This window comes from Candidatus Omnitrophota bacterium (assembly GCA_003598025.1).
Taxonomy (GTDB): Bacteria; Omnitrophota; Gorgyraeia; order Gygaellales; family Profunditerraquicolaceae; genus Profunditerraquicola.
Map to the genome: position 1 here is coordinate 457,274 of QZKH01000003.1, position 57,671 is coordinate 514,944.

A 57,671-nucleotide genomic window follows, 5' to 3' on the forward strand; every position below is an offset into this window, starting at 1 on the left:
GGTAATCCCCGTTAAAATGTATAAATGCCTTCCAGAAAATAGCAGAGTCATCCGAAACCATATCTACCGGCCAAAAACCCACATCGACCAACGCCTTAAAACTCATGCTATGGCTTGAAAATGTCACCAGCTTATTCGGATTCGTCGCTTCAACGAGCTGGAAAAAAGATGTCCCGATATCTATTATCCGGGCAAAACTGGCGGAATCCCAGATATTATTATGATATACAGGTATAGGCTGGAAACTCGCCTTGAGCCTTTCCGGAGTAATCATAAAATGATACGTCAGACAGCTGAAATAATTACCCTGGGGTACGGTATCGGCATCGAAACAGGAAACAATCACATTTTCAAACGCTATGCCTCTATCTCTAAAATATCGTGCTGCCTCTTTTGCCGAATAGGCAATATTTGCCCCTTTGACCCTGGCCTCTCCTTCAAGCCCGGAAGGATGAATAACAATAAAGATATCCATAAAGCTGCCTTTATATTTTTGGACGATACTCTCCATATCAGCCTTCACTTCTATCTTGGCAGATTCCTCAAGGGCAATTATAAGCACGATCCTTGAGGCAGGATACTGGCCGCTTAAAATACCGGCTATGCCCGGTTCCACTATATTAAGGCCCTCTTTTATAACCGGGATCAGGACCAAATGATACAAGTTTTCAAATGCTGGCGGGAATTGACCGCTTTTTAAAAGCCCGGCTACCTCTCTCCTGTATGTCAGGTTTGCGATTTTTTCTTTAAAGCCGGCTATAATAATATTATCCGATGGTATTTTCTTCTCGACAGCCAGTTTATCTATTTCTTTAATGCGCTTGCTCCAGTCAATTTTCTTTTCTGTCTCTAACCTGAAATAAGACAAAACCAAGAAGATATTCATATATATCAGCCTCATAACCCAATACAATAAAAAGGCGATCATAATTACCGCAGCCAATAATGGCTTAGCAAGGCTTAAGGCCACCATTCCGATTATTATCCCCCAGCTTAACGCTCCGGGGACTATCTCAAAAAAACGCTCCAGCTTACTTTGGGTCGCATCCAGGTTATGACGGGTATACAAGAATTCCATATTTATCTAATGTTCTTCCCCATGGCTAAGGGCTCAAACCCTGTTTTATCCTTTTGAATTATTCTTATTCCGGCAAGCTGCCGGTTTTTATGGTCTAAAAAGTAGCAAAAACCGCTCTTGGGAGAATAAAACACGCCCGAGTCTCTTGCGAGGCTATAAATCATATCAATGTGGTCTTTGCCATCAGGCTGGAGTTCAGCTAAATAAAGTTTATCCTGGTCGTGTAATAACACATGATTGTTGTCAACCCAAAAGCACTTTTTTAGATTACGCATATCTGCCTTCAGGGGCCTGATTACAACTGTCTCATTAAATAGCGAATCGCCTGTTTCTTCCTCAAAATAAACAATTCCAATAGAGTTCTTAGTCCAGTAAACCAAAGAACCGGCATCGCGGTTTATCTCAAAACCCGATACTCCTTTATCTGATATCCTGTAAGGAGGACGGTTAGTCAAAAGATCTCCTTTATCCCCCAGGAAAAGCATTAAATCGTCATTATAGATATAAATCCTGTAGAAACTGGAGCGGTTGAACAGTTCATCTCCTAAATTATTATCTCCAAGAAGCGTTTGTTTGTTATTTTTATTATACGAATACCTGCTGACTTTATTATTCTTATCTAATACATAAATCCATTTCTCGCCGGCGCCAAAACCCTTTATGTCTTTGAAATATTCCGGATATAAAGACATTTCTATAATATTCAGGTAATCCATCCGTTTTGCCCCTCCCAGAAACAATTCATGATCCTGCCTGTTTCCGTAAAAGACATAGCTTGGTTTTTCCTGTATAAGCTTGGTTATATCAAAGACGGTATTGTATTTGGCCCCAATCTTGGCTAAGAAATATCTCCTGTCAAATATATTGCCTGCTGCTATGACTACCATATCCCTTGATGCCTGGGTATAAGCGTTGCTTACATTAAGGTCAAATAAAGAAGCTTCATCTACGAATAATGGCCTGGTTTCATTATTCAGGCAATCATATATATAATAACCCCCTAATTCAGACGACTTAGCTAAAATAAAATAATTTGTACCGGGTATCGGCATTATATCTTTATAACTCTCGCCTGATAACTTGATTGCCCGCCAATTCCTGGGTATCATAATTATATTATCGAAAGCCAGGGCCTTGCCGGCCTCCACAGAAACGTGATGGCTCCATACTTTGTAGCCCTTAAGCCTTATCCTTATATTGTAGCTTGCGGGCAGGAGTTCTGTAATAGATGTCGGTGTCCTGTAATCATACCGGCTGTTCTCAAGAAAAATATCAGCCCCCGCCGGAGTTGTTGAGAGATAAACCAGCCCGGTATGAGACACTTCTTTTTTAAGCGGGTTTATGATATAGCCCAGGGAATAAAACACCAAAAGCGGGCAGATAATAAGATATGAAACAAGAAATATGGCGAATATTACCCTTCTTATAATAACCATTGGTTTGATTGTTTTTGATACCGCCGAAATCAGTAATGCCGCATGCTAAAAAAGCAGAATCAAATTAAATATGGTATTTGAAAATTATATCAAATTCCTGCTGCCCATTATCAGGCGATAAGATACTGGCTTATCTGTTGCACAAGACTTTTGATTTCTGGCTTATACTATTAAGCAAAGAATCGAATGATTTCTCAAATGCAGAAAGGCCATCACGCAGTAAACCCGCGCATATCTCTTGAATATCAATTTGCAACCCATTAAGCGAATTTATGATTTCGGCCGGAGTTTGCGTATTTTCGCTGCTTAAATCATGATTGATCGTACCATGATCAACAAAAGCCCAGAAAGTATTCTCGGGGAGAGTGTTTACCGTATCTCTTGCTATCAACTCGGTAACATATTTAATATCGCTGTAAGAAGCATCCTTTGTGCTCGTCGATGCCCATAGAGGGCGTTGGATATTAGCACCTCTCTTTTTAAGGCTAAGGAACATTTCGCTATTAAAAACCTCAATAAATTTATTATAAATTAACTGGCAATTGGTTACTGCGGCCCTGCCTCTTAATTTATGCCCGGGGCCAAGCAAACGGTCAACAACAGTGTCCAGCCTGCTTACAAAAACGCTTGCTACTGAACGCACATCCTTAGGATCACCGTTGTTTTTAATCAATTTCTCTATTCCATTAATATATGCATTCACGGTGTTTATGTACTGGCCTTGAGAGAAAATCAAAGTGATATTTACATTTATCCCGCGCGAAATAAGCTCTTCTGCAGCAATAAAGCCTTCATCGGTAGCAGGGATCTTAAGCATAACATTCGGCAACCCAAGTTTTTTATGAAGCCTCTGCGCCTCTCTGATGGTCTCTTCCGCATTAAGCGCAAGCCTCGGGTTTACTTCAAGGCTTACATACCCATCTAAACCTGCGGTCTCCTTATAAACGTCCAGGAACATCTTAGCTGCGCTTCTGACATCATCAACAGTAATCTCATCATAAATATCAAAAACCGATCCCCGGGAGCAAGAGAGTTCCAATATTTGGCTGTCATAATCAGAGCTTAAGCTTATACTTTTATCAAAAATCGTAGGGTTTGAGGTTATACCTTTTAATCCTAACTCAATCATACGGATGAGTTTACCGGATCTAATCAGGTCCCTGCTGATATTATCAAGCCATATGCTCTGCCCTTGCTGCTCAAGCATTTTTATCGTGCTTATGCCCACCAAAGCCTCCTTTTATGCTTAGATTGATTATATAATAATAGCATAATTGGCAGATTTTATCCTTATTTTTTTATTACGCTATCCTTCGCCAAATAAAAATCCCGTGCCTGTTCCCAGGCACGGGATTGTTTGTTGCGGATTAATTACGGTTTATTTCTTTGACTTTACTTTATCAAGGAGATCTTCGACATATTTGCCGACAATATCACGGCAGCCTAACCCAAGCGCAATCGCAAGGCCTAATCCAAGCGACCCCAGGATTATACCGATTATCAGCTCGATTATCTTAGCGCCGATTCCTAACTGCTCGAGTGAAATAGCAGCAGCGAAAATCACAACTATCGCTTCAGAGATCTTGCCCAATAATTTTGCCTGGGAAAGACCAGCGTTAGAAGCAGCGGTTTGAACTAAGTTGTTTAACAAGGTAGCTACAAACATACCCGCGATCAATATAATTATCGCAATGACAATATTAGGTATGAAGAGAACTATCCTGTTAAGTAAATCTGCGGCCATGGTCAACCCTACAGAATTGACTGCGATTATCACGGTAATCAGCATACCTATCCAATAGCAGATTACACCGATAAGCTCTGAAAGAGAATACTTCATTCCTCCCTTTTCCAGAATCTCGCTGAGCTTGAATTTATCAGAGACATCATCAAGCTTAATCGCTTTCAGACCTTTTACAACTAGGTTTTTGATGAGTTTTGAGATTGCCCAACCGATTATTAGTAAAACAACTACCATAACAACGTTTGCTAAGAATTGTCCAACTTGTGTTAAGACTGTCTTAGCTGGCTCCAGTAAAACTGCTTGCCAATTACTCATCTATACACCTCCTTTTGTTATCCTAGTATTCTAAACTTATCACGGACATGCACTTATGTCAAGAAAAATATCAAAAATCTATCGTCATTCCATCATAAGCAGATACAACGTCAATCCCAAGCTTATGTGATAAACTCTCTGCCAATTTATAAGGATTGGCTTTTAAAATTGTCATGCCAAAATGTGTCAATATAGTTTTTTTAGGCTTCAGCTCTTTAATCAACAGCTCGGCATCTCTTAAACTCAGGTGCTGGATGTCTTTACGCGGCTCAACAAAGACTACGCATAAGATCAGGATATCGCTTTTATAGAATTCTTTCAGACCGGCAAAATAAGCCGTATCCGACATCAGGCTAATTGTAGCCTTATTTATTTTAAATTTTAAACCATAGGTCTCAACAGGATGTTTATGGAGCATCGAGGTCTGGAATTCAAAATTACCGGCCTTGTATTTTCTTTCAGGCCCTAAAATCTCTATCCTTTCAGGAAAATCAATCAGATGCTTTAAGATAACCGAATCCTCTCTTTTAACCGCATCCTCAGGACAGAAGACAACGCCTCTTTTCTTAAATCCGCCTTCTGTCATAGCTTCTATCATGACGTTAACGTCTCCCGAATGGTCTAAATGACGGTGAGTAAGTATGATACCGTCGAGCTTTACTGGATTAAGCTTTGGCCTGCTGTTTGAGCACCGGACAATGCTTCCCGGGCCCGGGTCGATAATTAAATTTGTATCCCCTGCAGATACCCATATCCCCCCGGATGCCCTGAGTTGGTTTATCATGACAAAGCGTGCGCCTGCAGTTCCTAAAAACTTTATATAATTTGTTTTTTGTTTCTTAATCACTCCCGCAGCCATAACCCTTTTAACTCCTCATTTATTTTCTTAATTTGCATATAATTAAGCTCCTGCTTTGAACCCGGATCGTCTTCGGCCGGCTTCTTTGCCTTTATATTAATAAACTCACCTACCCCCATCGCTTTTGACCCTAATGAGTTTATGAAATCGCGTATTTGCCTGTCATCAGAAACAACGATCAAATTATTGCCGTATTTTAATTTTTCCGCGATCCGTTTAATATATTCATCTGCGGTAATTTGCCTGGAAAAAAATAATTTTATATGGCCATAATCTTCTGCAAGATTGTTTTTGTCTTCCATATTTGGGAAACCGTCAAAGATCAAAAAAGCCAAGTTCCTGGCGCTGCCGGTAAGGCTGTTATTTTTAATCAAATTTATCAAAACGAGCTTATTGTCCCTGCAGGTTTTTGGTGAGTTTTCCTTAAATGCCGGGTGGTTTAATACGTTGTATCCGTCTATGACGTACAGTAAGGACATATATGAGGCCTCCGATTATGGAGTAAACAACCATTATAAAGAACGAAGTAAGCGACATTGCAAAGGCCAGGTCTTTTCCCAGGCCCACCTTGGCAAAGAAGAAAACTGTAGCAGCATCCCGCAATCCTAGCCCGCCTAATGAGATCGGCAGCATGGCAATAGCTGATATGATAGGTATAAAAATAAAATAATACAACATATTGATTTTAATCCCGAAAGACAGCCCGATAAAATAGTAGCTGACCGGTATTGTTATCTGAAGTAATACAGACATAAAAATATTATTTATTATTACGCCCTTGTGATTGCGAAAGACATATATCTCGTTATGCAGGTTCTTTATCATATCCCTGAGCCCGCCGGATTTCTTTGAATGCAAAAGTTTATTTACTTTTGAATAAATAGAATTATTAAATAACACTACTAATATTAAAACCAGCATACCGACTATTACCAGCATGGTGGTAATAATCACAGGCTGGCCATCCATCTGGCGCCATCCGATAATTATAGAGACAATAGCAACTATAACCAGGCCTATGTAACCGCTTAACCTGTCCAGTAAAACCGTAGCAATCACCTCCCGCGGCCGTTTGGTATGCATAGACAGGTCGATACTGCGGATAAGGTCTCCTCCTATAGTAGAAGGTAAAAACATGCTGAAAAAGCTGCCTCCTGCAAAAGAAATAATCACCCTTTTAAGAGGAAGGTTTATTTTTATCGCTTTTAAGAGCATCTCCCAACGAAACAAACATATTATATAAGTGAGGAAATAAATAAGAAAGGCGATGCTAAGTATATATTTGTCGGTTGACCTGATATTTGCTACGAGGCTTGAGGTGTCAATCTGCTTAAACAAAAGAAACAGCAGGAAAGCGCTGATCGCGATCCTTAAAAATAAGGAAAATACTTTTTTGAATACAGGCATTTATCTTGTCAATTCTTTGCCAGTGATGATTTTATAGACCTGTAGATATTTCTGGCTTGTTTTCTGCACTATATCATCCGGAAGCTCGGGTGCAGGAGGGGTTTTATCCCAATCCAAAGTTTCAAGATAATCCCTGACAAACTGCTTATCGAAACTCGGCTGCTGCTTGCCCGGAGAATACTCTTCCTTCGGCCAAAAACGCGATGAATCAGGGGTCAGGATCTCATCAATAAGTATAAGTTCCGCGCCATCAAGTCCGAATTCAAACTTTGTATCTGCGATAATCACGCCTTTTGATAAAGCGAAATCTGCCGCTTTGTTATATATCGCGATACTCAGAGCCTTTAATCTTTCTGCCGTATTTATCCCCAACTTTTCTTCTATATATTGCATCGGCACATTAATATCATGGCCGACATCAGCCTTTGTAGAAGGGGTAAACAGCGCCTCAGGAAGCCGCCCTGATTCAACAATACCTGCAGGAAGCTTGATGCCGCAGACTGTCTGGCTCTTTTTATATTCTTTCCATCCTGATCCGGACAGGTACCCTCTTACTATGCATTCAACCGGAAGCGAAGCAGCTTTCTTAACCAACATTGACCTGCCTTCAATTTCATCCTTGTATTTCTTTAGCTGCTGCGGATATTTATCGATATCTGCAGTTATAAAATGAGTCTTTACGATATCCTTGATCAACCCAAACCAAAAGCAGGAAAGCGAATTTAACACCTTTCCTTTATAAGGGATCCCTCCCGGCAAAACCACATCAAAGCAGGAGATCCTGTCTGTAGAAACAACCAGTAATTTATCCCCTAGGTCATAGACATCCCTTACTTTTCCCCTGCGGAATAGTTTTAGGTCTTTAAAATCCGTGTTTAGTATTATATTTTTATCCATTATTCAAATTCTTTTGAAGAGAGGCGCCTATCTAAAGCCTTATATTCCAGCCAGAGCTCCTCTGGCAGGTCCTTTTTAAAAGTCTTAAAGAAAGACTTGATACCATCCAATTCATTACGCCAATCTTCCTTCTTGACTTCAAGCAGCCTGTTTAAATCTTCAGGGTTCACTTCCAAACCGGTCATATCAATATCTTCGGCATGGGGAATATATCCTACCGGAGTTTTAACAGCTCCCACCTTATTGTTGCAGCGGTCAAGCACCCATTCCAATACTCTGAGATTCTCCTTAAACCCGGGCCAAAGTAATTTTCCGGACTCATCTGCCCTGAACCAGTTGACATGGAATATTTTGGGGGTATTAGACATACGTTTGCCCATATCAAGCCAATGCCTGAAATAATATGCCATGTTATACCCGCAGAAAGGAAGCATTGCCATCGGGTCGCGCCTGACTTCGCCTACTTTACCAACCTGTGCAGCGGTTCTTTCGGAAGCCATAATCGCTCCGGTAAAAACACCGTGCTGCCAGCTAAAAGATTCATACACTAATGGCGCAAGATGCTGCCTGCGGCCGCCGAAAATTATCGCTGATATAGGTACGCCATGATGCTGTTCAAGCCTGAAAGAAGCTGAGGGACAGTTTACTATCGGAGTAGTGAACCTGCTGTTTGGATGCGCTCCCAAAACAGGCTTTCCGTCATTATCAAGTTGGCCGCGCTTCCACGGCCTGCCTAACCAATCTATGCCATGCTCAGGGACAGGCCCGTCTGCGCCTTCCCACCAAACCGTACCATCATCCTTTAAAAGCACGTTTGTATAAATAGTGTCTTTCTTGATGGTTTCAACCATACTGGGGTTTGTATTAGAATTGGTCCCTGGCGCAACCCCAAAAAATCCTGTCTCCGGATTAATAGCCCAGAGCTTACCGTCTGAATCTATGCGCATCCAAGCGATATCATCTCCTACGGTCCATATCCTGTAACCTTTACGTTTAAGGCCTTCCGGAGGTATAAGCATAGCCAGGTTTGTCTTGCCGCAAGCGCTGGGAAAAGCTGCCGCTATATATTCAATATGCCCATTGGGCTCTTCAATACCCATTATCAACATATGCTCAGCCAGCCATCTCTCTTTCCTGGCAATGAAACTTGCTATTCTCAGAGAAAGGCATTTCTTGCCTAAAAGCACATTACCGCCGTAGCCCGAACCAACGCTCCAGATTGTATTGTCTTCAGGAAAATGCAGAATAAGTCTTTTATTTATATCCAACTCGGCTTTTGAATGAAGGCATTTCGTAAAAACGTCGTCTTTCTCAAGCTGCCTTAACACGTCATTACCTACCCTGGTCATTATCATCATGTTCAGGACAACATAACGCGAATCCGTGAGTTCAACCCCGATCTTACTAAATGTGGAACCCACGGGGCCCATAGAAAAAGGTATAACATACATCGTCCTGCCGCACATAGACCCCTTAAATATCGCCTTTGCCTTATTGTATGCTATACGAGGAGACATCCAATTGTTATTCGGGCCGGCATCACGTTTCTTTTTGGTGCAAATAAAAGTAAGGTGCTCGGTACGGGCAACATCATCCTTTGCTGTCCGGTGTAAAAAGCAGCCGGGAAGTTCTTTCTGGTTAAGAGGAATGATCTCTCCTATCGACTCTGCCTCGTCTTCAAGCTGTTTTTTCTGCTCGGCAGAACCGTCTATCCAGACAATGTTATCAGGCTGGCACATACGTGCCATTTTTTCAACCCATTCTTTTAGTTTTTTATTGCGCGTAGGATGGTTTTTATTCATTTTCTTTCTTGGTTTAAAAGATACTTATGCGCTGAATCGCTGGCAACAGCTGCCTCTCCGCAGGCGTTGATAACCTGGTAAAGGCTCTTGCTGCAGCAGTCTCCGCAGGCAAATATCCCCGGCCTTGAGGCCTGTGTGTTTTGTTGGGTAATTATAAATCCGCTTTCGTCTAATTGCAAATAATTTTTAATAAAATCGGTATTGGGCTTTATGCCTACGAATACAAAGACTCCTGCGCATTTAATTTCACTCAATCGGCCGGTTTTTACGTTTTTTGCCATTACCGATTCGACTTTATTCTCGCCGGTTATCTTCTCGACTACCGAATCAAGCACAAATTTTATTTTAGGGTTTGCTTTTGCTTTTTCCTCCAGTATTTTTGAAGCCCTGAAACCCTGGCGTCTGTGAATCAAAGTAACACTGCTGGCATATTCGCATAGGAAGAGCGCATCCTCAAAAGCCCGGTCGCCTGCGCCCACTACAACTACGTCTTTATTACGAAAGAAAGGCCCATCGCATGTTCCGCAATAAGAAACGCCTCTTCCGGTAAGCTGCTTCTCACCTTCTGCGCCCAATTGTTTAGGTTGCGCTCCGGTAGCTATTATGACTGCCCTGGCCTGGTATACATTATCACTGGTTTTTAATTTATAAACTGTCTCTTGGCTGGCATGCTCAGATGCTATTTCAACAACTTCTTCAGGCACTATTTTCACTCCCAGCTCCTGCACTTGCGATTTGAATTTTTCGATCAGCTCATGTGTTGATATCCCGCCGGGAAACCCCGGGTAATTCTCAATACTAGGCGAAAGGATGATCTGTCCTCCCGGGCTCATTTTCTCTAAGATTATTGTGTTCATCCTGAATCTACCGGCATAAAGCGCTGCCGTTAATCCTGCCGGCCCAGCACCGATAATAACCAGATCATACATTACACACCTCACGGTAAACTTTCTCTGCGTTATAAGAACTTCTTACTAACGGCCCTGAAATGACTGACCTGAATTTCAGGCCTTTGGCCATATTTTCATATTCCCTAAAATCATCCTCTTTTAAAAAATATTGCACGGGATAATGCGCGCAACTCGGAGCAAGATACTGGCCTAACACTAAAATGTCGCAGGAAGCATTTTTAAGATCGCGCATGCATCCACGAACTTCTTCTTTTGTCTCGCCTAACCCGAGCATAATTGACGATTTTGTCAATAAACCGTTATTTAATAGCTTGATTTTTTTAAGAACAGATAAACTTAATTCATAATCAGAATCGGGCCGCAAGGCCGGATAAAGCCTGCTGACTGTTTCAATATTATGCGCCAGCACGCATGGCTGTGCATCAACTACAATCTTAATGTTATTTATATCGCCGGATAAATCCGGTATAAGCGCTTCAACTGCCGTATCTTGATTAAACAAATGTATCTGGCGTATAGTCTGCGCAAAAACAGAAGCACCACCGTCAGCCAGGTCATCCCTGGTGACAGAAGTAATAACCGCATATTTCAAACCGGTTTGCATGATAAATTCTGCTATGCGCATTGGCTCAGAGTCATCTTTATGATAAATCCGGCCTGCTTCTGATTTCATTACGTTACAGAACCTGCATGCACGCGAGCACCGGTTGCCCAGGATCATAAAAGTGACCCGGGATGCTTTAAAGCACTTATTAATATTTGGGCACTTTGCCTGCTGGCAGACAGTATTCAGGGATGATTCATTGATAAGCTTTATGGTATCAAAGACTGTGCTATCCGGAAGCTCCTGCCTGAACCCAACCGGCAATCTATTCATGATTTTTTATTTATCTTCAGGAAATTACTAATCGAACGATCATAAGTCTTCTCTATATCCGAAGGGAAAAAGCATGCAGGGATCTGGCCGCTCGTCCTGTGGTAAAGTACACATTCGCAGCATAAGCCTTTTCTTAAGCAAGAGGCATAGCTACAATTGCAATTTGCAAGATTTTGTTTCTGGTTGGGACATTCTTTCATCTTTAAATTTCCTTTTTAAGGCTTTAACTCTGTGCCCCATCTTTATCTTATCTATCATAGATGCATAATCAACAATCAGTTTACCGAAAAGATGGTCAATCTCATGCTGAAAGACGCATGCAAGCAAACCCTCGGCCCTGATTTCGACCGGCTTGCCATTCTCGTCAAGCCCGTTAACGACGATATTGTTTGCCCTCTTTACCTTCAGGCATATGCCCGGCACGCTCAAACAGCCTTCCTCGATTGCCTGGGAACCGCTCCTCTTGGTGATTTTAGGGTTTATCACTTTATATAAACCACTACCTATATCGACTATTATCATGGCGTTAGAGATGCCCACCTGTGGCGCAGCCAAACCTATACCCGAAGAAGAATACATGAGCCTTGCCATTAAGCTCAATATCTGGCGGTGCTCTTCAGTGACCTGAGTGACTGCCTTTGCCTTGTTTCGTAAAACAGGGTCAGGATAAGTTCTAATTTTTAATTCTATTGCCATTAATCACCTTTACTACCTTTGCTTTTAATTCTTTTGCCTTGCTGTCTTCAATAATTGTATAAGCAAGTATGATCACTTCATCACCGACACAGGCACCCCTGGCAGCAGGGCCGTTTAGGCATATAGTGCCGGAACCTGCTTTACCCTTGATAGCATAAGTTTCAAGCCGCATCCCTGAATTAAGGCTTAGGACCTCTACTTTCTCTCCTTCGATTATATCTGCGGCCTTCATAAGGTCAGCGTCAATAGTAATACTGCCTTCATAATAAAGGTTTGCCTCGGTGACTTTTACCCTGTGAATTTTAGATTTTAACATCGTGCGTAACATTTTATACTCCTTGATTTATACTATTTACTGATAAGGCCGTAAGCCTTACGCGCAATCAGCAGCTCTTCGTTTGTAGGTATCACCAGTACCTTGGGTTTCTTATTCATAAAACTAAATAATCCGCTAGTTACTAATTGGCGTATTCTTTTCTGGTTTTCGCCTATTCCCGCGGTAAAAACTAAAGCATCCAACCCGCCCATAGCCGCAATATATGCGCCTATATATTTCTTTATCCTGTAGACGAAGATATCTATCGCAAGCCTTGCCCGCTTATTTCCCTGCTTAGACTTCTTTTCCAGTAAACGCATATCATTACTGATACCCGAGATGCCTTTAAGCCCGCTCCGTTTATTAAGGAGGCTGTCTGCTTCATCAGCAGATATTTTCTTTAATTTCATTATGTATGTCACCAGGGCCGGGTCAATATCCCCGCAGCGCGTGCCCATAAGCAATCCTTCCAGCGGAGTAAAACCCATACTCGTATCAATGGACCTGCCGTTTTTTATTGCAGTTATACTGCAACCGTTGCCAAGGTGGCATGTTATTATTTTTGATTTATTTATTGGTTTCTTCATGAGCCTGGCTGCCTCATGAGCGACATATTCATGGCTTGTGCCGTGAAAACCGTATTTCCTGATACCGTATTTGCTGTAATATTCAAGCGGTAATCCGTATGTATAAGCATAATCCGGCAATGTCTGGTGAAAAGCCGTATCAAATACCGCTACCTGCTTTATGCCGGGCAGTAATTTCTTGCAGGACATTATCCCCAAAAGATTTGCCGGGTTATGTAGTGGGGCGATCGAGGCGCATTTCTTAATCTCTTTTGTTACTTTATCGCTGATCAAAACAGGCTTGTTAAAAACCTGGGCTCCGTGTACTACGCGATGGCCGACAACATCCACACCGTCTATCTTGGCCAATATGAGCTTTAAGCCTTCATAATGATCCTTGATTTTTGAACCCTTCTCCCCTATATGCTCAATACCGCCTTTAAAAAGTACGGCTTCGCTGGGCATGTGGAAAAGCTTGTATTTAATTGAGGAGCTTCCGGAATTAATAACCAGTATCTTCATAATTACTGTGCCCTTATAGCAGTTACGGCTACGCAATCAACAACATCTTCAACGGAACAGCCGCGTGATAAATCGCTGGCAGGTTTATTCAAGCCTAAAAGCAACGGGCCCAACGCCCGGGCCTTAGCCAGCCTTTGCACCAGTTTATAACTTATATTACCGGCTTCCAGGTTCGGAAAAATTAATACATTTGCCCTGCCGCCAAGCGGGCTTTGCGGATATTTTATCTTTGCGACCTCAGGCACTATTGCCGCATCAACCTGTAATTCTCCGTCAACCAGTAAATTTGGAGCCATCTGCTTAAGATTGCTAAGCGCTTCGCTTATCTTATCAATCGATTTTGTCCTTGCCGAGCCTTTTGTCGAATAGCTGAGCAAAGCGATCCGTGGGGTAAGCCCGAGCACTTTCTGCGCCAGTTCCGAAGCTGCCAGGCAAATACAGGCTAATTGCCGAGAATTCGGTTCAGGTACTATTCCGCAATCTGCAAAAATAAAATTCCCGTTATCGCCATATACGCAATCCGGAACCGCCATAATAAAACAGCTGGAAACTATAGTAATGCGCTCGTTTACTCCCAGACATCTTATAGCCGCTCTTGCCACATCGGGTGTGGTGTGGCTTGCCCCGGCGACAAGCCCGTCAACCCTTCCTTCCGCGGTCATCATCGCGGCATAATAAAGAGTATCGTCAAAAAGCTTCTTTACGTCATCAAGCTTAAGGTCCTTAGACTTATAATCATTATAAAACTGCTGGATGTACTTTTCCCTGGTAGATGAATCCATTTTATCTTTTGAAAGGAGTAAGACATTGGCTATTTTTTCTTTCTCAATTATCTTTACCGCTTCAACGACCCTTTTATCATTGTATTCCGGCAAGACTATCGTCTTTAATTTCTGGCCGGCTTTGCTGCGAATCTTAGAAATAGTATCCATTTTAAATCCCCCTGAGAATTCTATTTAAATCAACATTATCTTTAATAAGCCTGACTACCGCATCGATCTTCTCTTTATCGCGCGGCCTTATTTTTACCGTTAAATCATGTATCTTTGTTGCAACATCGTAAGTATCGGATTTGGCTAATAAAACAGTTATTTGCGCTTTATGGAGCAGGTTTAAAATCGGCTGCTCTGGCAATATCCCTCCCGATAATACCAAACCGCAGACTTTTAGCCTCTTCGTCTCTTGCCCGCGGAAACAACTGAGTGCTGTCATTATCAGGTCTTCCCTGTCACCGGGAGTGATCAATAGGCTGTCATCAACCAGGTATTTGATTGCGTCATGCGGCTCCATTGCCCCGACGATGACCGAAGAAACAGCAACTTCGGCATACTCCTTGCCGCAGAGTAATTCAAAATCAGTTTCTTCAAGGATCTGCTCAATTGAAGGCCTGGATAACATGGGGTTATAAGGTATCACCCCTAAAAGGTCTATTCCGCTGCGCTGTAAACCCTTCTTTACCAGACGGCTTATCTTATCTATTTTGCTCGGAATGACTTTATTGATTATAACACCCAGAACCTTGACTCCTTCTTTTTCAAAGAGCGCCTTATTTAAAAGTATCTCGTCAATAGGCCTGCCGATACCGCCGGAAGAAACAATTATTACCTTGCATCCCAGCAATCTGGCAACCCGTGCATTTGAATGGTCAAAAACAGAACCTACCCCGGCATGCCCGGTGCCTTCAACGATTACCAGGTTCTGCTTTCTGGAAACGCGGCCGAATGCATCTTTGATCTGTTTTGAGATTAAATTCCTGTTTGGGTTGGCTATATACTTCTCGGTGAAACCCTTCTCAACAGCGATAGGGCTCATATCCTTAAGCCCGCTTTTTATCCCGCAGACTACCTCTACCAGTAAAGAGTCTTCGTCGATCTTCAAGCCTTCTTCTTCAAGGTACCTTTGCCCGATGGGCTTGATAAAGCTTACCCTTTTAAGCTTATCTCTAAAATTAGAGATTAAGCCTAATGAAACGGTCGTCTTGCCGTCATTCTGCTTAGTCGCGGCAATAAATACCTTCTTCATCAAAGATTCTCTTCGATCCTCTTTTTTAACTCTGTCTTATTTAAAGCGCCGACTACCTGGTCTATGATCTTTCCGCCTTTGAGAAAAACCAAGGTGGGTATAGACATTATTCCGTAATGCGTGGCTATACCGGAAGCCTCATCAACGTTAACTTTACCGATTTTCATCTTACCTTTATACTCTTTGGCCAGTTCATCAACTATCGGGCCGACTAATTTACAAGGCCCGCACCACTCCGCCCAGAAATCAACAAGGACGGGCAAATCCGACTCTAAAACCTCTTTTTTAAATGTAGCTTCTGTAAAATGTAAAGTCGCCATAATTTATGTTTGTTTTATTAGGTTAATAATTTGGAGAGCGTGATTAATTTATCATAAATGCAGCCTGAATGCAAGTTTTTTATAGATAGGTCCGTTTCTCCCACTGACCATAGAAGTGCCCCCATGGGGGGGCACTTCTATGAGGAGCTAGAGAAACGGACCTAGGGCTGGATGCTTCTGGAAAATAAACCCCCTGTTAAGGCATCTAAAGAAGCTGTTAATTCCTGTAACTTTAACTCCTTATCAAACCTCTTCTTCCTATCAGTGATCTGCAACTCGTCGATCTCTTTTTTAGTCCTTATCCTTTCAAAATACAGCTTTGTCACCTGGTCAAGAATGTCTTCCCTGAGCTCTACCATTAATCTCGACCTGGCATCGATTGAGGTTTGAACGTCATTCCATATTATATCGCTCAAATCCCAGCTTAGGCCGATGTCCCAGTTTATGCTATCCCTTCCCCTCCTGAGTATATCATCATCTGTCTTCGTAGTTGAACCTGATTCCCAATGCCAAAGATCAGTCGCATCTCTATCTATGCCTATATCAAGCTTCGGTAAAAGTGCTTTTTTGGCGGCTTTCTTCCTCCATTCTGATATCTTTTCGCTGGAAACCTCCGCATAAACAATCGCCGCCTTATGCGCCTCTTGAATCGTTGGCTCGCTCTTTAGGTACTCCTGAAACTGCGCATTATAAACGCCGGTTTCTGTTTTCTCTTTTAAATCGGCTCTAAATAACCCGTTGTCACAAGCAGCGTATATCAATCCGCTGTTGCTGACAGCTAAATCCTTAATACTCTTGGCTATAAGCCTAAGTGAAATCTCCTGCCACCTTTCTCCAATTAATTCGAATATTCCGGAATCAGAAGAAACATAAATACCAAAATCCTGGTTTATAAATATTTTACTTATATTCCTGCTCAGCAATCCAAAATCGCTTACTTTTTGCCAGTCACTCCCTTCGTTTACGCTGATATATACCCCGTTTGAGGTAGCCATGTATATTCTATCAAGACGCCCCGAGCCAAAAGCAATATTACGTATCTCAGGAGAAAAATAATTTTCGCTTTCCTTTGCCTGCTCTTCATCCTCCGAATCTTCTTTATGCTCTGAAGATATCACAAAAGAAAATACCTTAACCCAAAGATTATCCGCTAACTTCTTTCTAAATAAACTTCCTTTAGTAGCAACAAAGATGTATTGCGAATTAGCGGTGACGGAGACAATTTCCAGCTCACCTAATTCTCCCATCTCGCTGCTCCAGCTATTGCCTTTATTATCACTTATAAGCAGCCCTGACCTAGTGCCAAGATATAATACGCCGCCTAAAGATCCTATACCGGTACAATCCCCTTTAAGATAATCACGGTTTTTATAGATCCTCGACCATTTATTACCATTACTTTGACTAAAAAACAAGCCGCTATCCGTAGCTGCAAAAAAAAATTTAGTATTATTTATCACTGAGCTGATTGAGTTTATTTTTTTACCCCTGCCTCTGAGAATAAGAGCCTTTTCCCAGGTTGAGCCCCCATCTTGCGACCTTAAGATATAGCCCTTGCGGCCTGCCAGGATAAGATCCGGATGTACCGGCTCAGTAAACACGCAAGTATACCCGGTTTCTCCCTGAGAAATATCTTTCCAGGCTGGCTCTGCTGCTCCCACACTGCCGCAAGCAGTTATGAGAAGCAAAGCAACTAAAACAAAAGTTTTTTGCATCATCTTGCACCTCCTGATTAGATGACGCAAAAGGTACATGAATTCTAACGAAATTTTTTGTTGAAAATTGGCGGGGGCGCTACTTTATGCCACCCTCAGAATGGTCATTCCTGAACTCTTCTAAGAGTTGAATGGCTTGCTCAAACTGGCTGGATTCCACCTTTATTCTGGCTGGGACTGCTAAAGGACGTATCTGCAGGAAATTTTCTCCCTCAATTATAAAATCAATGCCTTCTGATTCTAACAGCGATTTTATAAACGCTACATGAAAAGGATTCATAGTGACATAGACCTCTTTATATAACTTATCCGCTTCCATAATATTTATCCTCCTGGATATAAACTAAGAAGTTCGGTTTTTATCTCTTCGTAATAAGGTAAATCTACTTTCTTGTATATTTCCTGGGCCAGCCTTAAATGCTCCCTGGCTTTGTTTTTACGCCCCTGCTGTTTATAAAGCAGGCCCAAATCGTGGTAAGCTTCCGCAAGCTCAAGCTGAGCATCAATATCTTTGCAACTGGAAATGGCTAATTTAAAATACTTCTCCGCTTCTGATAAATTGTCCATATCGACATACAATTCCCCGATCATAGTATAGGCGCATGCTATATTAGGTTTATGGCCCTGCTCTGTATCTATCTCTAAACCCTTCTGATAATAATCCATTGCTTTCAGGTATTCTTTCTGGAATTTGTAAACTTCCCCTATATTAAAATAATAATCGCTTAATTCATGTTTTAATTTCAATTCTTTGAATAAAACAAAACTTTTATCGTAGAATTCCTTTGCAGTTGCGTAATCATCTTTATTGGTGAATAATAGCCCGAGGTTAAAATAATCACAGGCAAGGTTATATTTATGCCTGTATATATTTATCCTCTGGCGGTTTATCTCCGAACTTTTTGTTAATAATTCAAGTGCCTTATCATTATCATCCTTATCCATATACCAAACAGCCAACTTCCCCAGGACATCGGCTTCGTTAAGCTTATCGCTATTCTTCCTGCTAAGGCTCAGGGCCTTATTATAGAATTCTAAAGCCTTGGGATAATCGCCGTGCATATGGTAGATCCATCCTATGCCGGAATATGCGCAAGCAAGCCTGTTATTATCATTTTTCTTTTCGCTTTGCATGGCATATTGAAAATAATATTTTAGGGCAAGGTCTTTCTTCCCCATTCTGCGATAAGCATCTCCCAATAGCGGATATGCAGGCAGAAAACCCGGATCGCTGCTTACAATTTTACCGCATATATCAATTACCTTTTCGTTCTTACCAGACAGGTACAATTTGGAGGAATTGCTGTATTTAGCGTAAGTTGAAGGGTTAATACTTGGCAATATCCTGATTGCGCCGACGAAAATTAAACAGCAAGCGCCGGTAACAGCCAATGCAGAAACTGCCTTTTTGCGCTTAAAGTTAGCTATCTGCGGAGTACTGGACCTAACTGCATTTTGCGCCCCAAAAAAATTGTAGCTTGGGTCGCCATATAACACATAACTAGCCCAAGAAATATTATCCAGGCCATATTCTTTTATTAATTTCATCCTTGCTAAACGTAAACTTTTACCTAAACTGTTTCCTGATGTTAACCCGCCGTAAAATTCACGGGCAAATCTTAAGCTTTCATTGTCTTCAATCTTTCTTATCGCTCCGATATAATGCCTCACCCCTGAAAACAAAAAGGCCGAGCCTAATGTGTATGCCCGTTCTTGGCATTCAATATCAGAAAGGTCATTCTGCATTTGCGCTGAATGACATGCATTTGAAAAAACTAATGATGGCAAAGGTGAACTTTCACTTAAGGCGATAATATCATCAGCAGTAAATATATTATCGCTTAATACCCAGCCTGTATCACTTACATCGCTGGATTTTGATTCGCAATGCCCCGCGAAATGCACTATATCGTAATCACGCAGGTTTCTCTTAACATACATTGAATCAATATTAGTTGATTTAAAATCAACGCCGATCCTGCTTCTATTTTTGTCAAATTGGTTCTTAATGAAGATTCCCTCTCTATATGCCGAATCAAGATCATTCGTGGGATTAGCCAGCACAAGCATTTTGGGTTTTTGCGAAACACTTCTGTAGCGATTAAGTCCAAGCTCATTCTTGCTCCTTACTATCCTGCCCAGGTCAAATTTTAAGCTCAGGAAATCCTGCCCATCATACAACAATTCCCAGGGAATATTTGTTAGTTCCTCATCCATCATTATAACCAGGTTACTAGAGGCAAGGCTTTTAAGTTTTTGTTTCACTGGCTTGCTAAAAAGGTGGTCCCATAATAGCTGCCCGCTCTTTTTCAGGGAATTTGCCAGGGATAAAGGGTTGGATTTATCCTTATACCTTCTGCTTAAAATATCAGTGATATCGCGGCAAATACCAGTTATTTGCCTCTCGTCAAAATTTAGCTGTGTATAATGCCTTACTGTCTGAGCAAAATCATCCGCCTTAAACAAACTCATCTTCAGGCGTAAGCTGTCTTTAAAAAGCTCCAATATCCATGCCCTTGAGCTATCTTCCATTTATACAAATTGTTTGATATCCAAAACTATCGTTGCCATTGCCTTTTCATCAGAAGTGATCTCCAGCCTATATTTTCCTAACATAACCTCCTCAAAAACAACTACCCCGGAGCTACCGATATAAGACTCAAGCGTAAGGTCATCTTTTAAAAGGGTGACTCTTAGCTCCTTAACAAGTTTTTGGGAATCCTTGTCCTTCATGGTTACCTGGACCTGAAACTTATTGTTCCTTTTATTATCGATTTTAAGCTCAACCCTGAGCCTGTCAAAATCTTTTAGTATTATTATTTCGTCCCTGAAGTTATTTATCTTACGGCTCCTTAATACAGACGCGGAGACCAGTTCCTGTCCCAGAAGGATATCCCCAGAGCTATGTAATAACTCTATGATCTGGCCGCGAAAGGCCAAGGCTATATCCATCATTAAATCCTTCAGCCCTGCGCTGGCCATGCTTTTTACTCCTTCCAGGAGTGCTGCCGGGGCATCCTTAGCCTCTGGATTTCTGAGCTTGTTCAACGTTACCAGCAATTCCAGGCAATCACTGCAATTTAAAACATGCGCCTTTAACTTCTCTTTATCATCATGGCTAAGCTTATTATCCAGAAAACAGGCCAAAGATTCTTCATCAGGATGAGCGCTATCCTGGACTAGCTTAATTTTCTTCTTCCAATTCCTGAATATATGCTTAATAAAAAGCTCATTTTTTGCCTGCATGCGTAGTCCTTCCCATTCTATTAGACGAGATTAATTCAACTTTCTAACGCAAATCCTTTAGTTTTAAAGCATTCTTTGAGCCTCTGCACGATCCTTGACTTTCTCATATCCACTGCCCCGCGGGATATGCTAAGCAACTGCCTCACCTCATCTAAGGCCAACCCCTTATTGATATTCAGCTCGATGAATAGTTTGTCATCCAAGTCAAGCAGCTCAATACAATCTTCTAAAGTAGATAGTTTTTCCTGTAATAAGGCTTCGTCATCTGCCAGTGGCTTATTATCGCTGATTATTTCTTTTATACTAAGCCCTGGATCAACCTCCTCATCAATAGATATGTAGTCCTTCTGCCTTCTCAGATAATCGATTGTAAAGTTCGCCACGACAGGTTTAAGCCAGCTGGATAATGAGCATCCGTTTTTGGCTTTAAAGCTCTTTAATTTCTTAAAATTGTCTTTTCTTAAGAAGATGAATATTTCCTGAAAAATATCTCCGGAAATATCTCTATTTGGATGGTAGTTTTTGATACTTAGAACACCGTGGATGTAACTATAGATAAAGCGGGAATATTTCTCTATGAACTGAACCCAGGCAAGTTTTTCATCATTTATACATCTCTGGACAAACTCCAGATCGTTCATGTAGTTAATTATACTACAACCTAGCCAAAAACACAATAACCCTATTCCCTCATACAAAAAAGAGCTGCCCCCGCTTTTGGGGGCAGCTCTATGGTCAGTGACAGAAACGGTCCGTGGTCAGCAGGAGAAACGGACCTGGATTATTTGAATAAGGTGTTTGTCATTACAAATGACGCAAAAACGATTGATACCATTGACATAAGCTTAATCAGAATGTTTAAGCTTGGGCCGGAGGTGTCTTTGAAAGGATCGCCCACCGTATCGCCTACTACCCCTGCTTTATGGGCAAATGAACCTTTTCCACCGTGATGCCCTTCTTCTATGTATTTCTTGGCATTATCCCATGCTCCGCCTGAATTTGCCATCATGACTGCAAGCACAAACCCGGAAATTAACGCACCAGTCAACAACCCTGCTTCAGCTTCTATGCCGATAAGTAAACCTACGACTATTGGCGCGGCTATTGCCAATAAAGAAGGTGCTATCATTTCCTTCTGCGCTGCTGAAGTGGCAATGGTTACACAGCGTGCGTAATCAGGCTTTGCCGTACCTTCCATGATACCTTTGATCTCCTTAAACTGCCTTCTTACTTCAACTACAATCTTACCTGCTGCACGACCTACTGCGCGCATGGTCATAGCGCAGAACAAAAATGGCAGCATTCCGCCGATAAACAAACCCACCAAAACTGCAGGGTTCATTAAGCTCAAATTGAGTTCTTTGCCAAAAAGCATTATCTGCTCACGGTATGCGGCAATCAAAGCAAGCGCGGTCAGCGCTGCCGAACCTATAGCAAAACCTTTTCCAGTAGCTGCAGTAGTATTGCCAAGTTGATCAAGCGCATCGGTCCTCTTCCTTACTTCCGGAGGAAGGTGCGACATCTCGGCATTACCGCCGGCATTATCTGCAACAGGGCCGTATGCATCGGTCGCCAAAGTAATGCCTAAAGTTGAAAGCATGCCTACAGCGGATATACCTACGCCGTAAAGCCCGGCATTGAAATTTGTTGCGCCTCCAGATAAAAAGAAACTTGCAAGTATAGCTGCGCCAACAACGATCACCGGTATTGCGGTTGACATCATACCTACAGCTAAACCTCCTATAATAACGGTCGCAGGCCCGGTTAAGGCTGCATCTGCAATTGAGCGCGTAGGCTTAAAACTATTCGATGTATAATACTCGGTAGCTAATCCAATCAACACTCCGGCAACCAGCCCCGATATTACTGCCCAGTAAACACCCATAAACTCTGCGCCAAGTGTACTTTTCACAAGGAAATAGGATATTATCGCAACTAAAAATGCGCTGGCAAATACGCCTTTCCTTAAAGCAGCAAGTAAAACGTTTTGTTTTGCTTCTTCGCTGCTTCTTACAAAAAAAGTACCTATAATAGAACAAATGACTCCGACAGCAGCCATAACCATAGGCACAGTAACTCCGGCAATACCCAAACCAGCCGCAACACCCAAAGAAGAGGTTGCAACAATCGAGCCTACATATGACTCATACAAATCTGCTCCCATTCCTGCCACATCGCCTACGTTATCACCGACATTATCTGCGATTACCGCAGGATTACGCGGGTCATCCTCAGGTATGCCTGCTTCGACTTTACCTACCAGGTCTGCTCCGACATCGGCTGCCTTAGTAAATATACCTCCTCCTACCCTGGCAAACAAAGCCTGAGAACTTGCGCCCATACCGAAACAAAGCATTGTTGAAGTTATAGCAGTTATCTTATCCATGTTTGCCGGAAGCGCATGCCCTGAATAATACCAATCAAGGAAATAATACCAGATACTTAAATCTAATAAACCTAGACCGACTACTACCATTCCCATGACCGTCCCGCTTGAAAAAGCAACACGTAAACCGGAATTCAAGCTTTTCATGGCTGCGGCTGTAGTACGGTTGGAAGCCTGAGTCGCTATCTTCATCCCGAAAAACCCGGATAACCCTGAGAATAAACCTCCGGTTAAAAACGCAAAAGGGACAAAGATTACCAATTGATTCTTAGAAGCCAAAAAGAGCAATATGAAGAATACGACGATAAAATATGCGGCAACTCCGATATATTGCCTTTTTAAGTAAGCATCTGCTCCGACCCTTACTGCGCGGGCAATCTCTTTCATCGTATCATTACCCTGGTCCTTACGAAGAATAGAAAAAGCCAGATATGCGGCAAACATAAGAGCCACAATAGAGCCTACAGGCGCCAATATTAACAAATTAAATCCTGCCATCTAACTCCTCCTTAATGTGATTTATATTGTTTGGGGGTTGTTTTGGTACTTAAGTGCGTTATAGTAACACAAAATCCGGTAAAGTCAACTATTTTAGCTTATCTTTGTCATGAACCACTTCTGCCTCAATATCAATAATGTCCTTACTCTTACTCCCGGCAGCGCCATAGCCTGATGAAGAAACAAATTTCTTAGCAAGCAATACTGAATTAAGAATAAACAACGTTACTAATATTAACTCTGCCGCCAGCCAATAAAAGAAACCAAGGAATATCCACCCGAAAAGAAAATTAAAAAATATAAGAAACGGTAGAAAACATCCTGTACGGCTGAAAAATACGATACTTTTCATTTCTTATAGTTTACTTCCTCTGGTAAATACCGACAAGCACTGCCTGCGCAAGTATATGCCCTTTCATTTCTCTTTCCAAACTTTTTTTATCAAGGTTATCAACGCCTATAACCTTATCTAAAGCAAAAAGCTTAAAAAAATACCTGTGCGCACCGCTTGGAGGGCACGGGCCATTATATCGAAGCTCACCGGAATCATTCGGCCCCTGCCTGCCCGGAGAACTATTTTCCTCTATGCTTTCTCTTGGCGGCACATCATACAAAACCCAATGCACCCATTCTCCGGATGGCGCGTCGGGGTCATCAACTATCAAAGCTAAACTTTTTGTTCCGCCAGGCAAAGCATCGATCATCAATGCCGGGTTAACGTCCTCTCCTTGACAGGTGAATTTTACAGGTATCTTACCGTTATTTACAAAATCAGGGCTGGTTATTTTCATATCAGAAGCTCCTTCCTGCGCTTCAGTGCCATTAAACAAAAAGATAATAGCCAACAATAAGCAAATAAGCAGCTTTCCCATATATATATTTCTCATATAGCTAAGGCTTCTCTCTCCTGCGCTCTGAAAGCAAAACAACATTCTTGAGGTCTTCCTTGTTGGGGGCTTCCAGCCACTTCTTATCGAAATCTATATTCTGTGTAATCTGCGCGATAGCCGCCAGAGATTTCAAATGAAGATTCCGCTCATCAGCAGAACCAACTAATACAAATACTATATGTACCAGGTTATCCATCGGGAAAATCACTCCCGCTCTGGAACGTGCCAGTACTATCTTAAAAATATTCTTTCCTTCGATTATTACGTGCGGTATAGCTAAGCCTTTTCTTAAAACAGTGCTTGTCTCATTTTCTCTCTGAATAAATTTCTCATAAAGCTCTCTTTCAGGCACCCCCAACTCACCGCTAAGCTTCTTTGAAACCTCTGCAAAAAAATCATTCATTTCAATTGGCTTATCAAAATCTAAGACATCCGACTGATCAACCAACTTATGAAATTTATCTTCAACTATTTCATCCCTCTGGACTACGATATCCTTAAGTTCAATAAGCAGGTTATCCGAAGACAAGACCTTATCTTTTGCCACCATCCTCTCCAGCATATAAATCAAGGCTGAATCCTTACTGACTTTTTTATAAACATATAACCTATACCAGGCATAACCGCCGAGCAGAAAAACTACTGTAAATAAGATTATAGGCCTGCCCATTTCCACAAGAAGGAACAACCCCGAAAGTATCCCGGCAATCTGAAGATAAGGATAAAATGGGGTTATGAATTTTGGCCTATAGCTCAATATTTTGCTCTCTCTGAACAATATCAAAGTAAGGTTAGCGAAGACATAAAGCAAGATCAGTATGCTTGAGGCTACCTTTACTAGAAAATCGAGTTTAAGAAATAATATTACCCCGACCATAAATATCCCGGTAAATACTACCGATATGTAAGGCGTCTTAAACCTGCTCATCCTCTGAAAAACATTCGGTAGCAGCCTGTCCCTGCTCATGCTCAATGGGTATCTGGAAGCAGTCATTATCCCGGAATTGGCAGTAGAAATAAAAGCCAGAAAAGCCCCGATGCTTATTATAATTTTAAGTACGTTCCCGCCGAAAACACCTGCTGCCTCAGAGATCGGGATCAATGTCCCTCTTAAAACATCGGCATCCATCACGCCTACAGTAACAAAAATAACCGAAGAATAAATTAATGAGGTGACTGCCAAAGAAAGCAACATCCCTAATGGAAGATTACGGCTCGGGTTTCGAGTCTCTTCAGCCAAAGCTGCGACCTTAGTTAAGCCTCCGTAAGAAATAAAAACAAAACTTGCGGTTTTGATAACCGCACCTAAACCTTTATCCATAAATGGCGTAAAATTTAGAAGGCTTACCCGCGTTAAACCCCATACGGAAAAAGTTACAAGAGAAATCAGTAATCCGGTAACTAGTATTACCTGGGTCCGTCCGGCTTCTTTAATCCCGATAAGATTTACAAAAACAAAAAATGCGCAACAAACCAAAGCTATGTTGGTAACAGAAAGACTTGTCAGCAGAACCAGATAAGCTCCCATACCGATTAAGGCAAAGGCTCCTTTAAGGCTTAAAGAAAACCAAGTGCTAAAACCTGCTATCGTGCCTAAGAGCGGGCCAAATCCTCTCATGATATAAAAATAATCCCCTCCCGCCTTTGGCATGGCGGTAGTAAGTTCCGCCATGCTGAAAAGCGCAGGCAAACAAAAAATACCAGCAATAATATAGGACAGGATAACTGCTGGACCGGCTTTATCAAATGCCAAACCGGGTAATATAAACAATCCCGAGCTTATCATTGCTCCGGTAGCAACACAAAAAACATCAAGAAGCCCTAAATCTTTTTTTAAATAGCTTTTCTTCATCCTAATAAATCCTGCTCCCGGGCAATATAACCCATTCTTTAAAAAGCTCAAGGCACTCTTCATACAAGAAACTACTTACGATATCTATCTTGCTTGAACCCAACCGCTTCATCGATAGGCTGCTGATTTTTAATTCGTTAAATCCCACTTTAATTGCGTCTTTAATACCGGTCCCAAAAACTATTTTGTTTATCCTGGCCCAGTGTATTGCGCTAAAACACATCGGACAAGGCTCGGTAGTAGAATAAATTACGCAACCTTTTAAATCATAGCTGCCTATTTTAGACGAAGCCTCTCTAATTGCGTTTATCTCGGCATGGCAAGTGGCATCATTCTTTAAAACAGTATTATTAGCTGCTGCCAGGACCATTTTGCCTTTCACTATACAGGCTCCGAAAGGCCCGCCGTTTAAACTCTTCAAATTCTTTTTTGCTTCGGCGATTGCGATTCTCATGTATCTCTTATCCGGATTATATCTCATTCTTTAATAAACCTCTTGGGGTCTTTAGCGCATGCCAGCAATAACGGCAATTCAAGATTATGCGCAAGCAACAATTTTTCATCCCTCAATATCTCCAATACCTGACCCACCTTAATGATCTGCCCCTTATCTATTAAAGCTACCCGGCTGCAGACCTCAAGGACCAGGTCTAGGTCATGAGTTGCGATTATCTTAGTGAGAGCAAAATTCTTAAGCATATTCATAAGGTCCCTTCTGTGCTTGGGGTCCAGGTTACTGGATGGCTCATCTAAAACAAGTATTTTTGGGGACATGGAAAGAACTGTTGCGATTGAAATCCTTTTCTTCTCTCCATAGCTTAAGTGGTGCGAGACCCTTTGGAGAGCATCCTTCATATCTACTTTGCTCAAGGCTGAATCAACTGTATCCCTTACATCTTCCTTTTTCATACCCATATTTAAAGGCCCGAAGGCCACATCCTCATACACCGTCGGCATAAACAGCTGGCTATCCGGATCCTGGAAAACAAAACCAACGGTTTTCCTTATTTCTCTGAGATTAAGGTCATCCATAGCCAAGCCATTGATTCTCATATGCCCCTTTCCTCTGATTATCCCGTTAAAATGCAGGAGAAGCGTAGATTTACCGGCGCCATTCGGCCCGATGATACCCAATGTTTCTCCTTCAAAAATATCCAGATTTATGCCCCTTAGCGCCTGGTGCCCATCGGGATATTTAAAACTTAAATCTTTGATTTCAATTGCTTTAGAAGGCATCTGTCACCTGATAAATTTTATAATTATGAATGTTATAATTAATATAGCCATGAAAAATATATCCCTGCCCCTGAATTTCAGCTCCGTAAAAATATTAACTTGGCCCTCAAAACCTCTTGAAAGCATCGCCAGATAAACAGCCTCTGCCCGTTCATAAGACTTAATAAACAAAACGCCGATTATATTAGAAAAAATTTTAATATCCGACAACCTGAAACCCGTTACCGAGCGAGCCTCCTTGGACCTTACTATCTTTAGCAGCTCATCATAGATCACAAATATATAACGGTACATGAACGAAAGTATCAATATTATCACCCTGGGAAATTTCATCTTTTCAAGGCCTTTTAACAACTCGGTGAACCTCGTCGTAGCGATCAGCAAAATCAGGCATAATGTAGATAAATACGCCTTTATGCTTATATTCCAGAAAATCAACAAACCCTGACGGGTGAGCTCCGCATTAAAATAACCCAGCGAATAACTGCCGATTACCTCTCCCTCTTTTATAAAAGGAATAAATATTGCCGCGACTAAAACAAAGGGAATGACTACAAGCGACCTTTTTATTACTTTTAATAAAGGGATCCTGCAGAGCAGTATCTGAATAAATATTACGGCAGCATAAAGAAAGAAATTTTTATAAGCATTTGCCGGGCTGAGTATAATAAAAAGCAATAGAGTAAATAATGTGATTATCTTTGTGCGCGGGTCGAGGCGATGTAAAAAGCTGTCCCGGGAACCTGCGAATTCATCTATGTAGGAATGTTCCATTCTTACCCCTGCGTTTCAATAATAACCCTAATCCGTAACCAAGGCCGAATACAACCAAAGTGCCAAGGATACCGGCAAGAGAAGCAGAAAATTTTTCATTTTCAATATGCGGCAATGTATAATCAGGCATTGGAGAAGAAACTACCTGCCTGGCTTCGCCTTTTTCAATGAATCCCCGGTCAATAGCCACCCTTTCAAGCCCATCAGGGCTGGAAGATGCAAAAAGAGCTATAGCGCCTGCTGTGATAACTGCAATTAAAAGAGAGATCAATATATCCTTTTTCCCCATCTTATTATTTTATTATTTGCCGTAAATTAAATCCGGCCTTACTTTAATAACAAAACCGACCACAAAACATGTTATCATCGCTTCGCCAATACCGATAAGCATATGTATGCTGAGCATCGCCGGTAAAACAACATTTAAAGGAGAAATTTCTGACAGGACAAGCTCAAAAGAGCAAAAAAGAGAAGCCAGGACGACTGAAAACCAGGAAGCTATCGCAGTTGCCGGCATGATCGGCCCATGTTTACCGGATATTTTTCGTACTCCTAAATATACCAAATATCCGCCCATGGTGCCGACAATAGACATATTAAATATATTGGCTCCCAGAGCAGTCAGGCCCCCATCCTGGAATATTATGCATTGCACCAATAAAACAACGCTTATGACCACGGCAGCTACATAAGGCCCGACTAAAATAGCCGCAAGTATACCTCCCAGCAAATGCCCCGAGGTCCCGCCTACAACAGGAAAATTAACCATCTGCGCGGCAAAAACAAAAGCACTGATGACCCCCATAAGAGGGACCATCCTGTCTTTTAAAACCTGGGATGTTTTTCTCAGGCAATAGCTAATCCCGCCGGCAGAAACCAGCCACGCCGCCCCCCAAACATTAAAAGTTAAGAATCCATCCGGAATGTGCATAATTATTACAGCTAGAGGACAATCATTTTATTTTCCAAATCTTCTCTTTATACTGGTCAAGCATGCGGTAAGTATTAAAATACCCGCCGGTAGCCACACAATTAATCATAATATCTATCCATTCGGAATCTATATTCACACTCGTCCCTTTATTGGTCTCATAATATAAACGTGCCATATCTTCCAGGGCCTTATGTAACTCCTTGGAATCCTGTTCAAGATGGAGCTCGCTCTCATTACCGATCTCACCTTCCTTATTACAGTATCCAAATATTCTACCTATATTGCTGTCTTTAGCTTCGACTATCCAGCCGTCAAGGGTGCTGATCTGGAGCACGGCGTTTAGAATCGCTTTCATACCGCTTGTCCCGGAGGCCTCAAACGGGGGCAAAGGATTATTTAACCATACATCAACGCTTGAAGTAAGCATATGCGCAAGGGCTATCTCATAATTTTCAAGCATGATAATTTTTAAACTGCCGAATGAACCCGTAAGCCGGTCAATCTTATCAAGCATCGTATTAATATGGGTGAATCCAAGGTCGTCATTCGGATGAGCCTTGCCTGCGAAAATTATCTGTATGGGCCCCACTCTCTCTGATATCTCTATGAGCCTGTTAACATCTTCCAGTATCAGGCTGGGACGCTTATACCCTGCCATTCTTCTTGACCAGCATAATGTAAATATGTCCTTATCCAGCTTCCATTTGCTTAGCTTGTTCGATAATTCTATCTTATTATTCTGATGCGCGTTCCAAATACTGGCGCGAAACTCATTATCATCCCTTAACCGGTTAACCTTACTTAAGCTCATAGGGTCAGCTTCTATATCCCCAAGGACGGGCCTATATTTCTCATAAAGTTCTTTGAAACGGCTAGAAATCCATGTATGTGAATGCACACCGTTAGTAACATAGTCAATCCTATCTTTATATTTAGGAAATTGGATATGCATTACCTTCTGGTGGTTTAAAGATACGGCATTTATGGCTGAAGAAGCGTTCATTGATAACAAGGTAAGATTAATGACATTTTTTGATTCTAAGCCGAATTCTTCTGTCAGTTCAAGGTCTTTCGGATTCAATACATTGCTTAAGTCATTGTGGCTGAACCTGTCATGCCCGGCCTCGACCGGCGTATGGCATGTATAAACAAAATTCTTCCTTATATCCTGAACCTGTTCTTTCGGCAGGCCTCTGGCCTTTTCAATAAAAGAAAAAATCGCATGGCCTTCGTTAAGATGATAGATATCTATATTATATTTTAATTCACGCAACGCAGAAACACCGCCCATGCCCAATATGACTCTCTGCATTATTTTAATCCATACATTATCGCTGCGGTAAAGCTGGTCAGTAAGGTGTCTGTCTTTTTCGCTATTCTCGCTTAGATTTGAATCCAATAATATCAGGGGTATCGCGTAATCATGCTTATAACTGTAAACATAATATTTCCAAAGCCGCAAATATATATCTTCGTCTTTTAGGGAAATCTTTACCCTGTCTTTTAAAGGAATAAGCCCGGGATAAGTAGCATGGTCCCAATGCATCTCCTCCGGTACCTGGCCGTATTTAAACCAGAATCTCTGTTTAAAATACCCGGAGTTCCAGAGCATGCCGATGCCGGCAACAGGCAGCTTATAATCAGCCATCGTTTTTATAGTATCGCCAGCAAGCACCCCTAAACCTCCGCTATATATAGGCATATCTATGATATCGCCGACCTTAAGAGTAAAAAAATAATCTCCCAGGCGGAAATTAGAGAAAACTTCATTCTCCTGGCTTTTATTTTTAATGTCTATCGGCCTGTTAATCGAAAACCGGTTGTAAAAACTGGATGCAAGGCCGTATTCCATTGAAAAATAAGCTATGCAGCGTGAATCCTGTGAACGCAGCCTCTTTTCGCATTCGATTATGCTCTCAAGCGGCATGCCGAAATAAACGTCATCGGTTATATCTTTACTGTAAACATCTTCGAAGTTATCTACATTAACCAAAGATAAAAACTCTGATAAAGGCCCCATGTCTTCCTTTCTTTAAATAAAATTATGAATGCCTCCGGCCTTGCGGGCATTCAGTTAAAATAATAGAATCTGACTAAGCAGGGTGATGCTCATTACTTAGAATTGGGCTGGCATCCTGTTGAGAATAACAGATAAGGATATCTCCGGAATTAATAACTGTTTCTCCGGTCAGTCCTCCGATGAATTTCTCTCTTCTGCCAATTTTGCGGTAAATACCTAAAACGAGCACCCCAAGCTGTTCAAGGTGCAATTCGTTGAGTTTTTTATCAACGGCCCAGCTATTTTTTCTCACAATGACCCTAGATATGCAATAACCTTCACTAAGTCCTAAGAGCTGTTCATAATCAAAGATACGCATTGTTGTCCATTTCTTAAGAGCCTTACTTATAACCTTTCTCATTAAGACATATATGTGCCTTGACCGCGCAAATAAAAATATAAGTAATAGCCCCAATAAAAGAATAATGCCTTTTATGGCAAAATCCGTGCCATTTTTGTCCATAAAAGTAAGGACTAGCGTAGCCATTGACGTTGTGATACCCGCACTGCCAAAAAGTATAAGCAAGCGTATTATCCTGCGCCGCACTGGATGGGCGACTATAGCCTCTGACTCTGAAGTAGTAAAACCGGCACCTGAAAAAGCAGATTGCGCCTGAAAGGATGCTATTTCAGGGGATAGCCAAGTGAGCTCAAGTGCAATCGCTCCAATTCTAACGCCGATCAAAGACAGTGTTATAATTATAAGAAGGCCAATCAGAGCAAACATTCTAACCTCCCGTATATCAATATACTTTTATTTTTGGTCTTTTTTAATCGCATATAATATTACGATGAATACATATTAAAATAATTTATCAACGCATTAGTTGAAGAATCATATGAATCTGTTTTACTCTTTGAGCCGAGCTGCGGCAATATTCCGGATGCCAGCTGCTTGCCTAATTCCACCCCCCACTGGTCAAAACTAAAAATATTCCAAATAATCCCCTGCACAAAGATCTTATGTTCATACATGGCTATCAAAGATCCTAATGACCGCGGAGTCAACTCTTTCAATAAAATCGTGTTACTCGGCCTGTTGCCGTTGAATATTTTAAATGGCAAAAGCTTTTTTATCTCTTGCGGTGTCTTTCCGCTTGCCTTTAACTCGTTTAATGCTTCTTCCCTGTTCTTGCCTTTCATCAAAGCTTGAGCCTGCGCAAAAAGATTTGCAAGCAGTATTCTGTGATGGTCACCTATTCTATTATGCGTTTTAATAGGCGCTATAAAATCGCAAGGTATGAGTTTTGTCCCCTGGTGTATAAGCTGATAAAAAGCATGCTGCCCATTTGTGCCCGGTTCGCCCCATATCACAGGCCCGGTCTGATATTTCACAGGTTCACCGCCCCTGGATATATTCTTGCCGTTACTCTCCATATCTGCCTGCTGTAGATATGCCGGAAATCTGTGCAGGTACTGGTCATAAGGCAGGATAGCGTAAGTCTGCGCGCCAAAAAAATTATTATACCAAACCCCTAAGGCAGCCATTATAAAAGGTATATTCTTATCCAGCTGAGTATTCCTGAAATGCTCATCCATTTCATGCGCGCCTTCAAGAAGCTGGATAAAATTTTCAAAACCCACCGCGCATGCAATAGAAAGGCCTATGGCTGACCATAACGAATACCTGCCCCCAACCCAATCCCAGAAAACAAACATATTCTCCTTATTAATCCCGAATTCCATTACTCTCTGCTCATTCGTCGATATTGCCACAAAATGCTTACTTATATGCGCGTTATCCTTTGCTGCTTTTAAGAACCAATCCCTGGCACTATAAGCATTGGCCATTGTCTCCTGCGTAGTAAAAGTCTTTGAGGCGACCATAAACAGTGTATCCTCTGGATCCAGCCTTTTTAAAGTTTCCGCTATATGGGTTGCGTCTACATTTGAAACAAAATGAATGTCGATATTCGGCTTTTTATAATATTTTAATGCCTCTACCGCCATAGCCGGGCCCAGATCAGAACCTCCTATACCGATATTGACTATGTTCCTTATTGGCTTTCCTGAATACCCTTTCCAGCTGCCCGAAATAATGCTATCGGAAAATTTTTCCATCCGGGATAAAACGGCATTGATATCATTCATGACATTTTTGCCATCGACATAAACGGGTTTTCCTGAGCGGTTCCTTAAAGCTGTGTGAAGCACTGCGCGGTTTTCGGTTTCGTTTATCTTTGCGCCGTTAAACATGCTTTCTATGGCGTCTTTAAGCCCGGCCGCTTCTGCCAAGCCTACAAAAAGCTTAATTGTCTCTTCATTAATTATATTCTTGGAATAGTCAAATAAAATATCCTTAAAATTAAGAGAGAACTTCGAAGCCCTATCCTCATCATCGCGGAAAAGCTGGCGCATATGCACCTTCTGCATCTTTTTACGGTGCCGGACAAGGCCGGCCCAGGCCTTTGTTTTTTCAGGATTGGCTTTTTTTAACATATAACGCCCCTTTGGATGTTGTTAATCTGGCTGCGTAATCTTAAAAGTTAATTCTATTAGGTTACATTTTACATTCACTGTATTCTTAAAGCAAGAAAATTTAGAAAACAATTGTTTTATTCCCAAGCCTGATTATCCGGTAATCTATATAGCTGCTTATCGCTGATGATAAAGCCCTTTTCTCCAGGTTCTTGCCTTTTCTGATAAGGCTGGTTAAATCATCATTATGTGAAATGTATTCTACGGATTGGCTTATTATCGGTCCGTCATCAAGGTCCTCATTAACAAAATGGGCCGTTGCGCCGATAACCTTGACCCCCCTATCAAGGGCCTGGCGGTAAGGATTAGCTCCCTTAAATGAAGGAAGAAAACCGTGGTGGATATTTATTATATCCTTTGCATAACTGGATAAGAAATTCTTTGATAATACCAGCATGTACCTGGCCAAAACCAGGAAATCCGAGTTATTAGCAAGGGCAAGGATCTTATCCTCCTGCCTATTGCTTTTGTTTGCCGCAACATAATAAAAAGGTATATGGTACTGCTCTGCTAAGCTCCTGTGGTTTTCATAGTTACTGATGACAAACGGTATATTTACAGGCAACTCACCTGATTTAACAAGATACAATAAATCAACGAGGCAATGGTCGGGTTTAGATACTAATATACCCATATTCAGTATCCGGCTCTTATCGTGCATCTGCCATTTGGCGCCGAAACTATCCGCAATCCGGCTGAATTCATTTTTAAATTCCAGGATATCTTTATTTGCTGAGTCGATCTCAAACTCTACGCGCATTGAAAAATGACCTTTGGCAGGATCGGTAGTATGCTGATTAGCGGTTATTATATTGCCGTCATTCCTGAAGATAAAATCTGAAACTTTAGCCACTATTCCCTTCTGGTCACCGCACTGTAATAATAAAACCATTCTTTTTGTTCCGCTCATCCCCACCGCCTTTTATTAAAGACTATAAGATATGTGGTTAAATAATATTAGATAAAATAAACGTTATGCCGCTTTAAAAACCTGATAAGGCAGGGTTTATTTTTTTATTAACTCTTCTTTTATCTTATATATGATCCCTGAAGCTATTTCCGGCCTTGGCAGCATAAACTTCCTGGCGGAAACCGTAATACGAGTTTTGCGTTCCGATATCTTTTCAAGCTTTACTCCGATACTTGCCCCTCTTACATCTCCGCCGATACAGCCGTTTCGTTCATTCATCCTGGTCAACCTTCCCGCAGAATTCAAAACATGTTCCGTTGCCTTGCAAAGCTCATCATAACTGACATCAAGTTCTGCCTGGGCACTGTCTTTACCTACAAACGTTGCCGCAACCGCAACCGGCAATACTGCTACCCCCGCTACCATAGCGACCCCATAGATAGCCGCGCCCTTAATCCCGGCTGATTTCATCGGTTCGGATAATATAAGGATTGCCAGCTGCTTTGCGCTGGTTATATTCTTATAGTCCTTATTTATATTAATCTCATATACATTTACAGTCGGCTCATCCCCCACAGAGTAATCTTTCATAACCAGCCTTCCTATATTAAGCTTAAGGTGGTCTATGCGCAAAGGCAAATCTGCGGGTTTTGATTTTGCTTTTGGTTCTTTTGGCGCATGATTTTGCGAAACCTTTAAAGCATCGGCATTAAGCTTCCCTTCCCTGTTCTTTATCAGGCCGACTTCTTTAACCACGATTTCAGCATTAGGAAGGTGTATCTCTTTTTTCAATAAAGCAGCCAGGTCATATTCTACTCTGATCTTCGTTAATTCTATTATTATCCCCTTAGGGAAACCTTTAGGATTATAAACAGTCAGGCCGCTGATCATCATTGACTGTTTAAATATACCCATAGAAAAACCTTCTACTCTCACCGGGGCACCAAGGATGCTTGATGCGGCAACTGTTATGGTAGTCCTGATAATCTGGTCCCTAAGCACCATCAGAGTCAAGGTAATTAAAAGTATAATACCTACTATGATAATGATCTTTTTCATTTATCCCCCTATCATTTATTCCTCGTGTTTATCTCTCCATCCAGGACTTTAGGCAATGGCTGCGTATCAATTCGGATACCCCCGTCATGTTCGATTTTAACCGTATAAAGTATACCCGGGACAAACTTACTGGCAGGAGCCTCTATCTGCGCGTTCTTAATCCCCAACAACTTCGCCTTATCATTATCTAAAGCATAATCCCAGAATTCTTTCCAGATCTTCTTTTGGAAATTGCTTGCCCTGCCCTTTATTTCATAGCCTGACGGGATATTGTCAACTTTATTAATTTCGTATACCTGGGCTTCTTTGCCATTAATAACAAATGTTTTCATAAATATATATGCGCTTTTACCTTTGAGCCGGTTTCCTTTCATGACGAATTTATCATCAAAGCGGATCACTAACGCCTGGAAATGGATTATATTGCCGGGGAAGGTAAAATATCTGGGTTTTAGCGCAGAATTATCGGTATCGTACTCAAGAAATTTGATAGTTGTAAGTTCCTTATTGGTGGCAGGGTCTTTCTCAACCCGGGTGACGATAACCTGTGCAATCCGGGACTCGGCAGTCAGCCTTGAGATTATCTGGGATAGGATCATCCTTTCTGCGTGTATTTTTATTAAATACACAATTATAAGTGCTGCAATAAATATAATAAAGAGTGTGGTAAATTTTATTCTGCCTGGCATAATTATCAATATCTATAAATCTTTAACATCGCCCAAAATACCGACAGGCTTGCGAGGAAGAAAATAACGCTTAGCAAGCCTTTATTTATATCCCAGCTGAAAAAACGGGATAAGTCATAAAATGCATAGACTGCAAAAGTGAAACTGATACATAAACCGTATCTCTTATTCTTGTTTAAATATACGGCCAGACCGATAAAAACAATTGCTATTTCCAGAATAACTGAGACTATATTTAAAATAAGCATCCGATTCACTTATTTATACGACTGGAAACCCGGCATCCTTTCGCTTTTTAATTTCTGGAAACGCTCATCGCTTACACTCATCAATCCTTTAAGATACCTCCAGGGGATAAGTATATTCGTTTTTACCTTTTCTTTTACCTGTTTGTTGGGAGGGATAAGCTCTCCTTTATCATCCCACCAAACACCCAGCTCATACGCGGGATTCTCAATCCAGACACCTATATCATCGACACCGGTGACAACAGCCCACACTTCATCCTTATAGATCTGGAAGAGTGACAAATCCTGCCTGATTTCATCGGAGAACTTAATAAGAATCAATTTACCGGCTAATTCTTCTAACTGCATATCCACCTCCTATCCTGACTTATACTCATTATAACTCATATAGCTAGCCTTTCCAAATACTTTACACTCGGGGTAAAGACTGATACTGAAATTTAAAAACAATTGAGATGAAAAAACTTTGGTAGGGGTTCAGGTAATCAGGTATTTCACTGATATACTTTGCCATCTAAGAATAGCTTAACCGGATGAGCCTCTCCTTTAGAATCAATAGCCACTTCTACTACTATATTACTACTCCCGGAACCTGGAGACAAAACGTTTGTATTCAACGCTTCAATTTTTTCTAGAGCCTTTTCATATTTCTCTTTAATCTTATCTTCTTCCGGCTTAAGAATGATCCCTTCCTTGACCCAGATATCTATCTCTTTCTCAAGGTTGTTATACCACCAGCGGGATATTCCTGCCTTATAGATTCTTCTGGTCTCCTCATCAAGATTATTGATGAGCTCTTGCCTGCGCTTCTCAATCTCCCGCCAGTTATTGGGCCTCTCAACTTCCCGGGCAAGTTCCTGGCTTAAGAAAAATGATTCAATACCGTAGCTGGCCCAAATAGTATCCAGCCGGCTACTCATAAAATAGTGACTATTGACCCTGCCTTTTATATATAACCCGCCTGTCTTTGGCTTTTTAATATAAACAGCCTCCGGCTGCCAATACTCGCCTTCCTTATTCAATAAAACGTATATCTCCTGGCCGCTTTTTATCTTATCTACGGTTGCGTCCTTAAGCAGCTTAACTGGCAGGTCGTTTATTTTATATCTTAAAGCAACGTAATTGCCGCGGAATACGCTCATGGGATCAACCGGTATCGTCTCAAGCAATATCCTGTGAGCATCTTTAAGCTTCGCCTGCTGATAAAAAATCATTGCTGCCAGGAAACATAATTGCAGGATCAATATAACCAAAATAAAATATTTTCTCTTCATTCTGTTAACCCCGGTGCATTTTTGCTTCTATTTTCCTTCTTGCATTATCCGCAAGTATAGACCCGACTATTAAGATAACCCCTCCCAGCATAAATAATAATGACCTGGGCATCATTTTCCATAACGTATCGAAATACCTGCTAAGCACATCAATGAAGAATATAATTATTATCAGGCGGAATACCCCTTCGCTGTGCCTTAAGAAACTAAGATACATCAGAACGAATATATTAAGCAATAAGGCAAGATTATAAAACCAGGAAGTTGTTTTTGGAAATGTCAGGCCCAAACACATACCCAGGGCTGAAACACACAACAGCATGAGGACGTAGCCTGATTCTTTTGCATCATTAGGGTCTTCAGCCTTGGACATCTTGTGTAGTAAGGCCAGGGGAAGTAAAACAAAAAACACAAGCAGGATATTGAATACCGGCTTGCACCCTAAACCGATATAATTATCATAATGGTGTGAAAAAGTAAGAGAATAGGCGCTTATACAAATAATCAAGACTCCGATAAATTTATACAAAAAAGCAAAGATATTAAAGTTCTTAAGCTTTTCATGCTGCATACCCAGGGCATAAAGCAAAAAACCAAAAAAACTTAAAACACTTACCAGCATGATCTGAGCGCTAAGCCCGGCGTAAGCCAGGTTTTCACATTTGATCATCCAAAAATGTATTATCCAGTAAAAAACAATGGCTATAGAAATAAACAAAGAGAATCTCTGCTTGATATAATATGACAACCACACTAAAACAGCCAGCAAAAGAAAGACTCCGTAGGCCTCCCGTTCATAATAATAAGCCTGGTAGGAAAAAAGCCATATAAGGCTAAGAAGCGAAGAAAGGCTTAACACTGTCCATGAACGGCAGATAAAAACAATTGGCAATATACCGATTATCCAGAATAATATTCCGGCTGAAAAATTATAGTGTATTTGATAGATCTGGGCTATAAGCCATATACCTGCCCCGAACGCAAATGAACCTATTATTAAGAAGCCTTCGCTTAAGCCAAGATACCTGTCTTTTATATACCTGAAATAGTAGCTTGCCAGATGAAATAGCGTAATCGCCGAAAAGATAATCAGCACCTTTGATAATTTAGGTATTTTTTGCCAGTTTGAGGCTATAAAAAGGATTATACCTAAACCAATGAGGATTGAACCTAACGATATTACTGTATTGATTAAACGGTTATATTCAGGACGGCTGGAATAAAAACTGCGGATGCGGCTCTCCTGGGAAGAGTCAATTATCCCCTGACTCACCCAGTTCTTGGTCTCCTCATAAAGCTTTTTTACCCATGCTTTTGAAACCATGGATTAATTTTATCATTGTAATTATTAAAGTCAATAATTTTAATTCCCTGAAGGATAAAAATGCGGATTTTACGGATCTTTATGCAGCGTAAGGTATTATTCGACCAACCACGACATATCGCGGTTTGCCTTCTTCCAATCCTTTATTACCACGTAACCGATGAGGTTAAATACAGCATTGCGCAAGCGTAGTTTTAAAAGGAGGGCTATCGATCTTGAGAGGGAATAAAATTTAGTGTAACCTTTAATAAGTTCATGCTGCAGCTCTTTGGCGGATATCAACTTTGGCTTAAATACCACATGCTGGCCGTCATAAAGGCTCCAGTCTTTTGTAAATATGCGCCCCTCTTTTTCCAGCTCATCAAAAACTTTTGTACCGGGAAAAGGGGTCAGTGCGCACATCTGCATAGTGTCTATCCTATGTTTTCTTGCGAATCTTATCGTATCCCAGACAGTCTTTGTATCATCATTATCTCCGCCTAAGACAAACATACCGTGAACCTTGATTTTTTTCTTATGGAATGCGGCAAGCGAATCGGAGATATCTGCCACTGTCTGCTTTTTATCGTATGCTTTAAGGCTAAGTTCATTGACTGATTCTATGCCTACGCAGACTACTTTACACCCTGCCCGGGCCATCAGCCCCAAGAGCTTATCGTTTTTTGTCACATCGCAGCGTACCTGGCATGCCCAATTCCTTAATCTTTCACCTAACATGAATCTAAGCAGGGCAAGTGTCCTTTTTGGATGCGCAGCAAAATTATCATCGCAGAAAAATAATGTATTGTTTCTGCGTAATTTAAGCTCTCTAATTACGCTCTCTGCGCTGCGGAAACGGTATTTACGCCCGAATAGCTTGGTTACCGCACAAAAACTGCAATCAAACGGGCACCCTCTAGAAGTAGAAACCAAGGTAACTGCAGAAGCCCTTCTGTATCCTTTAATCAATGAAAAATCCGGAAAAGGAAGGCTATCAAGGTCTTCAACTGCACTGCCATAAACTAATCTGTCTTTATTCCTGCCCTCAATTACATCAACTATTATATTTTCGCCTTCGCCTATTACTACCTGGCGGGCATACTGGCTGGCTTCCTCAGGCAGAAGGCTGGCATGTATTCCTCCAATTACCACCTTCTCCCTAGGGAATCTCTTAGCGATTTCATATCCCCGCTTAGCAGTAGAAGTAAGGATTGATATACCTATAACATCTGCCTCAAGCTTACTGTAATCCGGCATGCATATATCTTCCTTATATATAGTAACTTCGTGCCCCCTGTCTCTGAGGATCGTCCCAAGATAGACGGGCCCCAGAAGAGGCATAGCAAGTTTACTATAAACATTTGCCTCGGATGAACGCGGTTCAATAAATACTATCTTCATAAAATTATTTTAATGCTTATTTTACGATATTAATAGTTACTGCTCTCGGGCCTTTATCGGATTTCTCTACTTCAAATGTGACTTCCTGGTCCTCAGTTAAGGTATCGAATTTAGCGTCTACGAGCCCGCTCTGATGAAAGAACAATTCTCTGCCGTCATTATCACTTATGAACCCGAAACCCCTGTCACGGACCAGCTTCTTTATTTTACCTGTATGCATTTGAAACTCCTCTCTGTAAAAAATAAGGCCTGGGATCTATTATAATCCCAGGCCTTTGCTTATAGTCAAAGATTATAATTTTACTACTCTGACAGCTTGCTCTCCCTTTGGTCCCTTTTCGATATCAAACTCTACTTCCTGACCTTCTGCAAGAGTCTTATAGCCATCGCCCTGAATTGCGGTATGATGTACGAATACATCACTTCCTGATTCAGGAGTAATAAAGCCATAACCTTTTTGGTTCGAAAACCACTTTACTTTACCTCTAGCCATTACTTACTACCCTCCTTTCTTACTTATTTTTTGTGTAGTAAATAACGGCTCGTAACAAAAAAAGCCGTTTCGGCAAGTCTATCTGCCTTACGGCTTCAATTTCACTTCCCTCTCTACTACAGGTGTAAATATACACTACATTCAGACAAATGTCAAGGATTAATTAGTTCACGGTTCATAGTTCATGGTTCATAGATAATCTATATATTATATCCTTATTTAGGCAGGGCTCATAGTTCCTGGTTGATAGTTCATAGAAAAGTTGATCGCAAGGACACCATACGTAATACCTATACAATCCATGAACTATGAGCCAGAATAGTGACTAACCATTAGCTTATTATTTATGCCTATATTTGATAACCCTTGCTTTTTCAAGAGTAATAAGGCCCTCGACTACGCAATCATCCAGAAAAGGCAGGAGTTTATTAAGATTTGCATCTGTATCTACAATCTCGATTACAACCGGGAGGTCTTCTGAAAGACGGAGGACTTTTGCCGAATGCAACCTGCTATCGGCGCCAAAACCAATAATACCGCGAATAACAGTTGCGCCTGCCAAATTCAATTCTCTTGCTTTACAAACTATGTATTCATAAAGAGGTTTCCCCTCATAAACGTCGGACTCGCCTACAAATACCCTCAAAAGCATGCCTTCTTCCGGGAGCTTCATATTCTCCTCCTTAATCTATTAAAGTCAGCAATAATCTCGCAGACAAAAATCCGGTAACTACCAAAATAATACCTAGGGCATTAGTAAAAAAAATATTAATAATCATTAGCCGGTATTGGCTGTCTCTTAGAAGATTCAAGTTCTCCAAACTGAATGTAGAGAAAGTGGTAAATCCGCCTAGAATACCGATAAATATAAATAGCCTTATATTTGGAGAAACCGCTATGCGCTCAAAAACGCCCCATAAGAATCCTATTACTAATGAACCTGAAAGATTGACTACCAGCGTCCCGTAAGGGAAAACAGCACCAGAAAACTTATAATCAATGCCTGAAATAACATAACGCAATAGGGTCCCTATCGCTCCGCCTGTTGCAATAACAAAAAACCTCAACATAAGCCAATGTCCTCCTGTTTGGATTTTGTAGGAGTTATCAGCCTGTTGAGGCGTTTATTGGCAAACCCCATTGCCAGTATTAATCTTCAGTTTATTATACCCCTTAACCTCTAAAAAATCATCTTTTATTTATTGCTGCTATCATACAACTGTTTCTTTTACCCTCGCCTGTTTCAATGATTCGTGATACTCCTGTAAGGATTGCGGCTTAGAGGACATTTTCCTAACCGATTCAATACCGTCTACTGTTGCCCTGGCTGCAGACATTGTAGTTACATAAGGTATCTTATACTGGATAGCAAGCATACGTATATAGCTGTCATCGTAAACACTCATTCGACCTGCAGGGGTATTGACGATAAGGTTAATCTCTTTATTTTTTACCGCATCTGCTATATTCGGCCGGCCTTCATGAAGCTTCTTGATTAATACAGATTCCAGGCCCTTACTCATGAGGAAATTGTGGGTATTTTCTGTTGCCAGTAACCTGAATCCCATATTAGATAATTTACCGGCGATAAGCAGAAGCTCATCCTTATCTTTATCATTAACCGTCACCAAAACATTGCCTTCTGTAGGAAGCCTTGTCCCTGCTGATTCCTGGGCTTTAAAGAAAGCCATGCCAAAATCCTTGTCAATACCCATAACTTCTCCTGTCGCGCGCATCTCCGGCCCCAACACGGGATCGACCTCAGGAAACATATTGAAAGGAAACACTGCTTCCTTAACTGTAACATAGGGCAAAGCTTTTTGCGCAAGCTCAGGGAAATCACTTATTTTCTTGCCCATCATCAGAAGCGTAGCAATACGTGCAAGCGGAATACCTGTGGTCTTGGCTACAAAAGGGACAGTCCTTGACGCCCGGGGATTAGCCTCCAGGATATAAACTTCATCTTCACAGATAGCAAATTGGATATTTATAAAACCTACGACCTTAAGCTCGCGGGCAATTTTGCTGGTCCATTCTTCGATTGTTTTTAAATGCCTGGCTTTTAAAGTACGGGAAGGTATAGTGCAGGCGGAATCTCCTGAATGTATACCAGCGTGTTCAATATGCTCCATTACCGCCGCTACAAATGTCTGCTCCCCGTCACAAAGGGCATCTACCTCGCACTCTGTAGCATTAGCAAGAAAACGGTCGATAAGCATTGGGTACTCCGGGCTTACCTGGATAGCTTCCTTGGCATATTTAGCCAGCATCTTTTCGTCATAGATTATCTCCATCCCCCTGCCGCCCAAAACAAAAGATGGCCTCACCATCACCGGATAGCCAATTTTACCTGCAATGGCTATAGCTTCATCCAAAGAAAAGGCTGTTGCTCCTTCTGTCTGGCGGATCTTTAACTCAATCATCTTCTGCCTGAATAATTCCCTGTCTTCAGCGAAAGAGATGCTTTTTGTGCTGGTACCTAATATTTTCACTCCGCATTGCTCAAGTTCGCCGGCGATATTAAGGGGCGTCTGTCCGCCAAATTGCACAATAGCCCCGAGCGGCTTTTCTTTTTCCCATATAGTCAGGACATCCTCAACTGTCAAAGGTTCAAAATACAGTTTATTGGAAGTATCGTAATCGGTTGATACTGTTTCGGGATTACAATTAATCATAATCGATTCATAGCCTTCATCGCGCAGGGCAAAAGCTGCATGAACGCATGTATAATCAAATTCGATACCCTGGCCTATGCGGTTAGGCCCGCCGCCCAGAATAAGCACCTTCTTCTTATCAGAAACAGGCACAAGGTCCTTACCGGAAGAATAAGTAGAATAATAATAAGCGGCATCTTTTACGCCGCTAACAGGCACAGCCTCGAAACGGGCGTTCCCTACAACTTTTTTCCTGCGTTTACGGACGTCGGCTTCTTTGATATTGAAAATCTTCGCAAGATATTTATCGCTAAACCCCCACTCTTTAGCTTTTTTTAACTCTTTATCGCTTAAACCTTTCCAGCCCGCGTCAAGCATATCCTGCTCAAAATCTACCATTTCTTTCATCTCTTGTATAAACCATTTTCCTATATGAGTTATTTTGTTCAGCTCAACCACGCCTATGCCTTTACGCAAGGCTTCATACATCAGAAAAACCCTCTCACTGGAAGGAAAAGCCAGCTTGAGCTTCAAGTCTTCCAAAGACAAAGTGTTGAAATCTTTAGCAAATCCCAAACCATACCTGTTTGTCTCAAGGGAACGTATTGATTTACCGAACCCCTCCTTGAATGATTTAGCGATACTCATCACTTCGCCAACTGCCTTCATCTGGGTACCAAGTATATCTTTTGCCTGGCGGAATTTCTCAAAAGCCCAACGCGCAAATTTTATAACAACATAATCCCCCCAAGGTTCGTAATTATCCAATGTCCCTTTTCTCCAGTACGGCATTTCATTAAGGTTAAGCCCCGAAGCCAGTTTAGCTGAAATGCGGGCAATAGGAAACCCTGTTGCCTTGGAAGCAAGCGCAGATGAACGCGAAGTACGCGGATTAATCTCTATTACCACCAGTCGGTCGTCCTTCGGATTATGGGCAAATTGAATGTTCGTGCCGCCGACTACCCCAATTGCGTCAACTATTTTATATGAAAGTTCCTGCATTTTCTTCTGTAAAGACTGCGGGACAGTGAGCATCGGCGCTACGCAAAAGCTGTCTCCGGTATGAACCCCCATTGCGTCAATATTTTCGATGAAACAAACCGTAATCTTTTTGTTTTGCTCATCACGGACCACTTCCAATTCCAGCTCTTCCCAGCCGATAACCGCTTCCTCTATTAAAACCTGATGGATGAGGCTTGCGTTTATCCCGCGGTTAACCAATACTACCAGGTCCTCGTTATTATAAGCGATTCCGCCGCCGGTCCCTCCAAGCGTATAGGCCGGGCGCACAACAACCGGATACCCAAGCTCCTGAGAAATCTTTAATGCCTCTTCTTCGGAATGGCATATCTTTGAGCGCGGTACGGGTATATCAAGTTTTTTCATTGTATCTTTGAATACCTCACGATCTTCACCGCGTTCAATCGCGTCCGCCTTAACTCCGATGATTTTAACTTTAAATTTATCAAGCACACCTGATTTATGCAAAGCGGATGCCAGGTTTAAACCCGTCTGTCCACCCAAATTCGGCAATAATGCATCCGGCCGCTCTCTTTCAATAATATTACTGACACTTTCTACGGTAAGAGGTTCAATATAAGTCCTGTCAGCCATACCCGGGTCAGTCATGATGGTGGCGGGGTTTGAATTAACTAATACAATCTCGTAGCCTTCCTCGCGCAGAGCCTTGCAAGCCTGTGTACCGGAATAATCAAATTCACACGCCTGTCCTATTATAATAGGTCCCGAGCCTATTATTAAAACCTTCTTTATGTCTTTTCTTCTTGGCATATCTTAATCCTCCTAAAAAGATGATTAAAAATTAGGCAGAGCACATTAAAAAAAAGGCAATTCTTAATTTAATAAGAATTGCCTTGAAATCCTGAATGTGCCGGTAAAAACATAAGCTGTGCCCTTTAAACTTGTCCTGATTCTTTTTACTATTGTATTAGGCAAAATTACGGGAGTCAAGACTAATTTATGCTGCCCGAAAAACTGGCTATTGGCTCTTGCCTCTTATTTTTATTCCCCGCGCACGCAGCTCATCAGTCTTTCGCTTAGAACACTCCATACACAGGAACACCGGCTTGGCATCACGCTTCTCATAATTCGGCGCTTTTGCAAGCCTCCAGAGGCTTTCATGTTTTCCGCAATTATCACAAATACCTTTCTCTTTAAATTGCCATACCTCTACCGCATAACTGGTAAATATGAATTTATCAACCCAGAAAAATATCGCCCCTCCTATCAGATTTGCGATAACCGTGGACCAGATACCTGTGCCAAGGCGGCGGACAACTAACCAAAGAATAGGCGTGCTCAACTGCCATCTTAATAAATAAAGTAAAAACCTTCTCATAGCATTCCTCCTTACAGAGTTTATGGTTATAATTTATGATTTATTTTGCGATTATTAGATAATTAACAACGAACGGCTGGATTTTGCTGTTTTATAAATATTAATACAATTCATGATTTAGTCAATAAAAAATAAACGCGCACGTTTTAAAAATATTTTTATTTATAAACACAGTAATGACAGGAAAAATCTGTCAACGTATATGGCAGGAAGGCTTCAACCCGTGCTTTTTATAATAATCCTGATGGTAATCTTCAGCCGGATAGAATTCTAGTGCTTTCACGATCTGGGTAACAACCGGGTTCTTAAACTTTTTCGATTTATCCAGTTTCTCCCTGGATTCCAATGCAAGCATTTCCTGTCCTTTTGTATGGAAAAATATTGCTGAGCGGTACTGCGTTCCAACATCAGGGCCTTGTCTGTTAAGAGCAGTAGGGTCATGTATATCCCAAAAGATATCAAGTAACCCGGAATAAGATATTTTGGCGGGATCATAAACTATCTCAACTGCCTCAGCATGGCCGGTCTTACCGGAACAGACATCTTCATAAGTCGGGTTCTTGAAATGCCCGCCGGTATAACCTACCCTGGTAGAAATAACTCCTTTACCGATAAGCTGGCGGAATGCAGCTTCGACACCCCAAAAACAGCCTGCGGCAAAAGTAGCTGTCTCTGTTTGTACTTTGGCAGGTATAATTGCAAGCTTCAAAGCCAAGGTATTTATACAATAACGCTTGCCTGTAGGAGGCGGGCCGTCATCAAAAACATGCCCCAAATGCGCATCGCACCTTGCACAAACAACTTCTAAACGCTGGATTCCGAAACTATTGTCGGGTTTTATCCGGACGTTCAACTCTGATACAGGCTCCCAAAAACTCGGCCAACCTGTCCCAGAATCAAATTTTGTTTTGTATATAAAGAGGTCTGTTCCGCAGCCAACGCATTGATAGATACCTTCTTCTCCCTTTGACGGAATAGGGCAAACTTTGCTGAACGGAGATTCTGTACCCTTTAACCTTGTGACTTCAAATTGCTCAGGAGTAAGGATTTTCTTCCATTCCTGGTCAGTTTTGTAGATTTTAGCCACTATTTCAACTTTACCGGTTATGGCATTATAAATTTTTATCTTTTCATTCCTGAGATTAGAATCCATAGCATTACCTAAGGGTAAAAGAAGTAGAAATAATATTAAAGATAATAAAAGAATACGTTTGTTCATAGTTCATTGTTAGTTCACGGTTCACAGCTCATAGTTCACGGTATAGCTAAAGATCAATGCCGGTGACTTTAGAACGTAATGATTTCTTTTGAGAATGCCTGCGCTTAGCTTCCAATATTTTTATCTTTGCTCTGCGTGACCTTCTGCGTTTCTGCCTCCGGATCTTTTCAATGCGCTTTTGCTCTTCTGAAAGTTTGCCAAGAATCCTGTTCTCTATTTTTTTTAAAAGAATTCTCCTGGCGCGATAGCGGTTTAAAACCTGAGAGCGCTCCTCCTGGCACTTGACTTCAATACCTGTAGGTATGTGGCGAAGGTACACGCAGGTTGCAACTTTATTTATATTCTGCCCGCCCGGACCTTGAGCACGAATAAATCTCTCAACGATGTCGGCTTCTTTAACACCAAGGCGCAGCATAGCTTCTTTTAATATCTTTTCTTTTTCTAAAGATACCATTTCAATACGCTTTCTTTTAATTATATTCCTCTTAAAGGCAACCAGCAATAAATAAAACGAAGCTAAGCGATACTCCCGGATTCGATAATCTGCCTTAAGGTCTTGATGCGCTCATCTATATAAGGATGCGTCCTTAAATAAATAGGTATTTCAGGCCCCGGGCTCTGGCCCTGCTTAATTTTTTCCAGGGCAGATATGGCCGCATTAGGATTAAACCCGGCTCTGGAGGAATACCTGACCCCTAATCTATCCGCTTCATATTCATCTTTACGGCTATAGCTTAATGATATCAGATTAAATAAGATATCTATCTGTTCGGCAATATAGCTTGCCTTTGCGCTGCCTTTATCTCCGGCTGCCGTAAATGCCACGGTAAGAAGTATCTGGTAAGAAACATGCGACTGGATTTTCTTTATGACATGCCTGGCAGCCACATGGCCTATCTCATGGCCGATGACAGAAGCAAGCTCATCGTCATTCAATTTCTCCATTAACCCCTGGTTAACATAAATAAATCCGCCTGGAAGAGTCATGGCATTTAGCTCTTTATCTTCCAATACCTGAAATTCATATTCTATATCCTGGCGGTCTGACACTTTGGCTAACCTAGCGCCAATCCTGCGTGCCCTTTCCTGAAGATTGCGGCTCTTTGCAAGTGGCTGCGTCTTGACTAGTTCGGCTGCCATATTCCTGCCGATAGCCGCCTCTGTGGGGCTGTTTATAAGAATAAATTCTCTTCTGTCTGTGGCCGGGTTATAAATAGTAACACAGCCGGAGAAAAACAAAGACATTCCGGCAATCGCGTATATAAATAACTTTCTTACCATATGTTGCATGTCTATTATAGGTATGCGGTTATTTACCCTTAAGCATATCCTCTAGCATCATGCGGTGAAACAATAATTCCTTATACATAGGGTCATTTTTATCCAGGTATTTCTCTGCTTCCAATAAATATGAAATGGCCTGCTCATAATCTCCCATGTTTGTATAAACCGAACCTAAATTAGCCCAGGACCGCCAGCTATTAGGTATGATCTCCAGGCACTTCTTTGTATACTCAATAGATAATTTATAATAACTATCGTCCTTATTCTGGTTATAAGGCTCAATCCCTTTTTCAAGGTAATTAGCTCCCAGGCTATAATAAATCTGTGCCATAGTAAACTTGTCATCCGTTTTTGATAAAGCCATCTTGCCTAATTCTATAGCCTTGTCAAAATCATGGCTGGCATAGTAATAATTAATTTTCTTCAGAATCTCTTCTATGGAAGAGTCGGCTCTTATTTCTATATTCTCTTTTGGATCAGGGGGTTTGGTATATTCCGAATTTAAAACCTCTACCTTGGCAGATTTCTTGTCCGGTTCGGCCTGGGTACCAGTAGTGTCAACGACATCTTTTCGTATGGCCATTACTTCATCCTTAAAATAAGTAAGCGGTGTGCCATTAAAATCGATCTTCACATAAGTATCCGTATCCTCCAATATCTTGCCTTCTACAGTCTTACCATTCTTCAGAACTACCATTTCTGCAAAAGCCGGACAGATCAACAAAAGAGCAACAAGACAACCGACAATCAGCTTTCTCATCACTTCCTCCATTTGTTAAAGCATCGAATAAGGACCGTTTCCCTCTAACCCACTGTAACGCATTCAGATATGAGTGAAGTGTCCCCATCTGAACTTTTTAATAACCGATAATAATTATACTCCGATATCCTCGCTCCAGAGCCTTGGGTTATCCTTGATAAATCTCTTCATCAACGAAATACAGGTTTCATCCTGCAACACTTCCAGGCTAACCCCCCTGGAACGCAAAAGCTCTTCTTCTCCCTTAAATGTCTTATTCTCTCCGATAACAACATGAGGGATCTTATAAAGGAGTATTGCCCCTGAGCACATAGGACACGGAGAGAGAGTTGTGTAAAGCGTACATTTTTTATATTCGGACGCCTCCATACGTCCTGCGTCTTCTAATGCGGCTATTTCGGCATGTAAAATCGCGCTGCGATTCTGGATGCGCCTATTGTGCCCGCGGCCGATTATCTTACCGTTACAAACGATAACCGAGCCTATTGGTATGCCGCCTTCTTTTAACCCTGCCTTTGCTTCTTCTATTGCAGCCTTAAGATACTCATTCATTTAAAAAGGGACACCTCTATATTTTCCATAAGACCCGAAAACATAGCAGCATCCCCCTTTCATTCCCAAGTTTAGATTAAAATTATAAATGCTTTTATCTAACTATGGAATGTATTATAGTTCTGAATATATTTTATATCAAGAAATTTAATTTTAGATAATCTACGGCGATTGGCAAGGCTTAAAAACGGCGGAATTTATTTCTTTTTGGGTTATGGCGGCGCGAGTCCTTGCTGGGGGCCTTTTGCCCTGACTCAATAAAATCTTCATGGGCAATTTCAGGGTGTTTTGACAAAGGAAGGGTGTGCCTGATGATTTTTTCTATTTCTTTTACGTCGCGGCGCTGCTCAGGGGTAGCAAATGATATAGCATGCCCTTTAGCCCCTGCCCTGGCGGTACGTCCGATACGGTGCACATAATTTTCAGCGTCTTCCGGCAAATCATAGTTGATAACCAGCTCTATCCCGCTTACGTCTATGCCTCTTGCGGCTATATCTGTAGCGACAAGCACCTTGTATTTCCCCGACTTAAAGCCTTCAAGTGCCTCACGGCGCTGGGATAGATTGCGGTTTGAGTGCATCTCTGCAGCGCTATAGCCCATATTCCTTATTGATATCTTGATCTTGCGCGCGTTATGTTTGGTGCGCGAAAACAAAAGCACCGGGCCATGATACTGCGCAAGCAATTTACTTAATAATTTAAGCTTAGTCTCTTTCTTGACTATGAACAATTCCTGCGTTACAAGCTCTGCCGTGGTACCTGAAGGGGCAATTTCAACAGAAACAGGTAATTTCATATGCTTTGCCGCAATCTCAACGATCTCTTTAGGCATAGTCGCCGAGAATAACATAGTCTGCCTGTTTTTCGGTATGAAATGAAGGATCTTGGTTATCTGCGGAGCAAATCCCATATCCAGCATACGGTCAGCTTCATCGAGTACAAGCATGATAACATTGTCAGTCATAAAATTCCACTGGCTCATATGATCAAGCAGCCTGCCGGGAGTAGCAATAACTATGCGCGGGTTCTTACGCAGAGCTTGCACTTGAGCGCCCATTGGCGCGCCTCCGATTAAACAGGCGGTTTTTAGCCCAAATGGATGCACCAAACTGTAAAAAGCTTCGTCTATCTGTATAGCAAGTTCTCGCGTAGGCGCAAGCACCAGCCCCACCCCGTCCATCCTGGCAAGGCGCTGGACCATAGGAATAGCAAAAGCATGGGTTTTGCCGGTTCCGGTCTGCGCGATACCGATTACATCCTTGCCTTCAATTGCAACAGGTATGGTCTTAAATTGTATTGGTGTAGGCACCTTAAATTTTATGCGCTCCAGGGTCTCAATTATCTTAGGCGCGATACCCAGGCCATAAAAACTCTTCTGTGCCGGGTCAAGCTCTCGATATAGAGCATTCTCGGTGATATTCTTGTTAAATGTCATTATTTAGCAGTCCTTTGTTTGGGAAGAAAATCAAGCTGGCGAAGATGTATGTGGCAGTATTCTCCGTGATTGTAAATACTCAGAATATGTTTACATAAGGGGACCTTGCATTTTCTACCTTTGCTAGAAATCTTTACTTTTTTGATTTCAGAGCTCCTTTTTTGCCTTCAAATGTCAAAAAAAGAAAAGCCGTAAAGGTTAGTTGCCCGCCCTTTACGGCTGCCGATCTCTAATCTTTAATTGTTAGATTATTATACCACCTTAAGCTGTTTTGTCAAACACAATCTTTTCCGGATATTTAAAGCGGCGATAAAGGCAAGATCAAACAGATACTTTTTTTGCTTCGTTAGTCACATTTTTATTCAGGATTTCTTTGCATTTTAAACATACTATCATTCGTTCTCTTTTATCTTTTTGCATAGTAAATACCGGCACCAGATAATTATGTGACATTTTCTGCCCGCATCTCATACAGCTATTCATTTGACACCTCACTTTTGATTTTTTGCTTTTAAGAACAACCAGACAATGCAAGCGTAAAAAAAACCGCAAGGCAAAGTATGCTGTCCTTGCGGTTTGAATCTCCGTCTTATATTATGATTATCGTATCGGCTTGCTGGAAGTTAACGGCCTTCGTTCTTGCGCTTTGAATAACAATCTTTGCAATATATCGGGCGGTCTTCTCTTGGTTTAAACGGGACTTCGCACTCTTTTTTACATTCTGAGCATACTGCCTTATGCATTTCCCTTGGTCCGCCGAATCTACCACCATCTTGATACCCCATTTTTCCTCCGTTGGTTTTTTGCTGATGTTTCAGCATTGACTTGTGATTATAGAGCTATTAAGAAAATAAAGCAAGGGTTATTTACTATAAAGATGGGTTATCACCGGTAACTTGATTATGCCCGTCTCTTGAGCCATCCGGTAAATCAGCCAGCGGGACGTTCTCCATCGCCTTTTTATTCAATTTCTTTTGCTTTTTTTCTTCTGCCTTCTTCTTTCTTGCTAGCTCCTTCTGATACTTTTGAAATGAATAATTATCTCTACCCAAGATATTCTCCTTACTGCGCCTTTAATAGTACGCAATAAAGATTCTACTCTAAAACCTGCGCTATGCAAACTATTTATAACAAAACGGCTATTTATCTTAAAGTTTATCAATAAATTCTTTTATTGCCTTTTTATATTCTGGAAAGGAAATTAAAAAACTTTCATTATGCGGGCCGTTTATAGAAACGATTTTCTTCGGGAAAGAACTAACTCCGTAAAGTTTTTGAGCAAGTCGGTAAGGCACTATCTCATCCTCTCTGCTGTGTATGAATAATTTAGGCATTTTGGCGCCTCTTACCTTTGCCAGAGAATTATAGCTATTTGAGAAAATTATCCTCGGCAGAAATGGATAGATTTCTTTTGCCATATCTTTACCGGAAGAAAAAGCGCCTTCTAAGATAAGCGCCTTTACCTTATTCTTAGAAGCAAGGTCCACGGCTACGGCTGTTCCCAGCGATTCACCGTATAGAATAACCTCATCGGCTGCAATATTGCGTTTATTTACCAGAAAATGATAGCTGGCACTTGCGTCTTTATAAAGCCCGGACTCACTGGGCTTTCCTTCACTTTTGCCAAATCCCCGGTAATCAATAATTAAAATGTTCAGGCCAAGCTCATAAAGCATCCCTATTTTATCAATCCTATCTCCAATATTACCGGCATTTCCATGCAAGAATAAAAGCGTGTATTTGGCTTTAGGGTTTTGCAAGAACCAGCCGTTTATTTTTAAATTGTCTTCTGTGGTTATCATTATATCTTCGAAAGGAATCCCGGAAGACGAAGGATACGCCAATATATCTTTGGAAGGATAAAATATTCCTTTATATTCAACATATTTAACGTAAACAAAAACTAAACAAAAAACTGCCAGTATAATTACTAATATTTTATAAAACATATTAATTAAAGCAATGTCTCCGCAACCTATCTTACTTTGACTTTACTTATCTTAGCCGGTAGTATAACGATCTCTACCCTTCTATTCTTCTGTTTATTCTCAGGAGAATCGTTAGCAGCCACAGGATGAAATTCTCCGTAACCATTTGCTGATAACCTTTGCGGCTCAAGATTGCATTCATCTACAAGATAATGAAGGACCGCAAGAGCGCGGGCAGACGATAATTCCCAATTCGTCTTCCACACAGAAAATTTTATTGGATCATTATCAGTATGGCCTTCTATCGCCACGGCAGAATCAGGAACATTCCTATTCAGGACTTCGGCAACTTTGTTAAGCGTATCTTTGCCATTATCTTTCACCTTGTCTTTACCGGAATCAAAAAATATTTCGGAAACAAAAGTTATTACAAGCCCCCGTTCGGTCATCTCCAGCTTAGCTTTATAATCACCTATTTCTTTCCTTAGCGCATCCTCTAATTCAAGGTTAGCCTTCTCAAGCTCAGAAAGTTCCTTCTCTTTTTGTTTGACGACACTCTCAACTTCCCTTGTTTTTTCCTTTTGGAGTTGCGCAATATGAGCCCGTAAATTCTGGTTTTCAATCTCAAGTTCATCAGTCCTCTTGATTTTCTGAATATAGGCACACCCTGACATGGTAAATATTGCCAAAAACATAATAACCACAAATTTTGCCTTCATATGTTTAGGCCTCCTTTTCTAAAAGCAACTCATTTATCGTCACAAACTGATACCCTTTTCCCTGTAAGGTTTCGATAATTATCGGTAATGCTTTCACGATTTGACTTCGATCCGTATTGTTGGACAAACGATTGCCATCATGGAGCAATATAATTGATCCATTCCGGACATTGCCCACAACCCTATGCGCAATTTTTCTAGAATGGCTATCCTGCCTGCCGTTTAAGCCGCTCACTGACCATTTAATAATGGTATAGCCGGAATTCTCTGCCTCTTGTAACACTACATTGTTATCAACACCATAGGGCGGTCTAAAAAGATACGGTTTTATTCCTGTTGCATCAATAATCGCTTTTTCAGTTTTTCGTATTTGCTGCTTTATCTGCCTCTGATTCTGCAACCTAAGATCCGGATGGTCATAGGTGTGATTTCCAATTATATGCCCCTCATCCCTAATTCTTTTCGCCAGCTCCGGTAGAACCTCCACATTCTTACCAATCAAGAAAAATGTTGCCCTTATATTGTATTTCTTGAGAATGTCTAATATCTGTGGCGTATAAATGCTCTGAGGACCATCATCAAAGGTCAAGGCGATCTTGTTTCGAGTTGAATCTCCATGCCAATAAACAACACCCTTCCTATTCTTCTTATTATGAAGATTGGCTTCGGCAGTACCCAACATCGCCAAGGAAACAAAACACACACCTAAGAAAATAAAGGTTTTACTTAACTGTTTCGCTATCATTGAATTAATTATTATTTTAAGTTTACCTTATAATTATTTAATTGTTCGAAATATTTATATGCCTGTAATGATATTCTTGCGATGAATTCTTTGGAAGGAGCGCTGTTCGCATCAGCATGCTTGGTTAATACCACAATGATAAAATCACCGCTGCAAGTAAATACTATGCCCGTATCATGACAGACGCCTTTTTCAAGACCGGTTTTATGCGCGACAGTTATCTCAGGTGGCAAATATTTGGGAATACGGTCGTTCATTCGAGCAAGTTTTAAAATACGCAGACAGCGATCCGAAACTGATTTATTCCCGAGAGCCCTTCTGTATATCTTTTCTAACAATAAGACCATATCTTCAGCTGTAGTATAATTCTCGAGTCCTTTGTCACGCGAACGATAATCCGCTATTTTGCGGGACAAAAAGGTATTTTGTAGACCAAAGTCCTGAAATGTTTTATTCAAATAGTCAATGCCAAGCAGATCGGTGAGGATATTGGTGGCAGTATTATCACTGTCATATATCATAAACCCGATAAGCCTGTCAACGCTGAACGACTTGCCCGCAGGCAGATCTTTCAGCATGCCCGAACCAGTAAGCTTATCAGTAGATTTTAAAGATATATCACGGTTCAACTTGATCAAATTTTGTTCGGCTGCCAAGAAACACCCAGCCATAATAGGGATCTTAGCCAGGCTTGCCGAAGGGAACAATTTGGATTTCTGATATGACAACTCCCATCCGGCATGCAAATCTTTTATGACTATTCCCGCTTCACCCTTGAATTGGTCTATCTCAGATTTCAAATGCCGCCCTAACTCTTGCCAAGCAGCTCTTCTAACCTGCCGTAAATAAAATTCCTGCCTGGTCTTTTCGGATCTTTCAAGGTATCGCCTGACTGAATATCCGGCACTCGCCGATAAGATCACAATTGATATTACAAGAATTGTGTTTTTTATTCTCATTCTTACCGGGATAAATATCTGTTTAACGCAGCAGAAGTCTTTTTACCAACTATCCCATCGGCTTTCAGCCCTTTGGCTTTTTGAAATTCAATAATGGCTGCCTTGGTTTTAGGCCCGATTTTTCCGTCAATAGGCCCTTTATAGTAACCGGCATTCTGCAAAGCCCTTTGTATCTGCTTCGAAGTTAATTGCACATTAGAATCCCTATCGGTCTTGCTTGCTGATTTTTCATAACTACCGACTGACCAGGAATTATCGTAATCATATACTCCCTGCTGATATGACCCCTGGCTGCTGCCGGATGAGACCACCTGTGATGAACCATTCTGTTTCTTGGATACGGTGGCACATCCTGCTAAAGCATAAACTAAGAAAAACAATAATATTGGCCTTACCGGCATCTTTTCTCCTCCTTTTTGTTATCCATACAATCTCCCAAAGATACTACGATCAATTTTGTTTATTGCGCATAGAAAGCACTTCACTAGTTTCTCGAACTTGTTCAGATACATCTAATCAAAAAGAAATTTATTCAGCTCTGCCCAGGTTTTCGGGCCCACTACACCATCTACTTTAATTTTATTTGCCTTCTGAAAAGCCCTTATAGCAGTTTTGGTCCTTGGGCCGATCCTTCCGTCTACCTCCCCTTTATAGAATCCGGTGTTTTTAAGGGCTATTTGAATTTGCTTTGATCTGTTATTTGATTCAGGGTTATGGCTTTTAACCGCTTCCCGTGATTCAATTTTATCAACTGTATGGCTACCCCCTTCATTCGCTGACGCGCTTTTATCCTTTAAAGCGGTTAGTGGTACTTCGATTTTTATTATAGGTATATTATTGCCTGATTCCTTTTCTCTGGTTAATGCCAGATGCGTGGCTGCATCGATCCTGCCAGTAGGCTTCAATTTTTTGTCTTTCTGAAAATTCCTGATTGCCAGCCTGGTTTGAGCACCCATAGTTCCGTCTATAACACCGGGGTCAAAGCCGGCCTCTTTTAAGACCTTTTGAATTTCAACCACCCGCGGGTTATATCCTGATACTTTCCCGATTATCTGATATTCAGGCTCTCCCCACTTATCCCGGTACAATAAATGATTAATATAGCCCCTCACAGGAGCAAAAAATATCGTGAATATAAATAAGCAGGTTAGAATATAAAGAAATAACTTAACCATAGATCACCGGTTCTTTTTCAATTCTGCTATAATACTATTGAATGGGAAACTTTCACCGGGACACTCAGTAGCCTTTCCCTCTATATCCTTATGCCTCCTTATGTTCTGCATGGATATGCCGTACTGTTCCCGTAAAACACTCACCAACTTAATCAACGCATCATGTTGCGATCTGCTAGCTTTTTCTTCATTAAAGTTACCTACAAGGCATATCTGAATATCAGCGGGACGATTTACCGCTTCCTGTTTTTTCCAGCGCCAGCCAACTTCGATTTCCCCATCTCCGGAGAGCGTGCCATTACCGATGACGAAATGATAAAAAAGACCGCCCATCCTGCGGCTACGGTGATTACGGTCAAAGGTAACAGCATTACCTTCATGAGTAGCACTATGATGTAATGTAATGTAATGCCAATCAGATGAGCTGGATTTTAGGCCCACCAATTTCTTTATGGCTTCCCGGGGGATAGACTTATATGGTTCTATAGGCACCGGCAAGCGGACTCCCGGTATAAATATCCTTTGGCCAATGTCGATCTGCGTCGGATCTATGATTTTATTTAATCTCATGACCTGGTTAATATCAACATTATAACTTTTTGATATTCTATAAAGCGTCTGGCCTCTCTCAACGATATGATAAATACCGTAAGTTTGCCGCATGGACGG

Annotated in this window: 64 protein-coding genes (2 of these 64 running past the window's edge); all 64 read right to left on the reverse strand. The window is 41.3% G+C overall.

The genetic code is table 11. From position 1 onward, the window contains the following. On the reverse strand, positions 1–1,078 hold the 5' portion of the coding sequence (locus C4533_04700) for a glycosyltransferase family 2 protein (protein ID RJP29103.1). Its footprint begins 569 nt before the window's first position; only the first 1,078 of its 1,647 coding nucleotides appear in the window; its start codon is at positions 1,076–1,078; its stop codon lies beyond the left edge, outside the window. Positions 1,079–1,080: 2 nt separating this feature from the next. After that, positions 1,081–2,514, reverse strand: coding sequence for a PEGA domain-containing protein (locus tag C4533_04705; protein ID RJP29104.1), 1,434 nt, complete (start codon positions 2,512–2,514; stop codon positions 1,081–1,083). A gap of 130 nt (positions 2,515–2,644) precedes the next feature. Further along, complete coding sequence (gene tal, locus C4533_04710) at positions 2,645–3,721, reverse strand: transaldolase (protein ID RJP29220.1); 1,077 nt, start codon at positions 3,719–3,721, stop codon at positions 2,645–2,647. Between the two features lie 171 nt (positions 3,722–3,892). Next, the gene (locus C4533_04715; GenBank protein RJP29105.1) at positions 3,893–4,573 is read right to left on the reverse strand and encodes a hypothetical protein; all 681 of its coding nucleotides are present in this window, start codon (positions 4,571–4,573) and stop codon (positions 3,893–3,895) included. A 70-nt stretch (positions 4,574–4,643) separates the two neighbouring features. Beyond that, a complete protein-coding gene (locus C4533_04720; protein ID RJP29106.1) occupies positions 4,644–5,432 on the reverse strand; it encodes an MBL fold metallo-hydrolase in 789 nt (262 codons plus the stop codon). After that, complete coding sequence (locus C4533_04725) at positions 5,417–5,911, reverse strand: hypothetical protein (protein RJP29107.1); 495 nt, start codon at positions 5,909–5,911, stop codon at positions 5,417–5,419. The genes C4533_04720 and C4533_04725 overlap by 16 nt, the downstream gene beginning before the upstream one ends. Further along, complete coding sequence (locus tag C4533_04730) at positions 5,856–6,839, reverse strand: UPF0104 family protein (protein RJP29108.1); 984 nt, start codon at positions 6,837–6,839, stop codon at positions 5,856–5,858. Before C4533_04730 ends, C4533_04725 begins: the two co-directional genes overlap by 56 nt. After that, entirely contained in the window at positions 6,840–7,736 is an 897-nt protein-coding gene (locus C4533_04735; GenBank protein ID RJP29109.1) for a phosphoribosylaminoimidazolesuccinocarboxamide synthase, read from the reverse strand. It abuts the gene before it with no gap. Continuing rightward, positions 7,736–9,538, reverse strand: a complete 1,803-nt coding sequence (locus C4533_04740) for a phosphoenolpyruvate carboxykinase (GTP) (protein ID RJP29110.1) — start codon at positions 9,536–9,538, stop codon at positions 7,736–7,738. Before C4533_04740 ends, C4533_04735 begins: the two co-directional genes overlap by 1 nt. After that, on the reverse strand, positions 9,535–10,467 hold the full coding sequence (trxB, locus tag C4533_04745) for a thioredoxin-disulfide reductase (protein ID RJP29111.1): 933 nt from the start codon (positions 10,465–10,467) through the stop codon (positions 9,535–9,537). Before trxB ends, C4533_04740 begins: the two co-directional genes overlap by 4 nt. Next, the gene (locus C4533_04750) at positions 10,460–11,326 is read right to left on the reverse strand and encodes a lipoyl synthase (protein ID RJP29112.1); all 867 of its coding nucleotides are present in this window, start codon (positions 11,324–11,326) and stop codon (positions 10,460–10,462) included. The genes trxB and C4533_04750 overlap by 8 nt, the downstream gene beginning before the upstream one ends. Next, a complete protein-coding gene (locus tag C4533_04755) occupies positions 11,323–11,526 on the reverse strand; it encodes a hypothetical protein (protein RJP29113.1) in 204 nt (67 codons plus the stop codon). Before C4533_04755 ends, C4533_04750 begins: the two co-directional genes overlap by 4 nt. After that, positions 11,477–12,022 (reverse strand): peptide deformylase, encoded by a 546-nt coding sequence (gene def, locus C4533_04760; GenBank protein RJP29114.1) that lies wholly within the window; start codon positions 12,020–12,022, stop codon positions 11,477–11,479. Before def ends, C4533_04755 begins: the two co-directional genes overlap by 50 nt. Then, positions 12,000–12,350, reverse strand: a complete 351-nt coding sequence (locus C4533_04765) for an aspartate 1-decarboxylase (GenBank protein ID RJP29115.1) — start codon at positions 12,348–12,350, stop codon at positions 12,000–12,002. Before C4533_04765 ends, def begins: the two co-directional genes overlap by 23 nt. 20 nt (positions 12,351–12,370) lie before the next feature. Continuing rightward, positions 12,371–13,426, reverse strand: coding sequence for an acetate kinase (locus tag C4533_04770; protein ID RJP29116.1), 1,056 nt, complete (start codon positions 13,424–13,426; stop codon positions 12,371–12,373). A gap of 2 nt (positions 13,427–13,428) precedes the next feature. Then, positions 13,429–14,358, reverse strand: coding sequence for a phosphotransacetylase (locus tag C4533_04775; GenBank protein ID RJP29117.1), 930 nt, complete (start codon positions 14,356–14,358; stop codon positions 13,429–13,431). A 1-nt stretch (position 14,359) separates the two neighbouring features. Then, on the reverse strand, positions 14,360–15,448 hold the full coding sequence (locus C4533_04780) for a hypothetical protein (GenBank protein RJP29118.1): 1,089 nt from the start codon (positions 15,446–15,448) through the stop codon (positions 14,360–14,362). Then, on the reverse strand, positions 15,448–15,768 hold the full coding sequence (gene trxA / locus C4533_04785) for a thioredoxin (protein RJP29119.1): 321 nt from the start codon (positions 15,766–15,768) through the stop codon (positions 15,448–15,450). The genes C4533_04780 and trxA overlap by 1 nt, the downstream gene beginning before the upstream one ends. Positions 15,769–15,929: 161 nt before the next feature. Further along, the gene (locus C4533_04790; protein ID RJP29120.1) at positions 15,930–17,522 is read right to left on the reverse strand and encodes a hypothetical protein; all 1,593 of its coding nucleotides are present in this window, start codon (positions 17,520–17,522) and stop codon (positions 15,930–15,932) included. Positions 17,523–17,562: 40 nt separating this feature from the next. Further along, complete coding sequence (locus C4533_04795; GenBank protein ID RJP29121.1) at positions 17,563–17,802, reverse strand: DUF2007 domain-containing protein; 240 nt, start codon at positions 17,800–17,802, stop codon at positions 17,563–17,565. A 5-nt stretch (positions 17,803–17,807) separates the two neighbouring features. Further along, a complete protein-coding gene (locus C4533_04800) occupies positions 17,808–20,015 on the reverse strand; it encodes a CHAT domain-containing protein (GenBank protein RJP29122.1) in 2,208 nt (735 codons plus the stop codon). Then, the gene (locus tag C4533_04805; GenBank protein ID RJP29123.1) at positions 20,016–20,729 is read right to left on the reverse strand and encodes a hypothetical protein; all 714 of its coding nucleotides are present in this window, start codon (positions 20,727–20,729) and stop codon (positions 20,016–20,018) included. Between the two features lie 35 nt (positions 20,730–20,764). Next, positions 20,765–21,370 carry a sigma-70 family RNA polymerase sigma factor gene (locus C4533_04810; GenBank protein ID RJP29124.1) on the reverse strand — a complete coding sequence of 202 codons (606 nt, stop codon included), beginning with the start codon at positions 21,368–21,370 and terminating at the stop codon, positions 20,765–20,767. 140 nt (positions 21,371–21,510) lie between these two features. Further along, entirely contained in the window at positions 21,511–23,613 is a 2,103-nt protein-coding gene (locus C4533_04815) for a sodium-translocating pyrophosphatase (protein ID RJP29125.1), read from the reverse strand. 88 nt (positions 23,614–23,701) lie between these two features. Next, the gene (locus C4533_04820) at positions 23,702–23,965 is read right to left on the reverse strand and encodes a hypothetical protein (GenBank protein RJP29126.1); all 264 of its coding nucleotides are present in this window, start codon (positions 23,963–23,965) and stop codon (positions 23,702–23,704) included. A gap of 10 nt (positions 23,966–23,975) precedes the next feature. Further along, the gene (locus tag C4533_04825) at positions 23,976–24,485 is read right to left on the reverse strand and encodes a YbhB/YbcL family Raf kinase inhibitor-like protein (protein ID RJP29221.1); all 510 of its coding nucleotides are present in this window, start codon (positions 24,483–24,485) and stop codon (positions 23,976–23,978) included. Between the two features lie 19 nt (positions 24,486–24,504). Continuing rightward, a complete protein-coding gene (locus C4533_04830; protein ID RJP29127.1) occupies positions 24,505–26,355 on the reverse strand; it encodes an amino acid permease in 1,851 nt (616 codons plus the stop codon). A gap of 1 nt (position 26,356) precedes the next feature. Then, on the reverse strand, positions 26,357–26,809 hold the full coding sequence (locus tag C4533_04835; protein ID RJP29222.1) for a nucleoside deaminase: 453 nt from the start codon (positions 26,807–26,809) through the stop codon (positions 26,357–26,359). Positions 26,810–26,832: 23 nt separating this feature from the next. Then, positions 26,833–27,591 (reverse strand): ABC transporter ATP-binding protein, encoded by a 759-nt coding sequence (locus C4533_04840; GenBank protein ID RJP29128.1) that lies wholly within the window; start codon positions 27,589–27,591, stop codon positions 26,833–26,835. Positions 27,592–27,594: 3 nt separating this feature from the next. After that, positions 27,595–28,365 carry a cobalt ECF transporter T component CbiQ gene (cbiQ, locus tag C4533_04845; GenBank protein ID RJP29129.1) on the reverse strand — a complete coding sequence of 257 codons (771 nt, stop codon included), beginning with the start codon at positions 28,363–28,365 and terminating at the stop codon, positions 27,595–27,597. Continuing rightward, the gene (locus tag C4533_04850) at positions 28,343–28,654 is read right to left on the reverse strand and encodes a hypothetical protein (protein ID RJP29130.1); all 312 of its coding nucleotides are present in this window, start codon (positions 28,652–28,654) and stop codon (positions 28,343–28,345) included. The genes cbiQ and C4533_04850 overlap by 23 nt, the downstream gene beginning before the upstream one ends. 12 nt (positions 28,655–28,666) lie before the next feature. Then, positions 28,667–29,296, reverse strand: coding sequence for a cobalamin biosynthesis protein CbiM (locus C4533_04855; GenBank protein RJP29131.1), 630 nt, complete (start codon positions 29,294–29,296; stop codon positions 28,667–28,669). 22 nt (positions 29,297–29,318) lie between these two features. Further along, positions 29,319–31,319: an alpha-glucan family phosphorylase gene (gene glgP, locus C4533_04860; protein ID RJP29132.1), complete on the reverse strand. Its 2,001-nt coding sequence runs from the start codon at positions 31,317–31,319 to the stop codon at positions 29,319–29,321. A gap of 73 nt (positions 31,320–31,392) precedes the next feature. Further along, positions 31,393–32,085 (reverse strand): potassium transporter TrkA, encoded by a 693-nt coding sequence (locus C4533_04865; GenBank protein RJP29133.1) that lies wholly within the window; start codon positions 32,083–32,085, stop codon positions 31,393–31,395. 59 nt (positions 32,086–32,144) lie between these two features. Next, positions 32,145–33,797 (reverse strand): glucose-6-phosphate isomerase, encoded by a 1,653-nt coding sequence (locus C4533_04870; GenBank protein ID RJP29134.1) that lies wholly within the window; start codon positions 33,795–33,797, stop codon positions 32,145–32,147. Between the two features lie 100 nt (positions 33,798–33,897). Continuing rightward, the gene (gene purU, locus C4533_04875; protein ID RJP29223.1) at positions 33,898–34,728 is read right to left on the reverse strand and encodes a formyltetrahydrofolate deformylase; all 831 of its coding nucleotides are present in this window, start codon (positions 34,726–34,728) and stop codon (positions 33,898–33,900) included. A 114-nt stretch (positions 34,729–34,842) separates the two neighbouring features. Further along, complete coding sequence (locus C4533_04880; protein ID RJP29135.1) at positions 34,843–35,805, reverse strand: hypothetical protein; 963 nt, start codon at positions 35,803–35,805, stop codon at positions 34,843–34,845. A gap of 11 nt (positions 35,806–35,816) precedes the next feature. Beyond that, on the reverse strand, positions 35,817–36,494 hold the full coding sequence (locus C4533_04885) for a hypothetical protein (protein RJP29136.1): 678 nt from the start codon (positions 36,492–36,494) through the stop codon (positions 35,817–35,819). A 5-nt stretch (positions 36,495–36,499) separates the two neighbouring features. Beyond that, positions 36,500–36,742 (reverse strand): hypothetical protein, encoded by a 243-nt coding sequence (locus C4533_04890; GenBank protein RJP29137.1) that lies wholly within the window; start codon positions 36,740–36,742, stop codon positions 36,500–36,502. Between the two features lie 9 nt (positions 36,743–36,751). Beyond that, positions 36,752–37,090, reverse strand: a complete 339-nt coding sequence (locus C4533_04895) for a hypothetical protein (GenBank protein ID RJP29138.1) — start codon at positions 37,088–37,090, stop codon at positions 36,752–36,754. Positions 37,091–37,236: 146 nt separating this feature from the next. Next, entirely contained in the window at positions 37,237–38,016 is a 780-nt protein-coding gene (locus tag C4533_04900; protein RJP29139.1) for a hypothetical protein, read from the reverse strand. 4 nt (positions 38,017–38,020) lie between these two features. Further along, entirely contained in the window at positions 38,021–39,340 is a 1,320-nt protein-coding gene (locus C4533_04905; GenBank protein RJP29140.1) for a DUF2157 domain-containing protein, read from the reverse strand. A 96-nt stretch (positions 39,341–39,436) separates the two neighbouring features. Then, positions 39,437–40,720, reverse strand: a complete 1,284-nt coding sequence (locus C4533_04910; protein RJP29141.1) for a radical SAM protein — start codon at positions 40,718–40,720, stop codon at positions 39,437–39,439. A gap of 16 nt (positions 40,721–40,736) precedes the next feature. Then, on the reverse strand, positions 40,737–40,940 hold the full coding sequence (locus C4533_04915; GenBank protein ID RJP29142.1) for a cold shock domain-containing protein: 204 nt from the start codon (positions 40,938–40,940) through the stop codon (positions 40,737–40,739). 72 nt (positions 40,941–41,012) lie between these two features. Beyond that, positions 41,013–41,213 carry a cold-shock protein gene (locus tag C4533_04920; GenBank protein RJP29143.1) on the reverse strand — a complete coding sequence of 67 codons (201 nt, stop codon included), beginning with the start codon at positions 41,211–41,213 and terminating at the stop codon, positions 41,013–41,015. Between the two features lie 340 nt (positions 41,214–41,553). Next, on the reverse strand, positions 41,554–41,886 hold the full coding sequence (locus tag C4533_04925) for a DUF190 domain-containing protein (protein ID RJP29144.1): 333 nt from the start codon (positions 41,884–41,886) through the stop codon (positions 41,554–41,556). Between the two features lie 10 nt (positions 41,887–41,896). Then, entirely contained in the window at positions 41,897–42,283 is a 387-nt protein-coding gene (crcB, locus tag C4533_04930) for a fluoride efflux transporter CrcB (protein ID RJP29145.1), read from the reverse strand. 141 nt (positions 42,284–42,424) lie between these two features. Further along, on the reverse strand, positions 42,425–45,658 hold the full coding sequence (locus C4533_04935) for a carbamoyl-phosphate synthase large subunit (protein RJP29146.1): 3,234 nt from the start codon (positions 45,656–45,658) through the stop codon (positions 42,425–42,427). 208 nt (positions 45,659–45,866) lie between these two features. Then, entirely contained in the window at positions 45,867–46,226 is a 360-nt protein-coding gene (locus C4533_04940; GenBank protein ID RJP29147.1) for a hypothetical protein, read from the reverse strand. Positions 46,227–46,419: 193 nt separating this feature from the next. Continuing rightward, positions 46,420–47,379: a bifunctional methionine sulfoxide reductase B/A protein gene (locus tag C4533_04945; GenBank protein RJP29224.1), complete on the reverse strand. Its 960-nt coding sequence runs from the start codon at positions 47,377–47,379 to the stop codon at positions 46,420–46,422. 112 nt (positions 47,380–47,491) lie between these two features. Next, positions 47,492–47,899 (reverse strand): peptide chain release factor-like protein, encoded by a 408-nt coding sequence (locus C4533_04950; GenBank protein ID RJP29225.1) that lies wholly within the window; start codon positions 47,897–47,899, stop codon positions 47,492–47,494. 62 nt (positions 47,900–47,961) lie between these two features. Beyond that, positions 47,962–48,735 (reverse strand): hypothetical protein, encoded by a 774-nt coding sequence (locus C4533_04955; protein RJP29148.1) that lies wholly within the window; start codon positions 48,733–48,735, stop codon positions 47,962–47,964. A gap of 19 nt (positions 48,736–48,754) precedes the next feature. Beyond that, positions 48,755–49,501 carry a hypothetical protein gene (locus C4533_04960; protein ID RJP29149.1) on the reverse strand — a complete coding sequence of 249 codons (747 nt, stop codon included), beginning with the start codon at positions 49,499–49,501 and terminating at the stop codon, positions 48,755–48,757. 102 nt (positions 49,502–49,603) lie between these two features. Further along, positions 49,604–50,041 (reverse strand): nucleoside deaminase, encoded by a 438-nt coding sequence (locus tag C4533_04965; GenBank protein ID RJP29150.1) that lies wholly within the window; start codon positions 50,039–50,041, stop codon positions 49,604–49,606. A 181-nt stretch (positions 50,042–50,222) separates the two neighbouring features. Continuing rightward, entirely contained in the window at positions 50,223–51,476 is a 1,254-nt protein-coding gene (locus C4533_04970; GenBank protein RJP29151.1) for a DEAD/DEAH box helicase, read from the reverse strand. Positions 51,477–52,099: 623 nt separating this feature from the next. Then, positions 52,100–52,261, reverse strand: a complete 162-nt coding sequence (locus C4533_04975; protein ID RJP29152.1) for a DNA-directed RNA polymerase — start codon at positions 52,259–52,261, stop codon at positions 52,100–52,102. A gap of 84 nt (positions 52,262–52,345) precedes the next feature. Further along, positions 52,346–52,528: a hypothetical protein gene (locus tag C4533_04980; protein ID RJP29153.1), complete on the reverse strand. Its 183-nt coding sequence runs from the start codon at positions 52,526–52,528 to the stop codon at positions 52,346–52,348. A 96-nt stretch (positions 52,529–52,624) separates the two neighbouring features. Continuing rightward, positions 52,625–53,425, reverse strand: coding sequence for an alpha/beta hydrolase (locus tag C4533_04985; protein ID RJP29154.1), 801 nt, complete (start codon positions 53,423–53,425; stop codon positions 52,625–52,627). A 26-nt stretch (positions 53,426–53,451) separates the two neighbouring features. Continuing rightward, positions 53,452–54,123, reverse strand: a complete 672-nt coding sequence (locus C4533_04990; GenBank protein RJP29155.1) for a hypothetical protein — start codon at positions 54,121–54,123, stop codon at positions 53,452–53,454. 4 nt (positions 54,124–54,127) lie between these two features. Beyond that, entirely contained in the window at positions 54,128–54,868 is a 741-nt protein-coding gene (locus C4533_04995; GenBank protein ID RJP29156.1) for a polysaccharide deacetylase family protein, read from the reverse strand. Positions 54,869–54,879: 11 nt separating this feature from the next. Continuing rightward, complete coding sequence (locus tag C4533_05000) at positions 54,880–55,827, reverse strand: serine hydrolase (GenBank protein ID RJP29157.1); 948 nt, start codon at positions 55,825–55,827, stop codon at positions 54,880–54,882. A 2-nt stretch (positions 55,828–55,829) separates the two neighbouring features. Further along, entirely contained in the window at positions 55,830–56,228 is a 399-nt protein-coding gene (locus tag C4533_05005) for a peptidoglycan-binding protein (GenBank protein RJP29158.1), read from the reverse strand. 111 nt (positions 56,229–56,339) lie between these two features. Next, positions 56,340–57,002, reverse strand: coding sequence for a peptidoglycan-binding protein (locus C4533_05010; GenBank protein RJP29159.1), 663 nt, complete (start codon positions 57,000–57,002; stop codon positions 56,340–56,342). Positions 57,003–57,005: 3 nt separating this feature from the next. Beyond that, positions 57,006–57,671, reverse strand: the 3' portion of a protein-coding gene (locus C4533_05015; GenBank protein RJP29160.1) for a LysM peptidoglycan-binding domain-containing protein. Its footprint extends 84 nt past the window's final position; only the last 666 of its 750 coding nucleotides appear in the window; its start codon lies off the right edge, out of view — the gene reads right to left on this strand; its stop codon occupies positions 57,006–57,008.

Bases quoted from the DNA above. Each gene is read 5' to 3' on its own strand.
- C4533_04945 (RJP29224.1), bottom strand. From the start codon at position 47,379: ATGGATTCTAATCTCAGGAATGAAAAGATAAAAATTTATAATGCCATA.
- C4533_04940 (RJP29147.1), bottom strand. From the start codon at position 46,226: ATGAGAAGGTTTTTACTTTATTTATTAAGATGGCAGTTGAGCACGCCT.
- C4533_04950 (RJP29225.1), bottom strand. From the start codon at position 47,899: ATGGTATCTTTAGAAAAAGAAAAGATATTAAAAGAAGCTATGCTGCGC.
- C4533_04790 (RJP29120.1), bottom strand. From the start codon at position 17,522: ATGTACCTTTTGCGTCATCTAATCAGGAGGTGCAAGATGATGCAAAAA.
- C4533_04770 (RJP29116.1), bottom strand. From the start codon at position 13,426: ATGAAGATACTGGTTATTAATTCCGGAAGCTCCTCAATTAAATACAAG.
- C4533_04870 (RJP29134.1), bottom strand. From the start codon at position 33,797: ATGTTAAAAAAAGCCAATCCTGAAAAAACAAAGGCCTGGGCCGGCCTT.
- C4533_04850 (RJP29130.1), bottom strand. From the start codon at position 28,654: ATGGGGAAAAAGGATATATTGATCTCTCTTTTAATTGCAGTTATCACA.
- C4533_04910 (RJP29141.1), bottom strand. From the start codon at position 40,720: ATGAAGATAGTATTTATTGAACCGCGTTCATCCGAGGCAAATGTTTAT.
- C4533_04755 (RJP29113.1), bottom strand. From the start codon at position 11,526: ATGAAAGAATGTCCCAACCAGAAACAAAATCTTGCAAATTGCAATTGT.
- C4533_04795 (RJP29121.1), bottom strand. From the start codon at position 17,802: ATGGAAGCGGATAAGTTATATAAAGAGGTCTATGTCACTATGAATCCT.
- C4533_04765 (RJP29115.1), bottom strand. From the start codon at position 12,350: ATGTTACGCACGATGTTAAAATCTAAAATTCACAGGGTAAAAGTCACC.
- C4533_04815 (RJP29125.1), bottom strand. From the start codon at position 23,613: ATGGCAGGATTTAATTTGTTAATATTGGCGCCTGTAGGCTCTATTGTG.
- crcB (RJP29145.1), bottom strand. From the start codon at position 42,283: ATGTTGAGGTTTTTTGTTATTGCAACAGGCGGAGCGATAGGGACCCTA.
- C4533_04965 (RJP29150.1), bottom strand. From the start codon at position 50,041: ATGAATGAGTATCTTAAGGCTGCAATAGAAGAAGCAAAGGCAGGGTTA.
- glgP (RJP29132.1), bottom strand. From the start codon at position 31,319: ATGGGGCCTTTATCAGAGTTTTTATCTTTGGTTAATGTAGATAACTTC.
- C4533_04865 (RJP29133.1), bottom strand. From the start codon at position 32,085: ATGTTTGCTCTGATTGGCCTTCTTATAATTATAACACTGTCTTTGATC.
- C4533_04995 (RJP29156.1), bottom strand. From the start codon at position 54,868: ATGATAGCGAAACAGTTAAGTAAAACCTTTATTTTCTTAGGTGTGTGT.
- C4533_04735 (RJP29109.1), bottom strand. From the start codon at position 7,736: ATGGATAAAAATATAATACTAAACACGGATTTTAAAGACCTAAAACTA.
- C4533_04820 (RJP29126.1), bottom strand. From the start codon at position 23,965: ATGAAAAGTATCGTATTTTTCAGCCGTACAGGATGTTTTCTACCGTTT.
- C4533_04935 (RJP29146.1), bottom strand. From the start codon at position 45,658: ATGCCAAGAAGAAAAGACATAAAGAAGGTTTTAATAATAGGCTCGGGA.
- C4533_04730 (RJP29108.1), bottom strand. From the start codon at position 6,839: ATGCCTGTATTCAAAAAAGTATTTTCCTTATTTTTAAGGATCGCGATC.
- trxB (RJP29111.1), bottom strand. From the start codon at position 10,467: ATGTATGATCTGGTTATTATCGGTGCTGGGCCGGCAGGATTAACGGCA.
- C4533_04840 (RJP29128.1), bottom strand. From the start codon at position 27,591: ATGCCTTCTAAAGCAATTGAAATCAAAGATTTAAGTTTTAAATATCCC.
- C4533_04725 (RJP29107.1), bottom strand. From the start codon at position 5,911: ATGTCCTTACTGTACGTCATAGACGGATACAACGTATTAAACCACCCG.
- tal (RJP29220.1), bottom strand. From the start codon at position 3,721: ATGCTTGAGCAGCAAGGGCAGAGCATATGGCTTGATAATATCAGCAGG.
- C4533_04830 (RJP29127.1), bottom strand. From the start codon at position 26,355: ATGAAGAAAAGCTATTTAAAAAAAGATTTAGGGCTTCTTGATGTTTTT.
- purU (RJP29223.1), bottom strand. From the start codon at position 34,728: ATGGTTTTATTATTACAGTGCGGTGACCAGAAGGGAATAGTGGCTAAA.
- trxA (RJP29119.1), bottom strand. From the start codon at position 15,768: ATGGCGACTTTACATTTTACAGAAGCTACATTTAAAAAAGAGGTTTTA.
- C4533_04880 (RJP29135.1), bottom strand. From the start codon at position 35,805: ATGAAAAAGATCATTATCATAGTAGGTATTATACTTTTAATTACCTTG.
- C4533_04915 (RJP29142.1), bottom strand. From the start codon at position 40,940: ATGCATACAGGTAAAATAAAGAAGCTGGTCCGTGACAGGGGTTTCGGG.
- C4533_04920 (RJP29143.1), bottom strand. From the start codon at position 41,213: ATGGCTAGAGGTAAAGTAAAGTGGTTTTCGAACCAAAAAGGTTATGGC.
- C4533_04890 (RJP29137.1), bottom strand. From the start codon at position 36,742: ATGCTTATTTTAAATATAGTCTCAGTTATTCTGGAAATAGCAATTGTT.
- C4533_04905 (RJP29140.1), bottom strand. From the start codon at position 39,340: ATGGTTTCAAAAGCATGGGTAAAAAAGCTTTATGAGGAGACCAAGAAC.
- def (RJP29114.1), bottom strand. From the start codon at position 12,022: ATGGCAATAGAATTAAAAATTAGAACTTATCCTGACCCTGTTTTACGA.
- C4533_04720 (RJP29106.1), bottom strand. From the start codon at position 5,432: ATGGCTGCGGGAGTGATTAAGAAACAAAAAACAAATTATATAAAGTTT.
- C4533_05005 (RJP29158.1), bottom strand. From the start codon at position 56,228: ATGCCGGTAAGGCCAATATTATTGTTTTTCTTAGTTTATGCTTTAGCA.
- C4533_04985 (RJP29154.1), bottom strand. From the start codon at position 53,425: ATGTTTTATAAAATATTAGTAATTATACTGGCAGTTTTTTGTTTAGTT.
- C4533_04705 (RJP29104.1), bottom strand. From the start codon at position 2,514: ATGGTTATTATAAGAAGGGTAATATTCGCCATATTTCTTGTTTCATAT.
- C4533_04800 (RJP29122.1), bottom strand. From the start codon at position 20,015: ATGGAAGATAGCTCAAGGGCATGGATATTGGAGCTTTTTAAAGACAGC.
- cbiQ (RJP29129.1), bottom strand. From the start codon at position 28,365: ATGGAACATTCCTACATAGATGAATTCGCAGGTTCCCGGGACAGCTTT.
- C4533_04885 (RJP29136.1), bottom strand. From the start codon at position 36,494: ATGCCAGGCAGAATAAAATTTACCACACTCTTTATTATATTTATTGCA.
- C4533_04955 (RJP29148.1), bottom strand. From the start codon at position 48,735: ATGCAACATATGGTAAGAAAGTTATTTATATACGCGATTGCCGGAATG.
- C4533_04780 (RJP29118.1), bottom strand. From the start codon at position 15,448: ATGAAGAAGGTATTTATTGCCGCGACTAAGCAGAATGACGGCAAGACG.
- C4533_04855 (RJP29131.1), bottom strand. From the start codon at position 29,296: ATGCACATTCCGGATGGATTCTTAACTTTTAATGTTTGGGGGGCGGCG.
- C4533_04975 (RJP29152.1), bottom strand. From the start codon at position 52,261: ATGGGGTATCAAGATGGTGGTAGATTCGGCGGACCAAGGGAAATGCAT.
- C4533_04925 (RJP29144.1), bottom strand. From the start codon at position 41,886: ATGAAGCTCCCGGAAGAAGGCATGCTTTTGAGGGTATTTGTAGGCGAG.
- C4533_04715 (RJP29105.1), bottom strand. From the start codon at position 4,573: ATGAGTAATTGGCAAGCAGTTTTACTGGAGCCAGCTAAGACAGTCTTA.
- C4533_04750 (RJP29112.1), bottom strand. From the start codon at position 11,326: ATGAATAGATTGCCGGTTGGGTTCAGGCAGGAGCTTCCGGATAGCACA.
- C4533_04805 (RJP29123.1), bottom strand. From the start codon at position 20,729: ATGCAGGCAAAAAATGAGCTTTTTATTAAGCATATATTCAGGAATTGG.
- C4533_04895 (RJP29138.1), bottom strand. From the start codon at position 37,090: ATGCAGTTAGAAGAATTAGCCGGTAAATTGATTCTTATTAAGTTCTCC.
- C4533_04900 (RJP29139.1), bottom strand. From the start codon at position 38,016: ATGAAGAGAAAATATTTTATTTTGGTTATATTGATCCTGCAATTATGT.
- C4533_04970 (RJP29151.1), bottom strand. From the start codon at position 51,476: ATGACATTTAACAAGAATATCACCGAGAATGCTCTATATCGAGAGCTT.
- C4533_04810 (RJP29124.1), bottom strand. From the start codon at position 21,370: ATGAACGATCTGGAGTTTGTCCAGAGATGTATAAATGATGAAAAACTT.
- C4533_04775 (RJP29117.1), bottom strand. From the start codon at position 14,358: ATGGATACTATTTCTAAGATTCGCAGCAAAGCCGGCCAGAAATTAAAG.
- C4533_04825 (RJP29221.1), bottom strand. From the start codon at position 24,485: ATGGGAAAGCTGCTTATTTGCTTATTGTTGGCTATTATCTTTTTGTTT.
- C4533_05000 (RJP29157.1), bottom strand. From the start codon at position 55,827: ATGAGAATAAAAAACACAATTCTTGTAATATCAATTGTGATCTTATCG.
- C4533_04835 (RJP29222.1), bottom strand. From the start codon at position 26,809: ATGAGAATCGCAATCGCCGAAGCAAAAAAGAATTTGAAGAGTTTAAAC.
- C4533_04990 (RJP29155.1), bottom strand. From the start codon at position 54,123: ATGAAGGCAAAATTTGTGGTTATTATGTTTTTGGCAATATTTACCATG.
- C4533_05010 (RJP29159.1), bottom strand. From the start codon at position 57,002: ATGGTTAAGTTATTTCTTTATATTCTAACCTGCTTATTTATATTCACG.
- C4533_04960 (RJP29149.1), bottom strand. From the start codon at position 49,501: ATGGAGGAAGTGATGAGAAAGCTGATTGTCGGTTGTCTTGTTGCTCTT.
- C4533_04740 (RJP29110.1), bottom strand. From the start codon at position 9,538: ATGAATAAAAACCATCCTACGCGCAATAAAAAACTAAAAGAATGGGTT.